We start from the raw sequence: 57671 nt of genomic DNA, 5'->3' as shown, positions 1-57671 counted from the left end.
CCGCCGCCGGTGGCGACGGTGCGGATGCCGGTCCTGACTGCGTGATAACAGGCGAGGGCGGCAAACCCCTGAGCGAGTGCGTCATGGAAAGCGAAAGCCCGTGCGGCGGGCGGTGCCTGCCAGTCGAGCCACTGCTGCCAGAACGTCGCCAGATCCAGAAATGTGCCGTTTTCAGTATGCCGCAGCGGCATTGTGACCGGATGTGCAATGCCGTGCGCCTGATGTGCCAGCGCTTCCAGGCGGCTGGCGGCCTCGCCTTCCCAGCTGAGCTCTCGCGGCGCGCAGCCAAGCGCGGCGGCGACGGCATCGAATAATCGTCCGCAGGAAGACGCCAGCGGTGAATTGATCCCGGCGGCAATGGCTTTTGACAGCGGCTGCCACGGTTGTGAAAGCAGCGGCTGCGCCTGCAGACGTATCTGCCAGTCCGGCACGAAGGCCTGCCACTGCGCCAGCAAATTACGCCACGGCTCACGCGCGGCGCGATCGCCACCGGGCAGCGCGACGGCAGGTAATCCGCCTAAATGTTCGCAGTGCAGATAACCGGCCAGCAGGCATTCACCGCCCCACAGACTGTCTTTTTCGCCATAACCGAGGCCGTCCAGCGCCAGACCAATCACTTTGCCGCCATCCAGCGGCCAGTGATTTTCTGCCAGACAGGCGGCGATATGCGCGTGATGATGAAAGACATCCACTATCCGTATCGCGTGGTTTTCGGCCTGATGGTGGCTGACATAACCCGGATGCGCATCGCGCGCGACAGCCGCCGGCGTACAGTCATAAAGTTGCTGAAAATGTTCAATCGCCTGCTGCTGTTGCTCTGCGATATCACTGTGCGTCAGCGAACCAAAATGCGGGCTGAGAATGGCCTGATCGCCGCGCACCAGACAGAAGGTATTTTTAAGGTCACCGCCTATCGCCAGCAGCGGTGGCTGAAGACTAAAACCCGGCGGCAACGGCAACGCATCGGGCACATAACCGCGCGCACGACGCAGCACCTCGGTGCCCTGCGCGGTCAGGCGCACCAGCGAATCATCAGCACGCTGAACAATATCGCGGTTATGCAGCAACCACAGATCGGCAATACCCGCGAGTTGCTCAAGTGCCTCAGAGTTAGTCAGTGCCGGGGCAAATCCGGCGGCATTGCCGGACGTCATCACCAGCGGCGTCTGACATGCCTGCATCAGCAAATGATGTAAAGGCGTGAACGGCAGCATCAGGCCGGTTTCATTAAGTTCCGGCGCAATGCCCGCGCACAGCGGAGACATCGCGCTTTTCGTCGCCAGAACAATTGGCGCAGCGGGGGATTCGAGCAGTTCCCGCAGCGCAAACTGCGGGCTGTCGTCACTACATCGCGCCAGCCAGCTGATATCCGGCAGCATCACCGCCAGCGGTTTTGACGGACGACTTTTGCGCTCACGCAGCCGCATCACCGCATCTTGCTGTGTGGCATCGCAGGCCAGATGAAATCCGCCCAGCCCTTTGACAGCGACGATTTTCCCCGCCCGCAATGCGGCGACGGCCTCTTTCAGCGCGGCCTCTTCCCGCGCCAGTATTTTGTCATCCTGAAATGCCGCACTGAACTGCGGGCCGCAGTGCGGGCACCCCACCGGCTGGGCGTGAAAACGCCGGTCGGCAGGATTGTCATATTCCAGCTGGCACGCCGGACACAGCGCGAATTGCGCCATGCTGGTGGAAGGGCGGTCGTAGGGCATGGCGCGGATGAGTGTAAAACGCGGACCGCAATGGGTGCAGTTGGTAAAGGCGTAACCGAATCGCCGGTCACCGGGACGGAGAATATCCTGCAAACATTCCGGGCAGGTCGCCGCATCGGGCGCCACCTGCGTATCCATCCGGCCGGGACGACTGGGCGTAATGGTGAAATGTTGTGGCACATCTTTCCACTCGAAAGCGTCCACGCTGATACCGTCGATGCGCGCCAGCGGCGGGCAGTCGCGTTGTAACTGGCGGATAAAAGTTTCGATATTTACCGGCGCAAGCAACCTGATTTCAACACCGGTGCTGTCATTGCAGACTTCCCCACAAAGCCGGAGCTGGTCAGCCAGTTGCCAGATAAATGGCCGGAAACCGACGCCCTGGACTTTTCCGGAGATGCGAATGAGTAAGCCAGACATAAAAAGCCTTTTTAAACGTTAAGAAGCGGGCGGCGAAAAGAGAGGGGTTTACTCCCTCCCCTGCGAAGGGGAGGGCTGGGGTGGGGTATTAACGACAACTCTAAATCCGGGGCTGGCTGTGAAACCCCCTCCCAGCCTCCCCCTTAGCAGGGGGAGAAGCTAAATTAAACCTCAACCACCGGGATCACATCTTCGACGGCACTGCGCAGACGCGCTTTCATGTCGCTGTAGGTTTGCTGGGCGTAGTTTTCTGCCCAGCGCTGATCGGCAATTTGCCCGACTTTCACTGCGCAGTATTTGGTTTCCGGTGTTTTGGAAATCGGGTCGAGATTATCCTGCGTCAGTTCATTACAGGCACCGATCCACCACTGGTAGGTCATATATACGGCACCGGCGTTGATACGCTCGTTGTAGTTGGCGCGTGAAATAACTTTGCCACGGCGTGACGCCACCCAGACCAGTTGCTGGTCACGGATACCCAGTGCCTGAGCATCCACCGGATTCATCTGCACGAAGCCCGGCTCGTCGGCCAGCGTTTGCAGCGCAGCGCAGTTGCCGGTCATTGAGCGGCAGGAGTAGTGACCAACTTCGCGTACGGTACACAGCACCAGCGGGTAATCACCGTCCGGCACTTCGGCAGGCGCACGCCACGGCGCGGCAAACAGCTGGCCTTTGCCGGTCGGTGTATCGAAGTGATTATCGGCGTAAAGGTACTGCGTACCGGGACTTTCCAGCGTGGTACAAGGCCACTGAACGTGTCCCAGTTCGCCCATTTTTTCGTAGGTCGCGCCGTAGAACAGCGGACAAAGGCTGCGCAGTTCGTCCCAGATTTCCTGGTTATCCTGATAATGCATCGGATACCCCATCTCGGTCGCCAGCAGGCTGATGATGTCCCAGTCGCGTTTGACGTTGTATTTCGGCTCGATGGCTTTTTCGAAACGCTGGAAACCACGGTCTGCACAGGTGAACACGCCGCCGTGCTCACCCCAGGAGGTGGCCGGTAAAATCACATCCGCTTGTTCCGCCGTTTTGGTCATGAAGATGTCCTGCACCACCACGAATTCCAGCGCCTCAAACCCTTTGCGTACCAGCCCTAAATCGGCCTCGGTCTGCAACGGATCTTCGCCCATGATGTAGTAGGCTTTGACCTTGCCTTCAATCGCCAGATGCGGGATTTCAGTAATGCGCAGGCCGACTTCAGCGTCCATCTGGTTGACGTCAATGCCCCAGGCATCGGCGAATTTCGCGCGGATTTTCGGATCAGTGACCGACTGGTAGCCAGGGAATTCGTTAGGCAACACGCCCATGTCGCACGCGCCCTGCACGTTATTCTGACCACGCACCGGACCAACGCCGACGTTGGCGCGTCCCAGATTACCAGTCAGCAATGCCAGCCCGGCCAGCCCCTTAACCACGTCCACGGCCTGACCAAACTGCGTGACACCCATGCCCCACATAATGGTGGCAGAAGGCGCGGCGGCATACGTGCGCATCGCCTGGCGGATTTGTTGCGCAGAAACGCCGGTCTGTTCCTCCACGGCTTCCGGCGAGTAATCGGCCACGTTTTTGCGGTATTCCGCGAAGCCTTCGGTGTATTTAGCGACGTAATCGTGGTCATACAGATTTTCTTCGATCAGCACATGCGCGAAAGCATTCACCAGCGCCATATTGCAGCCATTTTTAATTTGCAGATGCTGATCGGCAATACGCGCCGTTTCGATACGGCGCGGATCGCAGACGATGATCTGCGCGCCTTTTTCTTTGGCTTTGATCACGCGGCGGGCGACGATCGGGTGGGAATCGGCGCAGTTATAGCCGATCACCAGCAGGCATTTTGAGTTCTCGATATCGCCGATGGAGTTACTCATTGCGCCGTTGCCGAGCGTGGCCTGTAAACCGGCGACCGACGGGCCATGACACACGCGGGCGCAGCAGTCGACGTTGTTGGTGCCGATGACCGCACGGGCAAATTTCTGCATGATGTAGTTGGTTTCATTGCCGGTGCCACGGGAAGAACCGGTGGTCATGATCGAGCGCGGGCCATGTTTTTGTTTGATTTCTTTCAGACGCTGCGCGGTGTAGCGGATGGCTTCATCCCAGCTCACGGCTTCGAATTTCCCCCCTTTCTGACGGCGGACCATCGGCTGCGTCAGGCGCGGCGTCAGCAGTTTGGTGTCATTGAGAAAATCCCAGCCGTAATAGCCTTTCAGGCACAGTTCGCCCTGATTGGTCACGCCGTTTGCGGCTTCCGCGCGGATAATTTTACCGTTATCCACAATCAGATTCATTTTGCATCCCGCCCCACAGTATGGGCAGACAGTGGTGACTTTTTTCATGTTTTTTCTTCCTCTATCCGGGGTTAAAACAGCAGGGGGGAGGTGCTGTCGAGCGCAGCGCGGCGGCGTTTTTCTGCGTTCATTTCCTGCAGGTGATTACGGTCGATGGCGAAAAGCGCGTTGGTCGGGCAGATCTCCATGCAGGCCGGGCCGCCAACACGTGCGTGGCACAAATCGCATTTATGCGCTTCGGCTTTTTCAGACGTAGCAGTCATGGCCGCGCCGTTTTGGCGAAAAATGGGTTTGGTGACCACTTCCATCGCGCCATACGGGCAGGCGACCACGCAGGTTTTGCAGCCGATGCAGCGCTCCTGCACCACCTGAACGTGGTCCCCGACACGGCTGATAGCACCGTTTGGACAGACATTGGCGCAGGGCGCGTCTTCACACTGGCGGCACATCACAGCGGTGCTGAGATTGACGCCTTTGATCACATGCAAACGTGGCGCAAACGTCGCGGCGTTAAGCAGCGAGATATCCTCTGAATCGCTGTGTGCCATCACACAGGCAATTTCACAGGTACGACAGCCGATACATTTTTTGGGGTCGGCGATGATGAACCGGTTCATGTTTTTTCATCCCTAAGTCATTGGTTTCAGCTACTGGCTATACATAAAGCGTGCCAGTTCCTGTTTTTAATTTTTCAGTATTAAATTCAGTGAATTACTTTTATCGGATGCGCCGCTGACGAAATTTTTCACTGACGTCATGTCTGCGTCGTCACCGTATCGACAGTTATGTCGAAACACTGAACGGGGCGATCCCGAGACCGGTTTCCAGTCGTGGTAACAGCTGATGCAGGCGGCTGACCGCCTGTTCTACGGCGTCAGTCATCGGGTAATAGAAAGCGACAACGTCGGGCTGAATGCCGACAAACGTGATCTGCGGGATGTCATCACGCAGTTGCTGTATGAGAAAGGTCAGCGGCAGATTGTGGGTGGTCATCATGAACATATCGGCGATGTCTTCCTCGGCGATAATGCGCATCTCACCGGGTGTCAGCCCCATGTCAGTGGCATCGGCAATCACCAGGTGCTGCGGGTGCAGCTCGCGTAAAAAACCGATGTCGTTTTCAGGCACCGCGCCGCCATCTACCACCGTCCAGCCGGTCAGCGGTTTTTCCGCGCACAGTTCGGCCAGCCGCGGACCGGCGCCGTCGTCGCCCATCATGCTGTTGCCTACGCACAACAGTGCGTAGCGTAAAGTCGAATCAGGCATCGTATCTCCTGACCATCAGGTACATGGCGGGGTCGTTTTCAATTTGCGTAAGCAGGGCGATAAGCTTTTCGCTCCAGCCTTGCTGTTCGGCATTCATGTCCGGACTTGCGTCCCGCAGCGCCAGCGCCAGCAAATGCGTGTGGCTGCTGTCGATATTGATCTCGCCAAAACGCTGAACACCGGCCAGTTTGCGGCGTGCTTCGCTGTTTTGTGCCAGGCAGTTAATCCATTGCAGATAGCCCTCGAGCGGGCATTCGAGACGTGATTGCAGACAGTCGATCACCCCGAGGTGATGACCGATAGCCAGGCTGTAATAAATCACCTCCTGCACTTTCTGCGAGCTGCGTTTCTGTGCGCTTTTTTCATCGACAAACTTGCTGCTCAGTGAATAGAAAATCACTTTGTTTTTAACCGGTGTTTGACCGGCATAAGGCTGATGGCGCGCATAGCGCTGGTCGTTAACAGATGTCATCACAGGCGCACCTCGCCGCGCAGCACCTGCTGATAAATATGTTGCAGGTTGCCAATAATTTCGCTCAGGCGCAGGTCGTCCTGTTCAGCCAGATAAGCCGAAACGCGCTGTTCCACCGGCTGTAAACCGGGTGCCGCGACGAGTTCCATAAACTGGTCGGCTATCTGGCGGCCATAGCGGTAACCGGCCATGCGGCGCGCTTCGCGATCGAGCAGCACGCGCAATGGCTGGGGCAGTTCCGGATGCAGTAACGCCGCCGGTTCTGCGGCGGCCACGTCGTGCTGCTGGCCTTTGATTTTTTGGTCCAGCAAACCCAGCGCCATCGCGAAACCATAAATAGTCGCCGCCGGTGTCGGCGGGCAGCCGGGAATATAAACGTCAACCGGCACGATTTTGTCGGTACCACCCCAGATGCAATAAAGGTCGTGGAAAATGCCGCCGCTGTTGCCGCACGCGCCATAGGAAATACAAATTTTCGGATCCGGTGCCGAATCCCAGGCGCGCAAGGCAGGCATACGCATCGCGCGGGTGACCGCACCGGTGAACAGCAAAATGTCCGCGTGGCGTGGCGACGGAACGACTTTGATACCGAAGCGTTCAGCATCAAACAGCGGCGAAATGGCAGCGAAAATCTCAATCTCGCAGCCATTACAGCCGCCGCAGTCCACGCGGTAAACGTAGGCGGAACGGCGGATGCTGTTCAGCAGGGTGGATTTCAGTTTGGCAATACTTTCATCCAGCGTAACGGGCACCGGCAGGCCATTTTCGTCACGCGGCGCAATCGGGTTATGGCTCATCAGCGGGCCTCCGTCGTCATATGGCGGCCAATATCAATACGGTCGCTGGAAGATAGACCGTGCATTTTTTTGCACGTCGGGCAGGTTTCATACTGCACGCGGCGATCGCTAATCTGCCGGTCGCTCAGCGCGGCGCTTTCCTGTAACAGGCTGAGCGCAAAGTCGATTTCCTTTTGTACGGCGTAGGGCTTGCCGCATTCCCGGCAATGGCAGACAGGAAAATCCGCCGTTTCATACAGGTCTTCTTTGCGCCAGACCGCCAGTTCGAACTCCTGCGACAAGGTGATCGCCGCCGTCGGACAGACTTCTTCGCAGCGGGCGCAGAAAATGCAGCGTCCTAAAAACAGCTGCCAGCGGAGGGTTTCGCCGTCTTCTGCTGTCGCCATGGTCAGCGCGTTGGAAGGACAGGCATTGGCGCAGGCCCCGCAGGCGATGCACTGCTGCGCGGTGTATTGCGGTTTGCCGCGAAAGTTGGGCGCTAAATCCAGCGGCTGGAACGGGTATCCCACCGTTGCCGTGCCGGTTTTGAGCACTTTTTTAATCAGTTTCAGCATGATTTGACCGGCTCCTTAAAGCGGCGAATTCTTGCGTTCGATGCCGTAACGTTCGATCTCTTTGTAAGGCACGACGATGGAGGTTTTCTTGCGCACATCGACCACTGTCATGCGGTCGGTGCAGGAATAGCAGGGATCGAGACTGCCGATAATCAGCGGGGCATCGGATACGGTATTGCCGCGCAGCATGTAGCGCAGCGTCGGCCAGTTGGCGTAGGTCGCGGCACGACAGCGCCAGCGGAACAGCTTCTGGTTGTCGCCGGTCATGCTCCAGTGAATATCGTCACCGCGTGGCGCTTCGGCAAAACCGAGCGCGAAACGGTGAGGAATATAGTTAAAGCCTTCCACCGCCAGCGGACCGCCCGGCAGACTTTGCAGGCCAAACTCAATCATATTCAGGGAGTTAAAGACTTCGTGAATGCGCACTTTCAGACGGGAATACACGTCGTTACCGGTTTCGCTGAACAGTTCAAACGGCAGTTTGGCGTAACCGGCGTAGGGGTGATCCTGTCGCATATCGCGGCGATGACCGCTGCCGCGCACCATCGGGCCCACGTTACTGAAATCGCGGGCCACCTGCGGATCCAGAATGCCGACGCCGATGCTGCGCTGCCCGGTATTGGCGGTACTCAGCAAAATATCCACCAGCTCATTCAGGTCACGGCGCATGCCGCCCGCCAGCGCGATGGTGGCTATCATGTCGTCTTTGAGGATGTCACGACGGATGCCGCCGATCAGATTCATGCCGTAGGTTTTGCGCGCACCGGTCAGGATTTCCGCCATCTTCATCGACTGTTCGCGGATGCGGAAAAACTGCATGAAGCCGGAATCAAATCCGACAAAGTGACAGGCCAGCCCGAGGTTCAGCAGATGGCTGTGCAGACGTTCCACTTCCAGCAAAATGGAGCGGATCATCTGGGCGCGTTCCGGCACCACAATCCCCATCGCATTTTCGACCGATGAGGTATACGCCACGCTGTGGGTAAAGCCGCAAATGCCGCACACACGGTCGGACAAAAACGTCACTTCGTTATAGCCCATGCGGGTTTCGGCCAGTTTTTCCATGCCGCGATGCACGTAGAACAGACGATAATCCGCGTCGATAATGTCTTCGCCATCGACAAAAAGACGAAAATGTCCCGGTTCGTCAGACGTGACGTGCAGCGGCCCAATCGGCACTATTTTGCTGCCTTCTTTAGCCTCAGAAATAAACGGAAAGGTTTCATCGTCGGTGGTCGGGGCAGGGCGCTGGCGGTAATCCATCGAATCTTTGCGCAGCGGGTACAAATCGTCCGGCCAGTCATCCGGCAGCACCAGACGGCGTTCGTCCGGCAGCCCGATCGGGCGCAAACCGTACATATCCCGCACTTCGCGCTCGCCCCAGACGGCGGCCGGTACGCGCGGCGTCACGGAAGGGAATTCCAGTGAAATCGGATCTACTTCGGCGCGCACGGTTATCCAGCACTTCACACCTTTTTCCATCGACAGCACGTAATACAGCGCGTAATTGCCGCACAGCGAGCGCTCATCGTTGCCGAACAGCACGGAAAGCCAGCCCCCTTGCTCGTAATACAGCCACTCAACCACTTCCGGCAGCCAGTTCAGCCTGATGGTGACGGTTGCTTGCGTGTCGGTCTGCCATTCGCTGCCCAGAATCGCCGAGGGGAACTGTTTTGCCAGTGCGGCCAGATATTCTTTGCCGACCGGGTTTTGATTTAATGCGGTGTTGAACTCACTCATTGCAAAGCCTCTTCCCGCCGTGGCGGGATAAGAAAAATGTCAGGTCAGCCTGCGACCAGCCAGGAAACCAGCGCCAGAAACGCCAGACCGAACCCCGCCCAGGTGGTGCGGGAGGTTTTAAGAAAGCGCAGACGGGCGACGCTGTTTTCGATGAGCGCAACCACAAAAACGGCGATCAGCAGTTTCAGCAGACAGACGATCACGGCGGTCAGCAGCGCCAGCGGTGTCAGGTGCCCGGCCATACCGAACGGGAAAAACAGGCCGAGAAACAACTGCAACACCACCAGCTGTTTCAGGCTGATGCCGATTTTCAGTATGCCCAGCGCGGCACCGGAATATTCGGTCAGCGGGCCTTCCTGTAATTCCTGCTCGGCTTCGGCCATATCAAACGGCAATTTGCCCATTTCGATATACGTCGCAAACGCGCAGGCCAGTCCGGCCAGCACCAGGGTTAAGGAAGAGGACAGCGGCCAGTGCAGCACCCGCGCCGTAATCGCGCCGAGCGAAGTGGAACCGGCGACCAGCGCCGCTACCCACAGGCCGAGCAGCAGAATCGGCTCAACCAGTACGCCGAGAACGGCTTCACGGCTGGCGCCGATACCGGTGAACGTGCTGCCGGTGTCGAGTCCGGCGATGGCAAAGACAAAACGCACCACGGCAAACAGATAGATAATGGTGATCAGGTCGCCCGCTGCGCCCATCGGCGACGCCAGCGTCACCACCGGCAAAGCGGTAGCGATCACCAGCAAACCGCCGGTCAGCAGATACGGCATACTGCGAAACGCCATGCCTGCCGCTGCGGGCGCGACGCTTTGTCGCTGGAGTAATTTGGCGATATCACGGTATTCCTGTAATACGCCGGGACCGCGCCGGTTGTGCATCCGCGCACGCATCACGCGGCTGAATCCGGCAAACAACGGAGCGACAGCCAGCAATGCCACCGCCTGGACAAGCGCCAGCGGCCACAGCGAACCGGCAAGCAGGGAAGGGAAGTTCATAGTCAGTTCCTCAGGCAAAAGCCACGACCAGTAATACGGCCAGTTCGATGAACGCCAGACGACGGCAGAAAGCCCCCAGCCAGCCACGGTGCAGGGTGCTGACCAGTGACGCCGGTGTTGCATGGATGCGCAGACGGTAAAGCGGGGCGAACATCACGCGCAGTGGCTGGGCGAAGCCGGTTGCCGTCACCACCATGTCGGCGGAATGGGCGTAACCACAGGCCCAGGCATCGCCACGCGAACGGTTTGGCAGCCGCGCACCGCGCAGAACCACGGCGATAAGCCACGGCACTAAAGGCATCGCCAGCAGTAAAATGGCTACCATCGGCGCAGAAACCGCAGACGTCGGGGAAAACGCCACGCCATGCTGTGCAGCCGGCAGAACCGGTGTGTTCAGTACCGAGGCGGCGACGGCGGAGAATTGCGGAATAATCCACGGCGAGGCAACGCCGGAAATCACGCACAGCAGCGCCAGCAACACGGTGCTAAATGTCATCGCCAGCGGCGCCGGTGTGGCATCTGCGGCGGCCATACTGCGCGGTGTGCCAAGGAAAGTGACGCCAAACACTTTGGCAATACACATCAGCGCCAGTGCGCCGGTCAGGGCCAGACCGACCGCCAGCAGCGGCCCCATCAGGCGGGCGATAAAGACATGGCTGGTGCTCAGCTGGAACAGTGACTGATAGAGCAGCCATTCGCTGGCGAAACCGTTTAATGGCGGCAGCGCGGCCATCGACATCAGCGCAATCAGCATGGCACCCGCTGTCCACGGCATCAGACGGGCGATGCCGCCGAGTTTTTCCATATCCTTAATGCCGGTCTGCATTTCAATTTCACCGGCACCGAGAAACAGCGCCGTTTTAAACAGTCCGTGATTGAACAGATGAAACAGGCTCGCCAGCAGCGCGAGCGAAGCCAGCACCGGCAAATTCAGCGCCACGCCGGTCATTGCGCCGCCGACGCCGAGCAGGATAATCCCGACGTTTTCAAGCGTGTGATAGGCCAGCAGGCGGCGGATGTCGTGTTCCATCAGGGCATACAGCCCGCCGATAAATGCGGTCAGGACAGCCAGAAGCAATACCATCAGGCCCCACCAGAGTGGCGGTGCGCCCAGCAGATCCAGACCGACTTTTATGATGCCGATAATGCCGATTTTCATCAGCGCGGAAGAGAACAGGGCGGCGGCGTGAGCGGGCGCGCTGGAGTGAGACTGCGGCACCCAGGCGTGCAGCGGGATAATCCCGGCGTACAGCCCGAAACCGGCCAGCGCCAGCAGGAACGCCACCGATTTAATGCCCGGCGTGAAGGTCACGTGGCGCAGCACCTCAAAATTCACGCTGCCGCTGGCGTGATGCAACAGGGCGAAGGCCAGGATCAGACACAGCGTTCCGGCGCGGCCAGATAAGAACTGGTTCAGACCCGCGCGGCGGCTTTTCACATCATCGGCCTGCACAATCATGAAATAGGCGCACAGGGCGGCCATTTCCATCATCAGGATAAGTTCTACGGCGCTGGCCGAAATCGCCGCCGCCGTCAGTGCAGCCATCAGCAGATTGCACATCAGACCGGTGCGGGCACGCTTGCGCGCACCGACATTCGCCAGCCACGCGCAGGCGTACAGGCTGCTGATGGCCGCAGTGACGGACATCGCCAGCAGGATTAACCCATTCAGAGCACTCAGTTCTGCGTGAAAGGGCAGAACCGGCAGCACGGCCTGAACCGCCGCACCGCCATGCATTATCTGTAACGCGGCAACGATGACGCACAATGCAGCGACCATGCCGCCTGCGCCAAAAATCAGGCTGCTGACTTTCGCCATAGCGGCCAGGATCCAGCCGCCAATGCCGCTCAGCACCCAGACCAGCAGCGCCAGCGCCAGTAACGACGCCGGTTCACCGGAAAATAAAGTCGTCATTATTTAGCCTCCGTATCTGGGGCATTCAGTGAGGCCAGTCCGGCGGGAAAAACGTTCATGGCATTGAGACGTTTTTGCTGACTGGAATATTCAGCCAGACTGGCGGTAACCAGTGTGATGGCCTGCGTCGGGCAGGTTTTAATGCAGGCCGGACCTTCAGGGCTGAAGCTGCATAAATCGCATTTCACCGCCACGGCGCGCAGCCCCGGCACGCAGTCGAGAAACGGACTGACGGCACGCGGCGCACGTGGTGCGGGCAGCGCTTTGGAGGTATTACAGTCGCGCGGAATATCCAGCGGGGTACTGGCGGAAAACGTAATCGCCCCGAACGGGCAGGCGATGCCGCATAGCTTGCAGCTCACACACAGACTCTCGTTAAGATGAATCGCGTCATTTTCACGGGTGATGGCGTTCACCGGACAAACCTGCGCACAAGGCGCGTCTTCACACTGGTGACACATCACCGGCGCGGAATCCAGCCGGTTACGCATCACCTGCAAACGGGGCGCGGATTGCAGACCTTGCAACTGGTGTTCCTGCGAACAGCTCGCCATGCAGGTATTGCAGCCAATACAAAGTTTGGGGTCCGCGATCACATACTGATTCATGGCGGCCATATTGCGCATGAAGTCTCCTTGGTATTTCGTCAAAGGTGACGAAATCGGCACTTAAATTGACATTTCGACATTTATGTCAGCATCGGGTCCGTTTAAAAACGGCCAATGCATCCGGTTAAACGATTATTTCCATCCGACAAGGAAATAATATTTTTGGTTTTTTATCCGGCGTGGCGGAGTAATTTTTCTAATTGCGGGTGAACCGGCTGATTACTGTGCAGGGAATCAAACAGACACTGATAAATAGCGGAAATCTTATTCAGGTAATGTTCCAGCACGGCGTTCTTATCGTGGATGTCGACAGTGCCGTCCACGCGGCCTTCTTCACTCAATCTGGCCTGTGCGAAGGCTCTGAAATCCGCCTCTTCCTGGCCTTGCGCCATGTTCAGGCTGTAGATGATGTCCTGGCTGTAAAAGTCATCTCCCTGATGAATGCTCACCACAAAATGATTGAACAGCACAAAGCGGATGTCCTGTTCTTCACCACAGTTAAATTCATGATTTATCTTTTTATTTGACGTGGTTACGGCCTGGATCAGGCTGTTCTGATAGGTATGCCACTGTGATTTCATCTGGCTATTTTTGCTGGCGATATAGTCGGCTTTGGTGGTCAGTTCGCTGAGAGTGCTCATGTTCATTATCCGTTGTTAATTGATATGTCGGGTGACGACGAAAATACGGCGCATGACTCTCTGTTGGCATAAAGCGTGCCAGTTTCGGATTTATTCTGATAAATGCTTTTGAATTAATGAGTTGGGTGATTTAAGGCCTGAGGTGCATATTTGCGGAGTCAATAAATGACATGTCGATGACACCTTATTTCGACAATTATGTCGGGCAATATTTGCCTGTTTTTTCACAGCCTGTATTGCGTAATTAAAGTCGTGTCGAAATTTCTGGCATCAATATTGCAATCTTATTTTGATTGTTCTCCTGAGGGAGGGGAAATAATGCATGAAATTACGTTATGCCAAAATGCCGTGGGAATAATGGAACAGTTCGGGCGGCAAAATAATGCGCGGAAAATTACGGCGGTGTGGATGGAAATTGGCGCGTTTTCCTGCGTCGAGCCGGAAGCTGTGCAGTTTTGTTTTGAACTGGCGTGTCGCGAAACGCTGGCGCAGGGATGCGAGTTGCATCTGGAAACACCGGCGGCAGAAAGCTGGTGCCGCACCTGTCAGCAGGATATCGCGCTGTTCAGCCCGAACGTGCTGATTTGCCCGCAGTGTGGCGGACGGGATTTGCGGGTGATTGCCGGTGACGGCATGAAAATTAAACGTATCGAAATCGAATAACGGGCATTCGTTATGTCCGGGGAGAAACCTATGTGCAGTACCTGTGGTTGTGCCAGCGGCGAACTTCGTATCGAAGGCGTCAGCAGCGAGCACACTCATCATTCTCATGAACATTCCCACGATCATTCCCATGACCATTCACACGCGCATTCCCACGGCCTGCCGTTTGCGGCGCGTCGTCTGGTGGATATCGAAATGGACGTGCTGGCGAAAAATAATCATATTGCCGCCCACAACCGCGAGCACTTTGCTACGGCGGGTATTCTGGCGCTGAATCTGGTGTCCAGCCCCGGTTCCGGCAAAACCACTTTACTGACCAGCACCCTGACCCGGCTGGCTCCGTATTTCGACTGCGCGGTGATTGAAGGCGATCAGCAAACCACCAACGATGCCGACCGGATCCGCGCCACCGGCGTTCCGGCTATTCAGGTTAATACCGGTAAAGGCTGCCATCTGGACGCGCAAATGGTTCACGATGCGCTGCATCAGTTATTGCCAAACAATAACAGCCTGCTGTTTATCGAAAACGTCGGCAATCTGGTGTGTCCGGCCAGCTTTGATCTCGGCGAACTGCATAAAGTTGCGGTGCTGTCGGTGACTGAAGGTGAAGACAAACCGCTTAAATATCCGCATATGTTTGCCGCGTCCCGCCTGATGATCCTTAATAAGATCGATCTGCTGCCTTACGTCAGTTTTGATGTCGAAACCTGTATCGCCAATGCGCGTCAGGTGAATCCGCAGATTGAAGTGATCCAGCTTTCAGCCACGACGGGTGAAGGGATGGATCAGTGGCTGCTCTGGCTGGAGCAGCAACGATGTGTATAGGCATTCCGGGACAGATTGTCGCGCTGCATGAACAGCAGCCCGATCATGCCTGGGCGCAGGTCTGCGGATTGCGCCGCGAAGTCAATATTGCGCTGGTGTGCGAAGGCGACCGCGAAGCGCTGATCGGCTGCTGGGTATTAATCCACGTCGGTTTTGCCCTGAGCCGCCTCGATGAGCAGGAAGCGCTGGACACACTGGACGCGCTGCACGCGATGGAAGAAGTGGAAGCCGATGTCGCATTATTTTTGGGTGCGGGAGAATCAAGGTAATGCGTTTTGTTGATGAATTTCGGGATCCGAAACTGGCGAAAACATTAATCGAACGCCTGCATCAGCGGGCGGCTTATCTGCCTTACAGCGCAGAAAAACCGATGCAAATTATGGAAGTGTGCGGCGGTCATACCCACGCCATTTTCAAATTCGGACTGGATAAACTGTTGCCACCGCAGCTGGAATTTATCCACGGCCCGGGGTGTCCGGTGTGCGTGCTGCCGATGGGGCGAATTGATGCCTGCTGTGAAATTGCGGCACATGACGGGGTGATTTTTTGCACCTTTGGCGATGCGCTGCGGGTGCCGGGCAAGCAGGGTTCGTTGTTACAGGCGCGCGAACGGGGTGCGGATGTGCGGGTGGTTTATTCGCCGCTGGATGCGCTGAAACTGGCGCGTGAAAACCCGCAGTCTCAGGTGGTGTTTTTCGCGCTCGGTTTTGAAACCACGTTGCCGGTGACCGCCGTCACGCTGCAACAGGCGCGCCGTGAAGGTCTGAACAATTTCACCGTCTTCTGCCAGCACATCAGCCTGATGCCGACCCTGCGCAGTCTGCTGGAACAAGAGGATGTGCGCATCGATGCGTTTCTGGCTCCCGGCCACGTCAGCATGGTGACCGGCATCGCGCCATATTATTTCATCAATAAAGAATTCGGTAAGCCGCTGGTGATAAGCGGTTTCGAACCCCTGGATATGCTGCAAAGCGTACTGATGCTGGTGGAACAAGTTTGCGAGGCATCGTGTAAAACTGAAAACCAGTACCGGCGCGTGGTGCCGCAAGAGGGTAACCTGCTGGCACAGGAAGCCATGCGCGACGTGTTTACGCTTTCCGGCAGCAGCGAATGGCGCGGGCTGGGGATTATTAAAGAGTCCGGCATTTCCCTGAGCCCGGCTTACGCAGTGTTCGATGCGGAATTGCGCTTCAGACCCCGGGCACAGCCGGTGGCGGATGACCCGCGTTCCCGCTGCGGCGAAGTGCTCACCGGGCGTTGCAAGCCGCATGAGTGCCCGCTGTTTGGCACGGGTTGCACGCCGCATAACGCGTTTGGCGCGCTGATGGTGTCTTCCGAAGGTGCCTGCGCAGCGTGGTATCAGTACCGGCATCAGGAAACCGCAGCACAACAAAGAACTACAGAGGGTGCGTAGCAAGATGAGCGAATATAAAGAAGTCGTCACTATGGCGCACGGCAGCGGCGGGCGGGCGATGCAGCAGATGATCGAGCGCCTGTTCCTCAGCGCTTTCGATAACCCGTGGCTCAGCGAGCGCGAAGATGCGGCGCGTCTGTCGATTGCCAGTCTGAGTGCGCAGGGCGACCGGCTGGCATTCACCACGGACAGCTATGTCATCGATCCGGTGTTTTTCCCCGGCGGTAACATCGGCAAGCTGGCGGTGTGCGGCACGGCGAATGATCTGGCGGTCAGCGGCGCAACGCCTGCTTATCTCTCCTGCGGATTTATTCTCGAAGAAGGGCTGCCGCTGGAAGATTTGCAAAAGATAGTGCATGCGATGGCGCAGACCGCACGGGAGGCGGGTATTGCCATTGTTACCGGCGATACCAAAGTGGTGCAGCGCGGCGCGGCCGATAAAATCTTTATTAATACGGCGGGGATCGGGGTGATCCCGGCCGATGTTCACTGGGCAGCGAGCCATATTCAGACCGGTGACAAAGTGATTGTCAGCGGCACGCTGGGCGATCACGGAGCCACCATCCTCAATCTTCGCGAACAGCTGGGAATGACGCTGGAGGTGGAAAGTGACTGCGCCGTGCTGGCGCCGATGATCGCCCCGCTGCGCGCACTGTCGGGTGTCCGCGCCTTGCGCGATGCCACACGGGGCGGGGTCAATGCCATTCTTCACGAATTTAGCGCCGCCAGCGGATTCGGGATTTGCATTGACGAAACTGCAATACCGGTTAAACCGGCAGTAAGGGGAATTTGCGAGCTGCTCGGGCTGGAACCACTCAATTTTGCCAATGAAGGCAAACTGGTTTTGGTGGTTTCAGCACAGGAAGAAAATGCGGTGCTGAAAATATTGCGCAGCCATCCGCTCGGCGCTGATGCCGCCACCATCGGCGAAGTGACGGCGCAGCCGCAAGTGTGTCTGCGCGGTGCGCTGGGCGTTTCACGTCAGCTAATGTTGCCCCATGCGGAGCCATTACCCCGGATTTGTTGATCTCGTCAGGGGGCCTGTTGCTACGAAAGAGGTAGAATTTTTCCTACTGCTTTCATTCAAAAAATCATGCTATCCAGAGCTAACGCTATGCAGAGTGCAACAATGAGCATTACCAAACACAAAGGATTGCTGGAACTGACGCGCACACTGCTGCTGCAACAGACCATGACATCGCTGCTGGAAACACTCACGCAGGTGGTGCAGGGCGCCGGTATTGCCGACGCCGTGACGCTGGTTCTTTTCGACATTCAGGCATTAGATAACAAGAGTGAACGGGTCAGTTTTTATGGTATCGATCCCCATCATCAGCCGGTCAGCTATGAAGATGAAACGCTGCTGGCGACGGGGCCGGTGCAGGCCTTGCTGAGTAATCCAAAAATTCAGGTGTGGCGCAGCGATGCTTTGCATCTGCATTTTCCGCAGCTGAGCGCGCTGAACCTGTATCCGGCATTCAGCGGATATTGTCTGGTGCCTTTGGTTGCCTCATCGGGTTTGCTGGGCGGCTGTGAGTTTACCCGTCAGAAGGCTACCCCGTTTAGCGAGGAAGACAAAAACGGTCTGCACGAACTGTGTATGCTGGCGGCGATTGCGGTTGAACAAATCCAGCTGCGTGAAAATGCGGTGTTCCAGCAATCTCAGCTGCGTCACGAGCGTGACGATTTCCGCATTCTGGTCGATATCACTAACGCCGTTCTCTCAAAGCTGGATCTGGATGAACTGACCGGTGAAATTGCCAACACTATCCATCATTTTTTTCACATTAATGCCATCAGCATTGTGCTGTGCGATGCGGATAAAGACAGCGAACAGGCCAGCGTTTACGCCACCCATTACATACAAACGCACGTTGCCGAACGCGAGCAGTCGCGTATGACGCTCGGCGGTTCCCTCGAACAGCAGGTGATGAAAAGCGGCGAAATGCTGCTGACCAATGCCCGGCCATCAGAAGAATTCAGGCGCGATGAAAGCACGCTGTTCCAGCTGTTGTGGCGTGATCAAACCAAAACCCTGTGCATTTTGCCGTTACGTTTTGGCCATAAAACCTTGGGCGTACTGAAACTGGCGCAGTGTCAGCCGGATAATTTCAATACGGCGAATTTACGGGTTTTACAGCAAATTGCCGAACGTATTGCGATTGCCGTGGATAACGCGCTGGCCTATCAGGAAATCAAAAGCCTGAAGGAAAAACTGCAACACGAAAACCTGTACCTGACCGAGCAAATCAACAGCAATAACCCGGATTTCAGCGACATTGTCGGGCGCAGTCCTTCCATGTCTGCGGTGCTGAAACAGGTCGAGATCGTGGCGAAAAGCGACTGCTCGGTGCTGATCCTCGGTGAAACCGGCACCGGTAAAGAACTGATCGCCCGCGCCATTCATAACCTGGGCGATCGCCGGAACCAGCGAATGGTGAAAATGAACTGCGCCGCGATGCCAGCTGGCCTGATGGAAAGTGATCTGTTCGGTCATGAAAAAGGATCATTTACCGGCGCTACGGCGCAGCGAATGGGGCGCTTTGAGCTGGCCGACAAAGGCACGTTATTCCTCGATGAAGTGGGGGAAATCCCGATTGAACTGCAACCTAAGTTGCTGCGTATTTTGCAGGAGCAGGAGTTTGAGCGCGTCGGTGGCAATAAACTGATTTCGGTGGATGTGCGGATGATTGCGGCGACTAACCGCGACCTGCGCCAGATGGTGGCTGATAAAGAATTTCGCAGTGACCTGTATTACCGGCTGAATGTGTTCCCGATAGTTATCCCACCGCTGCGGGAGCGTCCGGAAGATATTCCGCAGCTGGTGAAATTCCTCACCTATAAAATCGCCAAACGCATGAAACGCACTATCGACAGCATTCCTGCGCAAACCCTGCGTCTGCTGAGCCGTATGCCGTGGCCGGGCAACGTGCGTGAGCTGGAAAATGTCATTGAGCGGGCGGTATTACTGACCCGGGGTACGGTGCTGGACCTGCAACTTCCCGAGCTGAATTATCCGCTGCCGATGGCACATGTCGTCACGCCATCGGTGCGGGAAAGTGCGCCCGCACCGCAACTGAGTGACGATGATGAGCGGGAGCGCATTCTGCTGGTTCTTAAAGAAACCAACGGCGTGGTCGCCGGACCCCGTGGTGCGGCTCAGCGGCTAGGTTTAAAGCGCACCACGCTATTATCGCGAATGAAAAAATTGGGGATTGCCGCGCACTGATTTCACCGGTTGCTTGCGGGCAGTCTTTCCCTTCACAGCGTAAACATTTTTCCGTGGCTGAACGACCAGTCTTCCGGCTGAGTAAAACTCACCACGACCATCACATCTGCCACAGAAATCCCCAGTGCAGCGTGCAGATCGCCTGCCAGATGACGGAACAATTCCTGTTTCTGGCAGCTGTTACGCGGTTTGCCTGCGGTGATGTGAAACAGCAAAAAATCCTCTGATCGTTGATCATCTTTCCCGGCCAGATAGGTCGGGTTTATCACCCGCTGACGACGGCTGGCCGGTTCGAACAGCTGAAAGCAGTCATCCACGGGAACAGCGAAATGTTCCACCAGTGCGTTCTGTAAAATAGCGGATATGGCGTTCTGCCAGACATCTGCGCGGTGTTCGGGTAAGGATATTCGGGTAAAAGGCATCGTCAGTTTCTCTTGTGACTGGCTACGGGTTACTGATCATTCAGTGCGGCGAAACGGGTCAGGGCAGACGCGGCGGCGGGCCATCCGGCATAAAACGCCAGATGCGTGATCGTCTCTGAAAGTTCAGTGTGCGTGACGCCGTTTTTCACTGCCAGACTCAGATGGAAAGGCAGTTGCTCGTTGCGGTTCAGAGCGATCAGCGCAGCAACGGTAATCAGACTGCGGTCACGCGGGGACAATTCTTCTCTTTTCCATAAATCGCCGAACAATACCTGATCTGTCAGTTCGGCAAATTTGGGCGTCAGGCGCGACATGATATCCAGCGTCTGTGTTTGGGATGAAGTTGTGCTCATATCAGGCTCCTTTTTTCCGGGTGTGAAAAGGAGCATAAGCCGTTATGATTATCCTTAATATCGAAAATATCAGCAGTATTAATCCATGAAAACGGGACGATCAAACGTGGCAAAACGACCGGTGACTTTTGATGCCGAAGCCTTACGCAGTTTTGTTAACGGCATCGAGCTGGGCAGTTTTGTGCTGGCGGCAGACCGGCTGGGGCGCTCGACTTCCGCCGTCAGCGCACAGCTGAAAAAGCTGGAACAGCAGGCCGGTACCGAGCTGGTTCAGAAATCGGGGCGGCATTTAATCCTGACGGAGCGCGGCGAGATAATGCTGAGTTATGCGCGGCGCATCCTCACCCTGAACGATGAAGCCAGCGCCATAATGCTCGCCAGCACCCTGAGAGGCAGCATCAATCTGGGGATGCAGGAGGATTTCGGCGAGGCTCTGTTACCGGCACTTCTCGGCACCTTTACCCGCGCACATCCGCAGGTTCAGGTATCGGCCAGCATTACCCGCAACCAGCAATTACTCGACGGGATCCGCCATAACGAGTTTGACCTGGCGGTGTGCTGGCAGGCTGATGACGCGCCGCTTTTCCCTTCAAGCCAGTCGCTCGGCCGGATACCGCTGCGCTGGATTGGCCCTGAAAATTTCGATCTGAAACACTATCAGGAATCCGGCGAACCGGTGCCGTTGCTGGTCTTCGAAGCGCCGTGTCTGATGCGCAATGCCGCCACAACGGCGCTGGATAAAGCGGGTATTCCCTGGCGCATTGCTTTTACCAGCCGCAGCCTGAGCGGGATCTGGGCCGCGATGTCGGCAGGATTAGGCGTCACCGTGCGCACCGATTTTGGCAGGCCGCAGACGGTCAGAATCTTGAATGAGTTGCCCGAACCGGGCGAGGTAGGGATAAGCCTGCATCAGGGGCAGACACCGCCCGGTGAGGCGGCGGGTTATCTGATTCAGGCGATTAACGATTTCTTTGCGGCGAGGCGCTAATCAGAACGGTTACTTTTTCGCAGGTTGCTCCGGTAATGTGCCAGACGCTCACGGAAATAGGTGCGCAGATGCTCCGGCTGCTCCATTTCAACTTCATCTGCATTCACCGGCAGATGATTACGCTCACGCACCGCGACCGTCCCGGCGGCCAGCCCGGCACTCACTTTGTCCATTTCTTCTTTACTCAGCCCTGCGAGATTGTTGTTCATTGTGTCTCCTTTTGCTGCGCGGTTAGGTTGGCAGGTATAAATTTTATTCTACTGCATTTCCGGTCAATGATTTCAGCATGCCGTCGGCGCAATAAATTTCCAGCAAAGTCGGGTCAGTTTTCTGATGCTCAGATGACAAAAAATGGCTCATGCTGTTGCGGTCATCTTCTCCCCAGATAAAGATTTTGTCGGGATGATAAAAATCATGATCTTTTATCGAAGCATTATTAGTAATCAGTTTTTTATTGAAAGCCATCGCTTCCAGCGCGCGCAGTGTTAGTCCGCTTTGACCCGGTTTATTCATTTCCAGCACGACAGTGGCGCGTTTCAGTTTCCCGATATTTTGCTGATAACTGAGTTTTTCATTGATGCAGCAGGCGGGGTAATTCGGATTTTCCGCGTCCCCTCCCACCAGATAAAAGTCCGGCTGGCAGTGGTTTTCTTGCAATACCGGCGCCAGATCATTAATCAGACCTGCCCGGTAATCATCATAACCCCCGACATAAAAGCATGAATGTTCTGTCGGAGCGTTTACCGGCTCAGCCGCTTGCGCAGCAATGTCATTGCGGGTGAACGGTAAAAACTGACTGACATAGGACAGGTTGTATTTCCTGCAATCCTCGGGATCAAAACTATAAATAACATCAAAAACGGGTGTTGCTCTGTCGAGATAAATCTCGTCATCAGCAAGTAATTTTAACCTGCGTCTTTTCGCCGTCAGGGCAGCGACCGAATCGCGCAGCACCAGTATTTTTTTGCAACTCAGCAGGGCAAGGAAATCCAGCATCAAAAAAGCGCTGTAACCGTTACAAATAACGATATCGTCTTTCGCGATGTGGCGGAATTTGATGGAGGAGTGCAGCCGCTGATGCCAGCGTTTCAGGTGCTTCCCGGGCAATAAAGCACGAACAGATTTATAGTGTTTGTTGACGTTATAAATCGTATGCACATTAAATTCTTTTTTCAGTGCTGACGTCATCATCCGTTCGTATTCTGAGTTCCACTCGATGAAATGTATTTTCATTGCTCCTCCATTTTGCGCTGTAGTTTAGCATTCTCAGCCGTCAAAAGTGTCTGAGCGGGGCGGGATTGGCGGTCAATTTCACAATCAGTTTACAAAATCGCCAAAATCAGGCCATTATTTATGCTTCTTTTGCATGGAACGGAGCCTGAAAATGACGCGAATGACAGCTAAAGATTTCCCGCCTGAACTCCTCGAATATTTTGATTTCTACGTACACGGCAAAATGACCAAACGAGAATTTCTCGATCTCTCTGCAAAATTTGTCGCGGGCGGATTGTCCCTCGCCGCGCTGACCACGCTGATGACCCCCAATTATGCCTACGCCGAACAGGTGGAATTCACCGATCCGGATATCGTGGCACAATATATTCAGTACCCGTCGCCGCAGGGGCACGGCAGTGTGCGGGCGTATCTGGTACGTCCGGCCAAATTAGCAGGCAAAGCGCCCGGCGTCGTGGTGGTGCATGAAAATCGCGGGCTGAATCCTTATATTGAAGACGTGGCGCGGCGGGTGGCGAAGGCCGGATTTGTCGCGCTGGCGCCGGACGGCCTGAGTTCTGTCGGCGGTTATCCGGGCAATGATGAAAAAGGGCGTGAGCTGCAACAAAAGGTTGATCCAGCCAAGCTGATGAATGACTTTTTTGCTGCCGTTGAGTTTCTGATGCACCACAAAACGGCGACCGGCAAAGTGGGGATCACCGGTTTTTGTTACGGCGGCGGCGTGGCCAATGCGGCGGCGGTGGCGTATCCGGAGCTGGCTGCGGCGGTGCCTTTTTATGGCCGTCAGCCAAAAGCTGAAGATGTGCCGCGTATCAAAGCGCCGTTATTGCTGCATTACGCCGAGCTGGATAAACCGATTACCGAAGGCTGGCCTGCGTATGAGGCCGCGCTGAAAGCCCATAATAAAGTCTATGAGGCGCATATTTATCCCGGCGTGAATCACGGTTTCCACAATGATTCGACACCGCGTTATGACAAAGCGGCAGCAGACTTAGCATGGGAAAGAACCATTGCCTGGTTCAGAAAGTATCTCGATCCGCAGACCGAAAGCGCATAAAAGTCCAGAAACGCAAAAAGGGCGGGATCGCAAAATCCCGCCCTTTTTTATCGGCTGTCAGTCTGTTACGACTTCAGCACGCCGTCGAAATCAGAGGCATCGTGGCGTTCTGCCAGCTGTTCGTCACCCCAGGTGCGGTTGACAATTCGGCCACGTTTCACCGCCGGACGGCTGGCGATATCAGCGGCCCAGCGCTGGAAATGCTTATAGGATTTGATGTCGAGGAACTCGGCGGATTCATACAAGCCACCCTGCGCCAAACTGCCGTACCAGGTGAAAATGGCGATATCGGCAATGGTGTATTCCTCACCGGCGATGAAACGATGCTCTGCCAGCTGGCGATCCAGCACATCGAGCTGACGTTTGGCTTCCATCGTAAATCGGTTAATGGCGTATTCGATTTTCACCGGCGCGTAATGATAAAAATGTCCGAAACCGCCGCCCAGATAAGGCGCGGAGCCTTGCAGCCAGAACAACCAGTTCAGGGTTTCAGTGCGTCCGGCCAGATCTTTGGGAAGGAACTTGCCAAATTTTTCGGCCAGATACAGCAGGATATTGCCCGATTCAAACACGCGGATCGGTGGCGTGGCGGAGTTATCCAAAAGGGCCGGAATTTTTGAGTTCGGGTTAACGCCAACAAAGCCGCTGGAGAACTGATCGCCTTCGTTGATACGGATGATAAAGGCGTCGTATTCCGCACCGCTGATGCCCAGTTCCAGTAACTCTTCCAGCAGGATCGTCACTTTCTGGCCGTTGGGTGTGCCAAGAGAATACAGCTGAAGCGGGTGTTTACCGACCGGCAGCGTTTTCTCATGTGTCGGGCCCGCTATCGGGCGGTTGATGTTCGAGAACTTGCTGACTTCGTCTTTGTTCCAGGTCCAGACTTTCGGTGGCTGATACTGTTCTGACATGACATTCTCCGCATCTTTTTCTGAGGTTAAGACCAAAAGTCTAGCAGGAGATGAAAAAGCGCGACGCTGAGAATGTGCCCTGACGAAAGCAGGGCACCAGGATGCATTAATCCTGCATTAAGGCACTGCGTCCGCCATCCATCACAATGGTGGTTCCGGCAATAAATCCGGCGACCGGACTAGCCAGATACAGGTAGAGTTCGCCCACTTCTTCCGGCGTGCCGATGCGCCCGACCGGATGTTTGCGGATAGTTTCCTGACGCGCGACTTCGCCGTCGTTATGGGAATCAAACCATACCTGATTACCTGCCGTGTCGATAAATCCGGGAGCGATACCCACGGTACGGATAGCCGGTCCCCATTCGATGGTCAGGCTTTGTACCAGTGAAAGCAGGGCGCGCTTGGTAATGTTATACGGCGCACAGCCCGGCATGGTGGAAAACGCATGATTGGAGGTCATGACCAGGATCACGCCGCGAGATTTTTCCAGCATCGGGCGACAGCATTTGGCGATATACCAGTGAGATCGCAGGTTCAGGTCGAGATTGTGGTGCCAGTCTTCCAGCTCACAATCAATGCCCTTGAAGACGTTTTTACCGGCGTTAGAAACCAGTACATCCAGCCGCCCGAAGCGGGATTCCACCTCGCTGATGAAGCTGGCGATGGACGCCGTTTGGGTCATATCGACGGAATAGTAAAAGAAGTGTTCCGGATACTGTTCCTGCAATTTTTGCGCATGGGGAGCCTTTTCGGGGGACGAAAAGGCGCAGCCAATCACGATATCGCCGTGACTAAGAAAAGTGCTCGCAATGGCATGACCGATCCCCTGGCTGGCGCCGGTCACGAGCACAATGCGTGGAAATTTGAGCGTGGTAGTCATAAAAACTCCGCAACGTTAAAGTGAAAATTCCATGATAAAGGTGTCGATCGCCTCGCTATCTTCCGCTGTCAGCGTCCAGCCCGGATGGCGACAGTATTCTGTTGAGATAATCCCGCGTTTGTACAAAATGGTTTTCTCCACCTGAATGATGTACTCGCAGTGCGTCATCCAGCGGCGGATCCACGGCAGTAATTTCCCGTGCAGCGCCTGTGCTTCCTGCTGTTTCCCCGTCTGCCATAGGTGATAAATCTGCACATAAATTTCGCTGAAAGAGCAGCCCGGCATCACGCCTTTTCCGCCTGCCGCCAGCATTTCCAGCATATACAGACCGGCATAACCGTTCAGAACGCTGGCCTGCGGCGCACGTTTCAAAAACTCACGGGTGTAATCCACTGGCGGATTGCACTCAATTTTAAACACCGCATGCGGGTAACGGGCCGCCACTTCGCCAAGCTGTTCTGGCGTAATAGCCAGACCGGTTTCACCCGGCGCGTACTGCACCATCACCGGAATATCCACCGCCTCCAGCACCGAAAAGATGTGGTGGGAAATCGCCGCCGCATCCGGTTGCAGGAAAAACGGCGGTAGCAGCATCAGCGCGTCGGCGCCGCGCTTTTGATAATCCCGCGCCCGTTTTACCGCTACTTCTGTACTGTGATCGGTGACAGACATGGCGCGGAACACGCCGGTCCCGCTCAGGCTGGCGATAAACTGATCGGCAAGCCGTAACCGCTCGCTGTCTTCGAGTTTAGGAAATTCACTGGCGATGCCAAACAGGGTCAGCCCCTGAATGCCGGTGGCTGCCAGATGGCCGAGCATGCGGTCAAAGCTGGTGTAATCCAGCTCACCCTGTGCGGTGAAAGGCAGTGCGGCGATGGGATTTACGCCGCAAATATCGGAAGATGTGTACATGATTATTCCTCGTCGCGGTCAGCTAATACCGCGCCCTGTGCCGCAGGCAGTGCCCAGCGGCGGTACAAACGCAGGAACCCGCGCGGAACTTGTTTTTCAACCGGCACCCAATGTTTGCGGCGTTCGGCCAGGATTTGCGGGCTGACGTTAAGGGTCAGCTCACGCGTCGGAATGTTGATAGTGATGATGTCGCCATCTTCTATCAGCGCCAGATCGCCGCCATCGCTGGCTTCCGGTGAAATATGCCCGACAAACAGCCCGCGGTTTGAGCCGGAAAAACGCCCGTCGGTGATCAGCGCACAGCTGTCAGACAGCCCCATCCCTTCCAGACATTTCATCGGCTTGTACATTTCCGGCATGCCCGGTCCGCCTTTCGGGCCTTCATAACGCAGCACCAGCGTACTTCCCGGCGCAATTTCGCCGGAAAGAATGGCGTCTACCGATTCCTGTTCGCTGTTAAATACCACCGCCGGACCGCTGAAAATCATCAAATTTTCCGGTACGGCAGCCGGTTTTACTACGCATCCGAGCGGCGAAATGTTGCCGTGCAGCACGGCGACACCCGCTTCGTTACGCACCGGAATGGCCAGCGAGTGGATCACTTCAGGACGACGGGTTTTCGCTGCTTCTTCCAGCCATTCGGCTTTGGTTTTGCCGCTGACGGTCAGCGAACTGAGGTTCATCAGCGCACTGATTTCTTTTTCTACCGCAGGCACGCCACCGGCTTCCCAGAAATCAATCATGTCGTATTCAGAAGCCGGATACAGCGCGGCGACCAGCGGCACGTGGTGACTGAGTTTATCGAACTCCGACAGCGGCAGATGGCCGTATTCCGCTTCATAATAAATGGCCTGCAAATGCAGAATCGCGTTGGTAGAACCCCCGGTAGCCAGCAGATAAACCATGGCGTTGCGGATGGATTCCGGCGTGATGATCTGCCGCGCATTCACGCCGCGTTTCACCAGATCCACCGCCGTCTGACCAGTGACAAAAGCACACTCGCGGCGTTCTTTCGAAATCGCCGGCAACGTACTGCTGCCCGGTAAACTCATGCCCAGCACTTCGGCAATACAGCACATGGTGTTGGCCGTGCCGTACATGGTGCAGGAGCCCGGACCCGGCTCGGCGATATCTTCGATATGACGAAATTCCGCCTCATCGATTTCGCCGCGTCTTTTCCAACCGATGGCTTCGGTCACGATGTTGCCGTCCCAGTCTTTGCCCTTATAGTGCGCCGGATACATCGGGCCGCCGTTAACCATTATGGCGGGAATATCCAGACGAGCCGCCGCCATCAGCATGGCCGGGACAATTTTGTCGCAGGAGCCGAGCAGCACCATGCCGTCGAAACGGTGGGCGCGCATCATGACTTCAATAGAACTGGCGATCACTTCGCGGGCGGCCAGAATATAGCGCATCCCCAGATGGCCTTCGGCGATGCCGTCACACGGCGCGATGGTGCCGAATACCATGCCGACGCCGCCCGCTTCGTCGATCCCTTTCAGCACTTCGGCAGTCAGCTCATTGAGATTGGCGTGCCCGGCGGTGGCGTTGGTGTAACTGTTCACCACAGCAATCACCGGCCGGCGCAACTGTTCGTCGGTATGCCCCATGGATTTGTACAGCGCACGTTTGAGCGCGCCGTCATCTCCGCTCAGTACCGGATTAAAGTGGTCATCACCACCGCAGGTACCACAACCATTGCCACATCCACTCATAAACTGCCTCTTTTTAATGATGATTCGACGTCGGTTCCAGCCGGTGTTTCAGGGCTGCGACGGGGATTAACCAGTCTTGCTGGTAATAAAAATATCAATGGGGCACACAGCAGCAGGAACGCGGCGAGAATATACAGGCCGGAATTGGTGCTGCCGGTGTTGTCTTTCAGCCAGCCGAGCACGGTCGGGCCGAAGAAGCCCGCCAGATTGCCGACCGAGTTAACCAGAGCGATGCCTGCCGCTGCAGCCGTGCCGGAAAGCAGCGTGCCGGGCAGGCTGATGTAGGTGGGGATCAGCGCCAGCGTTCCGGACATTGCCAGGCAAATCCAGGCCATCATCCACACCGTTGATCCGCTGCAATACGCGCTGAGGCTCAGCCCCACGGCGCCGATAATGGCCGGAATGGCGATGTGCCAGCGGCGCTCGCAGCGTAAATCGGAGTGGCGGCTGTTCCACACCATAAAGAGGGCGCCGAAGACGTAAGGCAGGGCGGCGAGCAGGCCGATGTGGAAATCATCGGTGACGCCGGAGGATTTGATAATCGACGGCAGCCAGAAATTGATGCCGTAATAACCGATATTGAAGCTGAAGAAGATCAGCGCCAGCAGCCAGACGTAGCCGTTCCTGAACATCAGTTTCAGGCTTTGCGGCGGCTTACCGGCATTGGCGGCCAGACTGCGCTGACGATCGGTTTCCAGATCGTCTGCCACAATCTGTTTTTCTTCCGCGGTCAGCCAGCGGGCTGATTTGACGTCGTTATCGAGATATTTGAGGACGACGAAGGCCAGCAGGAAAGACGGAATGGCTTCCACCAGAAACAGCCATTGCCAGTTGTGCAGGCCGTCGACGCCTTCAAAGGCTTTGAGGATATAGCCGGAAAGCGGACTGCCCACGATAGTGGAAAGCGGGGTGACCAGAATGAACAGCCCCAGCGTGCGCGCCGAACGCCACGACGGGAACCACAGTGTCAGATAGAACACGATGCCGGGGAAAAAGCCCGCTTCGGCGACGCCGAGCAGAAAGCGCAGCACGTAAAATTGCGTCGGGGTTTTCACGAAGATCATCGCCGCCGACAAAACGGCCCAGCTGATCATGATGCGGGCAATCCAGAAACGCGGGCCGAAGCGCTGCATCATCAGGTTGCTCGGCAGTTCAAACAGGAAATAACCGATGAAGAAGATCCCGGCACCGAGGCCGTAAACCGTATCACTGAAATTCAGCGCATCCTGCATGTGCAGTTTGGCAAACCCGATGTTGACGCGATCCAGATAAGCGAAGAAATAGCACAGGATCAAAAACGGGATCAGGCGACGGGTTATCTTGCTGTACACCGCGCTGACCTTATCTTCAGGCTTTAAAGATGCCATTTTTCTGACCTCTCAATGCCCCTCCATCCGGAGGGGCGGGGTGAGTTAGAGTGAGCTGCCGATGCTTCTCAGCGGCAGGCCTGCCATCAGGTTTTTCTCTATGTTTTCCAGCGAAATGTTTTTGGTTTCAGGCACGAAAAGCAGAGTAAGAATGATGCACAGCACGTTCAGTCCGGCGTACAGCCAGAAGGTGCCTGCGCTGCCGACGTTGTCGATCAGGGTCAGGAAGGTGGCGCCGATGATCATGTTGGCGATCCAGTTGGCCATTGTTGAACAGGTCACACCGAAATCACGCCCGGCCAGAGGCTGAATTTCTGAGCACAGCACCCAGATCAGCGGTCCGGCACTCATGGCAAATCCGGTGATGAAAATCAGCAGCAGCGTCACGGCGGTATATTGCTGCGCCAGGCTGGTGATCCCGATGAAGAACATGTAGCCCATCAGCGCCATGCAAACCGCCATGACCGAGAAGCCGAGTTTGAGAATGGGTTTACGTCCCCAGCGGTCGACCAGACCAATGGCGATAAAGGTCGCCAGCACGTTGGTTAAACCGGCAATCACCGTTCCCCACATCTGTTGCTCTGTGGAGGCAAAACCAGCGATGGCGAAGATTTTTGGCGCGTAATACATGATGACGGTCATGCCGGTGACCTGCTGCATAAACTGCAACAGCACGCCGAGATAGGTGGTGCGGCGAAAATTGCTGTTGGCACGGAACAACTGCCAGCCGCGCTGTGTAATCTTCACACTCTCGCGGATCGCTTCCAGCTCTGCGTGTGCTTCTGCTTCGGTAGAACGCAGCAGCATCAGAACCTTCTGCGCCAGCGCATTTTTGTTTTTCATCATCAGCCAGCGCGGACTTTCCGGCAGCGTCATTACGCCGGCAAATAAAATCAGCGCCGGGAAAGTGATGATCCCCAGCATCCAGCGCCAGTTACCGCTGTGACTGAAAGCGGTATCCGACAAAAACGCCGCCAGAATGCCGATGGTGATCATTAGCTGATACAGGGAAATCATGCTGCCACGAATGTGCTCAGGCGCGATTTCCGACAGATAAAGTGGCGCGACGAAGGAGGCGACACCTACGGCGGCACCGAGCAGGAATCGCGAAATAACCAGCATCTGTAAATCAGGGGCAAATGCGCAGCCAACCGATCCGACAACAAAAAGCGCTGCGCCGATCAGCAGCGTTTTTTTGCGCCCGAGGCGGGAACATAACGGGCCGCTGCACAGCGCACCCAGCGCGGCACCCAGCATCATGACGCTGACCACCATCTCCTGCTGATGGCTGTTCAGGCCGAACTCCTTCGCCAGAAACGGCAAGGCTCCGGCGATCACGCCCATATCCAGACCGAAAAGCAGGCCTGCCAGCGCGGCTAAAAAACAGACCAGCAGGGTTTGCCGGTTAGTGTGGGGAACAGACTGCGGAATTACATGCGTAGTCATACAAAACCTCTGAGGTAATTTTATGTTTTTATGAGTATTTATAATGTGAACAGGGTTGCCCGCTGTCCGCTGTAGGGCGTCTGATATCGCAACAAAGCGCCTTGTGCTGCTGAAGGATTTTTCAGGCCGTCACGGGCCGAAGTGATATACAAATCCTGTAAATTTTTACCGCCGAAAGCGCAGCTTGAGGGCTGAAGCACGGGCAGCGGCAGGGTGGTCAGCAGCTCAGGACCGCTGCCGGAAAGCTGATACACCGCCAGACAAGATGCGCCCCAGCGGGCGTTGATCAGTTTTGCGCAGCGGGTCAGTGCTGAGCCATCGGCAAACACCGCATCACCGAGCGGCCAGGACGTTAAGCGTTCTGCACTGATGCGCCGCGCAGGGCTGCGGTAAAAACGATGTGCAAAGGTGTCGCCAAACCAGGCGTGATTGTCATGCCAGACCAGCGTATTGGGCACATGCTGACCGCCGAGCATTTTCACCGGCTGCTTGTCACCGGCGGCGAACCGATACCAGCTGCCCAGTGCCTTGCGGGCCGTGATATCCATAGTGCTGAACCACAATGAACCGTCGGGGGCGACAGCGGCCTCGTTCGGTCGTGTCGCCGGGGTTTCCGGCCAGTTGCACAGTACCTGGAACGTTTCATGCAGATAGTCGTAGAGCATGACGCCCTGCTGAGTGACCAGCAGGAAGCGTTCAGGGTCTTCGGTGAGCAGGGCGGCGCTGCAGATAAACGGCAGGTCGCGGATTTCCATTCTGTCCGCCTGATCGGGCCAGCAGCGCAACATCCGCTGTTCGGCAATATCCATCCAGATCACTGACTCAGAGCGGGTGCACCATACCGGCGATTCGCCAAGCGTGGCGCGGTAGTCGCCGGTGAGAGAGCCGTTTTGCAGCGCCGGAAATGTCATAGAATATGCGCCTGATACCAGGCGGCTTTATAGGCCAGCGCGCGTTCGCGAAGTGCCGTCAGGCTGATACCAGGCTGATAAAGTCCGCCGCCCAGCCCGAAGCCACCGGCACCGGCCTGTAAATAGGTGTGCATCTGCGCGGCATCTGCGCCGATGCCGCCGACCGGCAGGCAGACCGCTTCCCGTGGCAATACGGCGCGCAAGGCTTTGGTCACCGCCGGAGTGATAAGCTCCGCCGGAAAGAGTTTGAGGGCGCTGGCGCCTGCGCGCAGGGCGGCGAAGGCTTCGCCGGGTGTCGCCACGCCGGGCAGGCTGAGCAGGCCGAGTTCGCAGGTGGCGCGGATAACAGACAGACTGGCGTTTGGAGAGATAATCATCTGACCGCCAATTTCCGCTACCTGATGCACCTGATGTTCGGTCAGCACCGTACCCGCGCCGACATAACCACTGTCGCCCACGGTTTGCCGCATAATCGCGATAGATTCCAGCGGATCAGGACTGTTTAACGGTACTTCCAGCCAGGTAAATCCGCATTCGAGCAGGGTACGTGCCACCCCTTCCGCTTCAGAAGGGGTCACGCCGCGCAAAATGGCGATCAGCGGCAGCGTACATTGCTGCCAGCGGTGGTCGAAACTCTGATAATTCATAGCTGTTCTCCGTTCAGTTTCTGATAAATCTGGCTCATGCCGCGGATGAAGCAGTCGTTGCCATCGGCTGGGTGTAGCTGAATTCCCGACAGGATCGCGGCGCGGTGGTAGCGCCCGTTAAGTGTTGGAGAACCGACAATCCAGGCTTCTTTTGCCGGCAGCTGAAGCAGTTCTGCACCAATCAGCAGCCCCGAGAGATAACCGGGTACCTGAGCAGGCGTCAGCGTGCCGTTCAGGCGCAGGGTGCGCGCTGAGAACAGGGCATTACTGAGGCAGGGAGCAAGCCGGGCGTTTTGTACGCCAAGGGTGAAGGCGGCGTCATCTTCGACAGCCTGTGGAAGGTCGCGTCCCAGCAGGGAGTGACCGAGCATGACGGCGTAAATCTCGCCTGTCATATAGGTGCTGAAACGCAGAATTTTTCCCTGATGCAGTTCGGCGTGTTTGCTGTGCGTGCCCGGTAAAATTACGCAGTGATCGGCCTGCGGATACAACGCCGCCAGCCCGATCAGCTGCACTTCTTCCCCGCGCATCACATCCGGTAATCCAAAGGTGCTGTCACAGCAGGCGCCCGGCACGATCCGGCACGGGCTGCCCCACGGCGTGGTGATCTCTGCGGTGTGTCGGGCAAGTTGTTCGCCACCGGCAGGCAGCGAAACATAAGGTGCTTCACACCAGCCCTGTTGCGAACCGACCATTCCGGCCATCAGAACCGGCAACTGTGGCGATTGATCGAGCCAGGGCTGGATCAGCGTTTGAAGCGCGGCGGCAAACTGACGGTCATGAACCTGCATCAGCCCGCAAGGTGCGCTGACGGAGTCGGTACAGCGGTTTTCATCCATCAAAAACGCCCGGAAATTCGAAGTTCCCCAGTCGATGGCAATCCAGTTTTTATTCATCGCAGTCTCATTCTTGAGTTACAACAACTGTAGTCTTGTAATACAAGAATGATGCAGACAAAATAACCTTAGATCTGTGAGGGAGATCGAAAGTCAGTAAATCAGGGAAAAAAGAGTGTCAGAGGAAGTGCTGATATTTTTCGGGGATTTCGCGCCAGATATGTTTATGGGCGGCGCTGACCAAAATGTGGCGCATGCACTGACGGGCGGTATCGGGTTGTTTCATGCGGATTGCCTGCAACAAATCCCGGTGCTGTTGTACGGCTTCCTGGGTTAGTCTGAGATCTTCTTCCAGCGTCTGTTTGAATGACAACAGCATTGCAGCCGAAAGGGCATTGCCCACGGAAGCCAGAAACGGGTTGTGGCAGGCGCGCAGCACTGCGGTATGAAATGCCAGATCGCCGCGTTCAAATTCGGCGGCGCTGCCATTTTGCTGTCCGGACTGCATGGTATCCAGGGCATCTTCGATGGCCGCCAGATCGTGCCCGTTGGCGTTTATCGCCGCCATAGCCGCTACGTCCGGCTCGAAAATCAGACGTGTCAGCATCAGCTGTTCCACCAGTTCCGATTCAATCCCGACATCTTCCAGCCATGAAAGGACTTCGGCATCGAGATAACTCCACTGTTCACGCGGCGTCACCGTGCTGCGGCGCTTAGCCTGGATCAGCAGCATTCCTTTAGCGCCGAGAACCTGAAGGGCGTTTCTCACGGAGGTGCGCGATGCGTCGTACTGTTGCGCCAGCTCGTTTTCTCCCGGAATCGACATTCCGACGCCCAGCTCGCCGCGGATAATACGCAGGGCCAGATCACGGGTAATCGATTCAGAAATGGAAGAGGTGAGTTTGTTCATCAGGGTCTCAGTTGTGAGGTTCAGAAATGCTGCAAGCGCGATAATCGTAACATCTTACTGAATTTCTTCCACCCTCACGTCATTAAATGCCTGAACATCAGGGTGTTATTATAATTTTGCTGAGCTGATGCCATCTTTTACAAACCGGCAGGCTGCGGATACAACCCTTTGCGTTTCCATTTCACATCGGCCACCGACTGGCCGGTGTGAATTTTGCCTTGCAGCAACAGGTTGAATTTCGCGCCCGCTGGCCGCGTCAGGCGGCTTTGCAGGATATACACCGCTTCACTGCCCAGTTCCCGGCAGGGCAACATTACCGAGGTGAAATCCATCGGCGACAGGGTTTTCAGCTCATGTTCAAAATCCATGCTGATCACTGAAATGTCCTGCGGTACCTGAATGCCGAGGGCGCTCAGGGCTTCCAGCGTGGCGTGTGCAATGGGCGTGCTGCCGCAGATAATGGCCGAGGGCAGCGATTCCGGTTTGTGCTCCCGCAGGTATTTTTCAAAACTTTCCCGCGCCTGTTCTTTCCCGTTGCCGTGATTAATCAGCAGATGCGTCGCTTCGTCGAACACAATGTGATGTTCCAGACAGGCTCTTTTGAAGCCGTCCAGCCTTTGCATCATGGTTTCGCGTCGTAAATCGGTGAACAGCAAAACCGGCCGATGCCCTTTCTGAAAAAGAAAATTAGCCGCGCTGTAACCGATGGAATAATGGTCCGCAGAGACACAATCGAGGCGCATCTCGCGGTCTTTGGCGTTGATCATCACCACCGGTTTATTGGCCTCTGCCGCCAGCCGGTAAAGCATGCCGTCATCAATGCCGATAATAATAATGCCGTCGACGTCACTCTGGTGCAGCGCCTGCATAAATGCGGCGATATCCGGCTCATTGACACTCAGGGCGCATTTGCGGATATGAATATCAAATCGCGCGACTTCGGCAGTAATTTGCTGAATGGCTTCGTAATAATAGAGATCTTCATACGGGGAGAACGCTTCCGGAGGTGCACAAATTAACAGAGAGTTCATTAGCAGGCGGCTGGAGGGAATATCGCGCAAAATACCCATGCTTCTGGCATGGTTAAATACCTTTTCTTTTGCCTGCGGACTGACATTCGATTTGCCCGCCAGCACACGGGAAACAGTGCTCGGAGAAAGCCCGGTCAGCTCGGCAATTTGCCTGATTTTTAATTTTCCCGTCATTTTGTGATCAACGCCTCATTAGAGTATGAACTTATTACCACGGTTAACTGGTTGTAATTATTCAGCTATTCCCCATCATAACAAAACCACTATGCAGCACTGCAATTCCTGTCACAAATAGCGGTTGTTGGAAAAAAAAGCGATTACTACTCTCCTGAATATAAACCTCATCAACCCAAACAAGGTATTTAGCCGAACCGGAATTTTTAATGAATTCAGTCAGGTGACGCCTTTTGTGCGGCTTTAAATCATCCTCCGTCAGGTTTTAAACAGGAGTCAGATAATGCTTAAAATAGCGATAATCGGTACCGGCAATATTTCGAATAACCATATTCAGGGGTATTTGGAGTTTGCCGACCGCTGTCAGATTGTGGCTTTAGTTGATATTTATCCGGAGAAAGCGGAGGAAAAGAAACGTCACCATGGCCTGAGCCACGCCAAAGTTTACGCCAGCCATCAAGACATTCTTAATGATCCTGATATTGATGTGTTTGATGTCTGCACGCCGCCTTATGTGCACGCCGAAATTTCGATCGACGCCCTGAATGCGGGAAAACATGTACTGTGCGAAAAGCCGATGGCGGCCTCATTGCAGGAATGTGATGCGATGATTGCGGCAGCGCAGCGCAGTGGAAAAACGCTTTCTATTATTGCGCAAAACCGCTTCACCGATGCGTTCTGGCGCCTGAAAAAAGTGCTCGATTCCGGCGAGACCGGCAAAGTGTGCCACGCGCAGGTTGATTCCTTCTGGTGGCGCGGGCATTCCTATTACGATCTGTGGTGGCGCGGAACCTGGGAGAAAGAGGCGGGTGGCTGCACGCTCAATCACGCGGTTCACCATATCGATGCCATTCAGTGGATGCTCGGTTTCCCGACAGAAGTGGTCTCGATGATCACTAACGCCTCACACGACAATGCCGAAGTGGAAGATCTCTCGGCGGCAATTTTCAAATACGATTCCGGCGCACTGACGCAACTGACCGCCTCAGTAGTGCATCACGGCGAAGACCAGAAGATTGTCATTCAGGGTGAAAAAGCGCGGATTTCCGCGCCGTGGGATAAATACGCCAGCATTTCTGCCCCCAACGGATTTCCGATTGAAGCGCGGGATACGGCGCGTGAAAACCGCCTCGAAGATGCCTATCAGTCCATACCTAAACTTACCTACACGTTGCACACGGGTCAGATCGACAACTTCCTGACGGCACTGGAAACGGAGACTGCTCCGCTGATCGACGGCGTGCAGGGCAAGCGTTCACTGGAACTGATTGCCGCCATTTATAAATCGGCCATCACCCGCAGCATTGTGACGTTGCCGCTGGCACCCACCGATCCGTTCTATCAGACCGGCGGCCTGGTTTCGCTGGCACCACACTTTTACGAGAAATCTGCGTCGGTGGAAAATTTCGCTAATGAAGACGCGATCCCGCTGGGTAAAAACATGGATACAGGAGCCTGAACATGAGCATCAGAGACGGAATGAACTATGCGCCGGTAGGCAAACCGCAGCCGGTGGTCAAACCGGGTGAGTTTGTGATCGCCGCAGCGGCATTGGATCACGGGCACATTTACGGCATGTGCAACGGTCTGATCGAAGCGGGCGCCAGCCTGAAATGGGTTTACGATCCGGATCCGGAAAAAGTGCAGAAGTTTGTCGCGCAGTATCCGCAGGTGAAAGCCGCCGGATCCCTGCAAATGATCCTCGATGACAAAGAAGTTCAGCTGGTGGCGGGGGCGGGCATTCCGTCGGAGCGTTGTGCGCTCGGGCTGAAAGTCATGGACGCTGGCAAAGATTATTTCACCGACAAAGCCCCGCTGACCACGCTGGAACAGCTGGCGGCCGCGAAAGAAAAAGTGGTTTCGACAGGACGTAAATACGCGGTGTATTACAGCGAACGTCTGCATGTGGAAAGCGCGGTCTTTGCCGGACAACTGGTGCAGGAAGGGGCTATCGGACGGGTGATCCAGACCCTTGGCACCGGGCCACATCGCGAAGGAGAAGGGCGGCCGGACTGGTTTTATGAAAGGGAAAAATTTGGCGGCATTCTGTGTGATATCGGCAGCCATCAGATTGAACAGTTCCTGTTTTACACCGGCAACAACAATGCCCGCGTGGTGGCGGCGCAGGCGCTGAATTTCAATCATCCGCAATACCCGAATTTTGAGGATTTTGGCGACACCATGCTGGAAGGTGAAAACGGCGCGCGCGGTTATTTCCGCTGTGACTGGTTCACGCCGCAGGGGCTGAGTACCTGGGGCGACGGGCGTCTGACGCTGCTCGGCACCGAAGGTTATATCGAAATTCGCAAATATGTTGACCTCACGCGCGGCGAGCAGGACGTGGTGTATCTGGTGAATGGCGAAGGGGAATTCCGTTATCCGGTGTCCGGCAACGTCGGCTTCCCGTTCTTCGGTCAGCTGATCCGCGATTGTCTCAACCGCACTGAAAACGCCATGACGCAGGAACATGCGTTTAAGGCCGCCGAACTGTGCGTGCGGGCACAGATGCTGGCAAACGGTACGCACTGACAGGAGGTACATCATGAAAACGCTTCAGGTGGCAGTGATCGGCTGCGGATCCATTCATACCTGCCATGTGGCGGCCATTGAGCAGGATCCTGACAGCCGTTTGCGCGCCATCGCCGAAACCGACATCGCCAAAGGGCAGGCACTGGCGCAGGGTTATGGCTGTGATTTTTATGCGGATTATCACGAGATGTTGCGCGATCCGCTCATCGACGTGGTACATATCTGCCTGCCGCATTATTTGCATATGGCAGCGATTCTCGCCGCGCTGGCGGCGGGAAAGCATGTGTTCACGGAAAAACCGCTGGCGCTTGATGCTGGCGAGGTGAAGGTGATCCGCCAGGCTGCGGATAAAGCGCAGGGGCGGGTGGGCATCTGTTATCAGAACCGCCTGAACCCGTCGAGCCAGAAAATCAAAGCGCTGCTGGAAAGCGGGCAGCTCGGGCAGATGCTGAGCATCAAAGCGGTGCTGACCTGGTCACGCGGCGGGACGTATTACACCGAAAGCCCGTGGCGCGGGCGTTTCGCTACAGAAGGCGGCAGTCTGCTGATCAATCAGGCAATTCATACGCTGGATCTGATGCAATGGTTCGGCGGCGGGATCAGGGCAGTCAAAGGTGTGGTGGACAGCACCTTTCTTGGCGACGTGACGGAAAACGAAGACAGCGCGATGGCCAGCCTGCAACTGGCAAACGGCGCGCGAGGACTGTTTTACGCCACCAACTGCCACAGTACGGATTCGCCACTGCTGCTGGAAATTCATTGCGAGTATGGCCTGTTGCAGCTACATCACAATGCGCTGTGGCTGATTCAGGGGGAAAGCAAAACCCTGCTGGTCAGTGATGAAAAACCGGCGGGGATGGCGAAAAGTTACTGGGGCGACAGCCACCGGCAGGCGGTTTTAAATTTCTACCACGGCATCCGTCATCCGCAGGAAAATAATTATACCTCAGTGGCAGAGGCGGAGGTTTCTCTCAATATCGTCGGGGCAATTTATCGCTCATCACAATTAAGGACATGGATAACGCTTACCGATTAAATAATTTTAATAATAACCCTACACTGACAGGATAATAAAAATGAAACCAACTGAACGCAGAGTCGGTTACGGTACGGCCATCGGGTATGGCGTGACCGATTTATTTGGTGGCGGTGCATTTGCTGTTATCGGAACCTGGCTATTATTTTTTTATACCACTTATTGCGGATTATCGGTTTTCGAGGCCGGTTCGATTTTTGCTATCGCCCGCGTTATTGATGCCATATTAAGTCCGATTATGGGATATATCACCGATAACTTCGGCAACACCTGGCTCGGAAAGAAATTCGGTCGCCGCCGGTTCTTCCTGCTGATAAGCGCACCGCTGATGTTCCTCTACGCGCTGGTTTGGGTCACGGACATGGGCTACTGGTATTATCTCGGCACCTATCTTTCCATCGAATTGTTATCCGCTATGGTACTGGTGCCGTGGGAAACACTCTCGGCGGAGATGACCAATCGGTTCAGTGAACGTACCCGTCTTTCGGGCGTTCGCATGATTTGTTCCCAGCTCGGCGGCCTGCTCGCGGTGTCTCTTCCCGGCGTAATTATGATTTACACCGGCAAAGATAATTCGATGACATATACCTACACCGGCCTGATTTTTGCCTGTATTTTCTGCGTGGCAGTCTTCACCACCTGGATGTGTACGTGGGAGGCCAAAGACGTACGCGAAGAGTTCGAACCCGAGCCGCTAACGGCAGGTGGAGGCAGTCTGTGGCATCATTTAAAAAGTCTGGTGTTAGAGCTCTTTTCCTCCTTTAAAATTCGAATGTTTCGCCAGCATATTATTATCTATATTTTTTCATTTACCGCGCTGGATGTATTTGGTGCCGTGTTTACCTATTACGTGGTGTACGGATTACATCAGGATGCCTCATCGGTATCCGGTTATTTAAGCGTGGCGGCGTTAGTTTCTGTACCTTCTACTTTCGGATTCATGATGCTGCTGGGAAAACTCAATGTGTCGCCCTCGGCGGCGTTACGGCTTTCTTACGGTATTATATTCGGCGTGCTGGCATTTTTGTTTTACCTCTATATCTCAGACACGGCAGTATCATGGTTGCTGTTTTCCGCCATATTTGCGATATTCGGTTTCGCCCGTGCCGGTCTTTATTATATTCCGTGGAATATCTACAGCTTTATTCCCGACGTTGATGAAATCGTCACCAAAAAACGCCGCGAAGGGATCTTTGCCGGTGTGATGGTACTGACCCGAAAAAGTACCGTGGCGCTGGCGATTATGCTGATTGGCACGGTATTGCAGGAAAGCGGGTTTGTGAAGGGGCAGGGAGCTCAGCCGGAGAGCGCACTGCACGCAATTATCGGCCTGCTGATTTTTGCCACCGGCGCACTGCTGGCGGTCAGTTTTTACATGACGTTTAAATTCAAACTGACCCGTGACACCCACAAAACGCTGATCAAAGAAGTCGCACGCCTGAAACTGGGTGGCGACCTTGACGATTGCACGCCGGAGTGTCAGAAGGTGATCAAAGACCTGACTGGCTACGACTACAAAGAAGTCTGGGGCGGCAGTGCGACGCGCAAAACCCTGCGCGGTGAACTGCCGGCAGGCTCTGGCGGCGCACTGGGATTGTAAGCGGCGGTTGTAAAGGCGGCAGCGCGCCTTAGCGGTTATTCAGGCACCGACTGGCTGCCGTCACCGAGAGCGCGCTGCATAAATACCGTGTCCAGCCAGCGACCGTGCTTGAAACCGACGGAATGCATGGTGCCTTTCACCTGAAAACCGGCAGCGAGATGCAGATTGATCGACGCCTCATTCTCGCTGTCGCCGATATTGCCCACCAGCTGACGAAAACCGTGCGTTTCAGCCCAGTCGATGGCGCAGCGAAGTAACGCCTTACCCGCGCCGCGTTTCTGAAAACCGGGATCAATATAAATCGAATCTTCCAGCGTAAAGCGGTAAGCAAAACGTTCGCGGTAACGGCCGAGATAACAAAACCCTTTCACTTCACCCTCAAGCAGAACCACCAGCCACAATAAACCGGCTTCCTGAATCTTTTTCAGGCGCAGCGCCATTTCATGTTCATCAGGCGGCTGAGTTTCGAACGAGGCCGTGCCGTGCAAAACATGCCAGGCATAAATTTTCTGCATCGCAGGGATATGTTGTTCATCTGCTTCAATAATTTCCATCTTTCCGGTCTCGTTTGTCATTATAGATTTAGCCTACTCTTTCCGAAAAGTGGCAGGGAGAGCAAACGGTTTATCACTGATATAAGGAAATGATCTGGATACCAGAAATTCAGGGGGATCATCTATATGCTTTTTTCTTCTTAGCGATACTTTATTGGTTTTTTAAATCGCCGCTGTCCTCCTGCTATAGTCTTTTTCTTACGCATTAGCGGTTATTTTTTAAGGAAAAAAAGTGAAACTGACCTTACCTCGTTTACGGACTGGCGCTGTGGTATTGCTGGTGGGATTACTGCTGGCGGGCTGTGATCAAAAAAGCAGTGATGCAAAACATATTAAAGTCGGCGTGATTAACGGCGCCGAGCAGGATGTCGCGGAAGTCGCTAAAAAAGTCGCGAAAGATAAATACGGTCTGGACGTCGAGCTGGTCGGTTTCAGCGGCTCATTATTGCCCAACGATGCAACCGAACATGGCGAACTGGATGCCAACGTGTTCCAGCACCGTCCGTTCCTCGAGCAGGATAACAAGGCTCACGGTTATCATCTGGTGGTGGTCGGTAACACTTTCGTCTTTCCGATGGCCGGTTATTCGAAAAAGATTAAAACCGTCGATCAGCTCAAAGACGGCGCGACCGTGGCGATCCCGAACGATCCGACCAATTTGGGCCGTGCGCTTCTGCTAATGCAAAAAGAGAAACTGATCACCCTGAAAGAGGGCAAAGGTTTACTGCCAACAGCGCTGGATATCGCTGAAAACCCACATCATCTGAACATTATGGAACTCGAAGGCGCACAACTGCCCCGTGTGCTCGACGATGCGAAAGTCGATGTGGCCATCATCAGCACTACCTATATTCAGCAAACCGGATTATCGCCGGTCCACGACAGCATATTCATCGAAGATAAAAACTCGCCATACGTGAACATTCTGGTTTCACGTCCGGATAATAATGATGCCCAAAACGTGCAGGAGTTTCTGAAATCGTATCAGTCACCAGAAGTGGCGAAAGCGGCAGAGAAAATCTTTAACGGCGGGGCGGTGCCTGGGTGGTGATGGATTTTAGGGGATATCGTGAGGAGGTGAAAATGGTGTCCCTACAGGAATCGAATGAATATTTAAGGTATTGATAACAAACTAGATTATTGGTTAATTACTGCCGCGTACCATCACAGATACCATCAAACGTTCATGAGTAGCCCCAGTTTAAGTCTGACGAGAATAGAACACGGGAATTATTACGCTGCTGATCACACGAACCAAGTAACAGTGTAAAAGTCCTTTTGGCGCACAACAAAGCCAACAACATGCTGCAAAAAAGAGGTCGCTGCAATTTTGATGTGATCTTTGATTTCGTTTGCCGGGTGCCAATGGCTCAAAACATCGTTTCAGGTCATTACCTACCGCATCATTATGTGTAAAATCAGGGCTGACCTTTCACCGTTGAGAGCTTTGCTATGGCTGGCGTGAACAAAACCAATCTGACTGAAACGGATATCATCACCAAATTCATCCTGCCTGCGATTAAAGACGCGGGGTGGGACGTGATGACGCAGATACGTCAGGAGGTAAAACTCCGTGATGGCAAAGTAGTGGTACGCGGCAAACTGGCGGCACGCCTGACGGTGAAATCAGCCGATATTGTGCTTTACCACAAACCGGGGTTACCGCTTGCTGTTATAGAAGCAAAAGCCAATAAGCATGAGATTGGCAAAGGGATGCAGCAAGGGCTGGATTACGCGCGCTTGCTTGATGTGCCTTTTGTTTTTGCCTCCAACGGTGATGGCTTTATCTTTCACGATAAAACCAACCCTGTGCAGCTTGAGTCTGAAATCAAGCTAGAAGATTTCCCAAGCCCTGAACAGCTTTGGGATAAATACTGCGCCTGGAAAGGTTTTACTACCGAACAAATGCCCGTCATCAGCCAGGATTACTACGATGACAATTCAGGGAAATCCCCGCGCTACTATCAGTTACAGGCAATCAATAAAACCATAGAAGCCGTTTCTGCCGGACAAAAACGTGTATTACTGGTGATGGCGACCGGAACCGGGAAAACCTATACCGCTTTCCAGATTATCTGGCGTTTATGGAAAGCAAAAAACAAGAAACGCATTCTGTTCCTCGCGGACCGCAATATTCTGGTTGATCAGACCAAAACTAACGATTTCCAACCCTTTGGCAGCGCGATGACAAAAATCACCGGGCGCACCATCGACCCGGCATATGAAATCCAGTTGGCGCTGTATCAGGCCATCACCGGGCCGGAAGAACATCAGAAAGCCTTTAAACAAGTCGCGGCCGATTTCTTTGACCTGATTGTCATCGACGAATGCCACCGTGGCAGCGCGTCGGAAGACAGTGCCTGGCGTGAAATTCTCGAATACTTCAGCAGTGCCACGCAGATTGGCCTCACCGCCACGCCGAAAGAAACCGAAGAAGTCTCCAGTACCGACTACTTTGGTGAACCGGTCTATACCTATTCCCTGAAAGAAGGCATCGAAGATGGCTTCCTCGCCCCTTACAAAGTGGTGCGCGTGGATATCGACGTGGATTTGCAGGGCTGGCGTCCGACCAAAGGGCAGGTGGATAAACACGGGGAGCTGATCGAAGACCGTATTTATAACCAGAAAGATTTCGACCGCACCATGGTGATTGATGAGCGCACCCTGCTGGTGGCGCAAACCATCACCGACTATTTAAAACGCACCAATCCGATGGATAAAACTATCGTCTTTTGTAACGACATCGATCATGCCGACCGAATGCGCCGGGCACTCGTCAACCTGAACCCGGAGCAGGTGAAGAAGAACGAAAAGTATGTGATGAAAATCACCGGCGATGACGAGATCGGCAAAGGGCAACTGGATAACTTCATCAATCCTAAAAAGCCTTACCCGGTGATTGCCACTACCTCAGAGTTGATGAGCACCGGCGTGGATGCTCAAACCTGCAAGCTGGTGGTGCTGGATCAAAACATTCAGTCGATGACCAAGTTCAAGCAAATCATCGGGCGCGGCACGCGTATCAACGAAAAACACGGCAAGCTATGGTTCACCATTCTCGACTTCAAAAAAGCCACCGAACTGTTTGCCGATGAACGTTTTGACGGCGTACCGGAAAAAGTGATTCGTACCACGGCAGAAGAGATTACCGACCCGGACTCTGATTTTGACGAGCGGCTGGAAGACGACACGCCAGAGAGTGAATTGCCTGAAGTGTTTACTGGGATGGAAGAAACTCCTGCAACGTATGACCCGACATCAGGCGATGGAACTGGCGCTTTCGAAGAAGACGACGAAAACAAAATCCGCAAATTCCACGTTAACGGCGTTGCGGTAAAAGTGCTGGCGAAACGCGTTCAGTATTACGATGCAGACGGCAAACTGGTCACGGAATCCTTTCAGGATTACACCCGCAAAACGTTGCTAAAAGATAAAGACTACGCATCACTTGATGACTTCACCCGTAAATGGCAATCTGCCGACCGCAAGCAGGTGATCATTGCGGAGCTGCAAGAGCTGGGCGTGCTTTGGGATGTGTTAGCCGAAGAGGTGGGTAAAGATCTCGACCCGTTCGATTTACTTTGCCATGTGGTTTACGGCCAGCCGCCGCTCACGCGCCAGGAACGTGCCAACAACGTGCGCAAGCGTAACTATTTCACCAAATATTCCGCGCCTGCACAGAACGTGTTAAACACGCTTCTGGATAAATACGCTGACGAAGGCGTGCAGGAAATCGAAGATATTCAGGTGTTGAAGCTCAAACCGTTCGACACGCTGGGCCGCCCACTGGAAATTATCAAAAGCAGCTTTGGTAACAAGCAGGCTTACGAAGAGGCAGTGAACGAACTGGAAAACGAAATCTACCAGTTGCCACCACGCTCCGCCTGATAACCCAACGACTATTCTGCCACCTGGCGCTTACGGCTCCCGGTGGCATCATTTTTTAAAAACGGAAAGAAAACATGTCAATTAGCTCAGTCATAAAATCCCTCCAGGACATCATGCGCAAAGACGCAGGCGTGGATGGCGATGCCCAACGCTTAGGCCAGCTTTCCTGGTTGCTGTTCCTGAAAATTTTTGACACTCAAGAAGAAGAGCTGGAACTGGAGCAGGATGATTACCAGTTGCCGATCCCTAAACGTTACCTATGGCGCACCTGGGCGGCAAACAGCGAAGGAATTACCGGTGATGAGCTGCTGGAGTTTGTGAATGATGACTTGTTCCCAACCCTGAAAAGCATGATTGCGCCAATCGATAAAAACCCGCGCGGTTTTGTGGTGAAGCAAGCGTTTAGCGATGCCTACAACTACATGAAAAACGGTACGCTGTTGCGCCAGGTAATTAACAAGCTCAATGAAATTGATTTTAGCAGCAGCTCCGAGCGTCACCTGTTTGGCGACATTTATGAACAAATTCTGCGCGACCTGCAAAACGCGGGCAATGCGGGCGAGTTCTATACTCCGCGTGCGGTGACGCGCTTTATGGTCAACCGCATCGACCCGAAACTGGGTGAGTCGATTATGGACCCGGCCTGCGGTACTGGCGGTTTCCTGGCGTGTTCCTTCGACCATGTGAAAGAGCATTACGTTAAAACCACCGAAGACCATAAAACGCTGCAAAAGCAGATTTTCGGCGTCGAGAAAAAACAGCTTCCACACCTGCTGTGTACCACCAATATGTTGCTGCACGGCATTGAAGTGCCGGTACAAATCCGCCATGACAACACGCTCAACAAACCGCTTTCTTCATGGGATGAGCAGCTAGACGTGATTGTCACCAACCCACCGTTTGGCGGCACCGAAGAAGACGGTATCGAGAAGAACTTCCCGGCAGAAATGCAGACCCGCGAAACCGCCGACCTGTTCCTGCAACTGATTATCGAAGTGCTGGCCGATAAAGGCCGTGCAGCAGTGGTATTGCCAGACGGCACGCTATTTGGTGAAGGTGTTAAAACCAAAATCAAAAAGCTGCTCACCGAAGAGTGCAACCTGCACACCATCGTGCGTCTGCCAAACGGTGTGTTTAACCCGTACACCGGCATCAAAACCAATATTCTGTTCTTCACCAAAGGCCAGCCGACCAAAGAGATCTGGTTCTATGAACACCCGTACCCGGATGGCGTGAAGAACTACAGCAAAACCAAACCGATGAAGTTTGAAGAATTCCAGACCGAGATCGACTGGTGGGGCAGCGAAGCCGATGGTTTTGCCAGCCGGGTAGGGAACAACCAGGCGTGGAAAGTGAGCATCGACGACATCATTGCGCGCAACTTCAACCTCGATATCAAAAACCCGTACCAGGGCGAAACCATCAGCCACGACCCGGATGAACTGCTGGCGCAATATCAGACACAGCAGGCGGAAATCAGCGAGCTGCGTAACCAGTTGCGCGATATCCTTGGTGCCGCATTGGCGGGCAACAAGGGGGCGAACTGATGGCCGTTGAACAACTGATCACCCAGCATATCGATACCTGGACTTCCGCCCTGCAAACCCGCTCCACCGCCGGGCGCGGCAGTAACGGTAAAATCGACCTCTATGGCATTAAGAAACTGCGTGAGCTGATCCTGGAACTGGCGGTGCGTGGCAAGCTGGTGCCGCAGGACCCGACTGATGAACCGGCTTCTGAGCTGTTAAAGCGTGTTGCGGCTGAGAAAGCTGAGCTGGTGAAACAGGGAAAAATTAAAAAGCAAAAGCCGCTACCTGAAATTAGCGAGGATGAAAAGCCTTTTGAGCTGCCGGTTGGGTGGGAGTGGGTACGGTTGGGGCAGTTAGTTGAAATTTTGGATCATCAACGAAAACCAGTCACAAAAGAAGCTCGTTCATCAGGTGAATACCCATATTATGGAGCCTCTGGTATTGTTGATTATATTGATGACTACATTTTTGATGATGAATTAGTTTTGGTCGGTGAAGATGGTGCTAAATGGAATAAAGGTGATAAAACGGCATTTTGTATTTCAGGTAAAGTTTGGGTAAATAACCATGCTCATGTAATCAAACCATTCAATTCGGTTTTATTAAACGAATTTGTTTCTTGTTATCTGACTGCAGCCGATCTCTCAGAATATATAACAGGTACAACAGTTCCAAAATTGAATCAAGCTAAATTAGTTTCAATACCAGTACCGTTATCCAGCTTAAATACACAATTTAACATTTGTTCAAAAGTAAACGAACTGATGTCACTTTGCGATCAACTGGAACAGCAATCCCTGACCAGCCTGGATGCCCACTCGCAACTTGTCGAAACCCTGTTGACAACGCTGACCGCTAGCCAAAATGCAGAAGAGTTAGCTGAAAATTGGGCGCGAATTAGTCAGCATTTCGACACGCTGTTTACCACCGAAGCGAGCATTGACGCCCTTAAAAAAAACATTCTTCAACTGGCGGTAATGGGTAAACTGGTGCCGCAATTCGGTGGCGATACTCCAGTTAAAGAAACTTATGAAACAATATGCCGAATAAAAGAAAAACTAATTAAAGAAAAAGTTTACCAGAAAAGCAGTGTTTTAAAACCGAAGTCATCTAAACTATCGATTCCAGAAAATTGGTTACATACCCAATTTGGCGAAGTTTGTTGCTCTATTGTGCCAAATAGAGACAAACCAAAATCTTTTTCAGGAAATATTCCTTGGATTACGCTTCCTTCTTTTGATGAATGCAATATATATATAAATGAGAGGGATTCCGAAATAGGTTTAAGTCCTGAGGAAGTAAAGGCATTTAATGCAAGAGTTATACCTACTGGCAGTATTTTAATGAGCTGTGTTGGAAGGTTTGGTTTAACGATGATTAACAAATGCGAAGTCGTTATAAATCAACAAATACATGCTTTCATACCCCTAGGTGGGGTGGTTGCTGAATATCTTTCTTTTGTGATTAAAGCAAGTAAAAAATCATTAGAAGGATCATCAACGTCTACTACGATTGCTTATCTTAATAAAAGTAATTGTGAAAGCATAGAATTTGGTTTTCCTCCGTTAGAAGAACAGAAACGAATTGTTGATAAAGTTAACGAGCTAACTGCGATGTGCAATTTAGTTAAATTCCGCCTGCAATCTGCCCAACAAACCCAGCTTCATCTCGCAGACGCTCTCACAGACGCAGCCTTAACCTAAGGAACAGACGATGCCGGTTCATCATGCTATCTGGCGGGTGGGGGAGAACCCTCAGCCGCTAACTATCAGCAAACTTGCCAGTGAAAAACAGCTACAGAAGATGATTATTCAAGATCCGGCCATACTGTCTGATCAGTGGATGATCATCGGTGAGGAGGTCAATACGCTCGACAGCGGGCGTATCGATCTGCTGGCTATCGCGCCGGATGCTTCACTGATCCTGATTGAACTTAAGCGCGATCGCACGCCGCGTGAAGTGGTGGCGCAAGCGCTGGATTACGCCTCTTGGGTCGATGATTTAACCGCCGATCGCCTGTCGCAGATTTATGAAAAATTCTCACGTGGCGGTAATCTGGCTGATGCATTTAAGCAACGCTTTAATGCTGAACTGGAAGATGAATCTATTAACCAAACGCATCAAATCATCATTGTTGCGGCGGAGTTGGACTCGTCCACCGAGCGCATTGTTGCGTATCTCAGCAAAAATAAGCTTCCCATAAATGTGCTTTTCTTTAGGGTTTTTCAACACGGTGAAGAACAGTTTTTAAGCCGCACGTGGCTTATTGATCCGAGCGAAACCCAAACCAACGCAGCGCAAGCGACTGTGGATGCTAATACAGGTGCAAAAGAACCTTGGTTCGGTGAGTTTTACGTCTCGTTTGGTGACCCGAAAAGCCGCGTCTGGGAAGAAGCGCGTCGCTACGGGTTTATCAGTGCTGGTGGCGGAAGCTGGTACAGCCAGACCTTAAAACAGCTCCAGCCGGGTGACCGAATTTGGGCAAAAATCCCGGCCAAGGGTTATGTCGGTGTCGGCATAGTGCAGAGTGCCGTTGAGCCTGCCAGTAGCTTCACCATCAACACTGATGACGGCGAAGAGCTGGCTATGGATATGCTTAAACATGGCGAACTGTACCGCCAGAATGCTGATGACCCTGACAAATCAGAGTATTTTGTCCCTGTGAAGTGGCTGGAAACCCGCAGCGAACAAGAAGCGGTTAATGAGATTGGCTTCTTTGGCAATCAGAATACGGTCTGCAAACCGACCACACCAAAATGGCGGCACACAGTCGATAAGCTAAAGCGTATTTTTTTACGCTGGGACACTGAACGGGCAGAATAAGAGAGGCTGGAATGATGTCTGTTAGCGATAAAGTATTGAAACTCGCCTTCCAGGGGGAATGGAATACGCTTTTACCTATTCTTCGTGATTATCCTGATCTGGTAAATCACTCCAGTGAACCTAAAGGTTATACCCCGCTGCATCAGGCTGCATGGCATGGAGCGAATTTGTCGGTTATTGGAGAACTGTTATCTATTGGCGCTGACCGAAGTGCGACAACAAATGCTAAGCGGCAGACTGCTTATGACATCGTGGTTGAAAAGCACAAACGGCCTGATCTGCAATATCTTCTGTTCCCGCAAAAATTGACCATCGCACAAATTCTCAGAAAAGTGGTTTCCACTGAGCGGCAATTGTTCACTGATTATGATGGCAACCAGATTTTGGTCGATAAAATGATTGCGGCTTCAGGTGTTGAGCAAGGCCCTGATGACCTTAACGAACTGGATGCCAGGTTAAGTCACCTCTTTTTTGCGTTGACTGGCAAAGCGATATCCACTGTCGATTCTGTTCGCTTTTCCGTTTCAAGTAGTTTTACGTTTGAGATTGAACCGGATTTTTTCAGGCTGATATTTTTCCCGTTGGTACATAAAGTTGCGGCAAAAAAGATTAGCTATCTGGAAAGTGATTGGGCCGTTGTATCCGACTTATTTGATCCTGCTCCGACGCAATGGGGATTGAGAGGGAGTTTGTTCTTGTGGCTGGAGATGCGACAAGCCTTATGTCAGGTCTGTATTCCTGAAGATAAAAATGAACTAGGCGATATTATTTCGGCAGCATTTCAGTCACTGACGGGGAAGTCGTTAATCAATCGGGTGGGCGGCAACGACTTTTACGTTGAGCGATTCAGTCGTGGTGGCGGATCTTCGGGTTATGTTGCTTCCCTGTTTTGGCTCAATGAGTTCATCCCACAATTGCAACAGCGGTTAACCTGGCTGCAAACTGTTTGGTCGATTTCTCCACGTTCCTTATGATGCTTTTTTTTAGTAATCATTGGGCGTTGTTTTGCTATTTTTCACGGGATTATTTCATCGCTTCAAATTTGATGTGATCGCTTGAATTGTTTTAAACAGCTCAGGGGGAAATATGACTACAGCAGAATTAGGGCAGTTAATGGTATTGCAGAAACTCACGAGCCTTGGTGCCAGTAATGCCATCGTCCTTACACTACCCCAAAATCCTGCTGCATTCAGAAACAGAATTCCGGCATGATACACACTCCCCTGAACGAAGGTTGGCCAGGCAACTGCCTGGATTCAGACTACCTTCGGTGGTATTTGCAGAGCTAAGAAAGGCGGCTTAGCGTTGCACTTTGGAGTTGAATCCGCCACATACATTGAAGGCTGGATAAAATGGAAAATAAATTATGGGAAAAGTATGGTTGGCTTCTGGACAATCAACCTGAATTATTTGGATTAGATGAAATCACCATTAATCTTAAAGAATTGAGGGAACACGTTGCCATGGATTACGGCCCTGCATATGAATTATTCAATAGTATGCGAGCAATTTGGGAAGATGAAACCGAGCAATGGATGGGTTTTAAAGGGGTTCCTCGTGTTTTTATGAGCCAACTGATCTTAATGAGCAATGAATATCGAAATAAAGAATTTATAATTCGACCTGAAAACAACCTTAATTCAAGTTGGAGTGAAAAAGAAGAGGTGCTATTGACTGGACCAGCCCAACACCCTCGTCGTTATAATAAAAATAACATCGTGACACTCACAAACCCTTCTACGCCAACAAAAATATTAAGCTGGTACGATGCGACAAAAATTGCGACCTGTTTACCAGAGGGGGCCGTGCCTGAGACTCTCAATGACCTAAATTTAATACCCTGGGCTGGGGCACCTAAAACAGTACAGGGATGGAATTTTGTACAGGGCATCAATCAAACTCTTGAGGAAGAACAGCTTCAGTCGATCAACGGTAAAAAATTGTCTGCCGGGGCAGTTGTCGTTGAAGCAGATGGCCGGGTGTGGGTGGTTCATCCTTCTAATCATTTTGGCGGGTATATCACCACTTTTCCAAAAGGCCGTGTGGATAATCAACTTTCTTTACAGGCTACAGCAATTAAAGAGGTGTTCGAAGAGTCTGGTTTACACGTTGAAATTATGGGGTTATTAGGTGATTTCGAACGTACAACAACGGTGACTCGTTATTATCTTGCCCGCCGTCTGGCAGGTACGCCTGCTGATATGGGCTGGGAGTCGCAGGCCGTGTCGCTTGTACCGCCAGAAAAACTGGATTCAATGCTCAATGGCCCTGCGGATAAACCGGTATTGGCAGCCCTTAAAGCAGCGCTTATATTGAAGTAGTTGGCCTGAAATTGCTGAGCCGTAGATTTTTGGTGTAGTAGTAACTCAATTCTACGGCTTTATCTTCTTGATTAAATTGCTGCTGCAAAACGGCAATAGGCCTTAAATATCGGCATTCAATTCCGCAATCAGCATCACCAACTCCTGCGGCACTTTGCGATAACTCACCAGAATGACTTCTAGTGGGTGTCGGACGAGTCGCAACGCACGTTTCAGCGCAGAGAGTATCCAGTCGGTTTCATTACCAAATGCTCCACCGCCAACCAGAGTCAGATAGACACGAGGGTTTCCGGTACGATGAAAATTGAGCACCCCTGCCAGTAAAGTGGCCTCATAGCTTGCTTCCAGGACTAAAGAGGCGAAGGGAGCCCAATGCCGTGATGAACCACGGTGGTACGCCACGGGCAGGGCTGAGCAAAGAGCCTGGCTTACCCGTTGGTTATTTGCGACACCCGGTATAGTGACCTCCGTATCGCTATGTAGACCAATGCGTAGCTCTTGACGCAGGTCATCCATTGAGGTCATATCCAACGTCTGTATATATTGCCCAATCGCCTTTACCGTTTCAGGTTGAAGGAGTGCGTAACCATTCTGCATCCTGATACCCGGTATGTTGATGGCACGATCCAAATCTGCCAGGGTATTGAGCTGATTCGATTGAGTTTGACCAACTTGATTGCCAATTTGAACCAAGTAATTGCGAAACACCGTGGCTGCAGCACAAGCCATGGCACAAGCAGGGCCTTGAGTATGATCGTACTGGTAACCCGTAATACCCTGCTCCGGTATGGTCTCTGGGCCTGGCATCTCCAGTAAGTTGAATTGACTGGCTACCTGAACAAGGGCTCCATTGGTTTCAGGCCAGTGATGCAATTCATGGGCATCAGCGACAAGGTTGCCGAGTCTCAACCCTGCATCGGATGTGGGTGACGACGAATTGACCTCCGCTCTCAGCTCAGCAAGGCTCGGCAGGGTCAGCGTGCCAGCATGAAAATGCTTGGATGGCTGGGTTCTGGTATGAAGAAGCCCTCCCTCCAGATAGAAATTGGCCTGAGTCTCCGCATAGGTGGACTCCTCAAAACCGAAAATGTCTTTGAACCAGTTCATATTTGTGTTCCTTCCCGTTGGGGTAATACAGCCAACTGTCTGGCATAGTTATCATGGCGCGGGCGAATGGGGCGGTGATGGTGTACAGACTGCCTGCATAGGCGGTGTCTGCGAACTCCGGGGCTACATACATGAGCAGTTTCATGATGTGTTCCCTTGGGGAAAGTTTTGCACCCTCTAAGTGTTCACACTGCTCACTTTGTCATGAAAGTCTTGCCAGCTCTGGTTTTGATCGGTGAACACTACTGTTCACAACTATTCACCAACTGTTCACTTTTATGAGAGTTAATATCGTCTCATTTTTTTAAAAGTGAACAGTAGTGAACACTTGGTGAACACTCAAAGGGTAAGTGCTCACTGTTTTTTTCATTTTAAATCAATACATTCAATAAAAAGGTGAACAGATGAACACGTAATACAAAAACTTTCACATAGGGGGTAAATTACTTAATATCTTCTGGCTGGCGTGGTAAAGCTGGTAGCCAGTCATCGGCGCTTCCTGCCAGTTCCATGTTGTAGCGCATTCCGGCATTGGTCTTTGCCTTCTTGTACTCTACTCCGTACTCCTTCATGACTTTGGGAAAGTCAGATCCGAACCGGGTCAGAGTGAGATGCTTATCGAATCCGTGTGCGTCCATATAGGCCAGATAAGCGTGATAGAGATAAATTCGGGGGGCGCGGGGTGAGATATTAAGATTACCCATCAGCATTCCAATCGCTTCCCCTAACGCCACAATGTGCTCGCAGAACCCATACAGAGGATCGGAGTGACGTTTTACACCCATCGCCTCCACTGAATCACGTTGCTCGGTCAACAGAGCTTTAGCTCTGTTCTGGTCGGCAAACTCTGACAGCAGACAGCGAATAACCACTGGCATTTCACAGCGGATCTTTGCCATCAAATCAGGGTCTTTCTCTGAATCAGCTACCGGTATATTGAACGGGAAGATAACACGGCGGCGGGCAATCCCTCCGTTACGTTCAGTAAACGCCATTGGCTCATTATTCGTTGCCAGTACAACTGCCTGAATGAGGGTGGAGAATTGCTTCTCATATTTACCGTCTATCTCCACCAGATCACCGCCTGTGATAGCTTTAATACCCGCGCCCTCACCAACGTAGCGCGTCTGGTCTGGAAGGGTAATCAGGCTCTTTCCTACGTATTGCGCCCGCCCTCTGGCACTGTCGAGCGCAGCCATGTTCCCACTGGCGGTGTTGTGCTCGCCAGCCAGAATGGTAGCTATGCTACTGAACACAGATTTGCCGCTCCCACCTTCACCCGTTATCTCGATGAATAATTGCCAGTCGTAGCGGTTCGCTAGAATCATGAACAATGCTGCGTTAATCCGGTTAGCCTTCCGCTGGTCATTTCCTGCGGAATGAGTCAGCCAGTGATAGTAGTGGGGTGCGTGGTCTTTCAGGTTTTCCCCAGGATATGGCGGGGTAAACGTGATGCCGTTGTGATTCAACAACCAGTTATCTGCTCGATGGGCTGAAAACTGACCGCTTGTCAGGTCATACGTGCCATTTTCAAAGCCAATAAGCTCCCGGCGTTGTTTGCCTATAACCGGAATTTGCAGTTTCATCGCATCAATCGCCGAATCAATCCCTTTTGGACTGTAAGGTGTATCTCGCTGGTCAAATATTGCTCCCATCGTGCGGCGTAGCTCACTGTCTGCGACTTTTCCCCATACCGAACCCATGAATACATACGCGGTTCCACTCTCAGGGTTAACGGCAATATCGCCGTGATACTCAGCCAGAACTTTACCGCGCTGGCTCGCTGCCATCTGTGAAAGATCTAAATCCTCGCTGCTGCGGCGCTTTTTGCCACCCTCAATGGCCTGTAGTTGCGGTTTCACGGCTTCCCCCTGCGGTTGGTACATGGATTCAGTAAACGACTGTGTAGCGACTTCCAGACCAAATTGTTTGTGATAGTCATTCCAGTCCGATTTGTAGTTCACTGGAGGTATGGAAACCCAGCCAGCAACGGCTTTGGCAGTTTTCTCAGCGGCATTTTTCCCGATGTTGGTGCCTCCAGTTTCGGAGTCACCTGCAGGATGATCGTTATCAGCGGCAATGATAATTTGTGCCTGTGGGTACTTCTGGCGCATTACCTGCGCAACGGGTAGCAGATTGCCTGCATCAATCGCAGCCACGGCCAGCGCGTCAGAACGCATCTTGTGAACGGATAATATGGTTGCCAGCCCTTCACCAATAACAATGCTCTGCGGCGCGTCTGGCGCGTTTACCGCATAGAAAGCCCCATACTTTGCCGAACCTGCTAGCAGGCGTTTTTCACCCTGCGGGGTAATGGTCTGCGCGGCAGCTACTGTGCCGGACCCATCCACCAACGGCAGTAACAGGGATCCATTACTGAGAACCGGGAAGGTGAAACCCTCTAGCCCTTTGGCCGCTAGGTATTCGGATTCGCCTGGTGTGGCCTTTTTATCCAGTGCCTGGTATTTAGCTGTGAAGATTTTCCAGCGTTGAATGGCTTCTGCTGCGGCCTGCTGCTGGCGTTCCTGTTTACGCTGCTGGTGGTCTGCGTCCAGTTGTTCCCGTCGTTGGCTAGCTACTGCTTCGTCGGGTTCGGCTACCCGGTAATCAATACGCAGCACATCAGCCACCAGCTTTGCGGCGTCGGTGGCACTACACTGGTTCACCTTCTGAATGAGGTCTAACCCGTCACCAGCGCCACACTGATTGCAGATATGTGCCCCGCGCCCGTTGTCGTCGAACCGGAAGCGATCTATTCCTCCGCACGCGGGGCAGGCGGTATGCTTGAGCGGTGAATTAGGTACGTCGATATTCAGGCCAGCTAGTACGGATGGCCAACGACCGCCAGCGGCGTGAGTGACTTCGTGAATAAGGTCGATATTACGCATCAGATTCACCTTTGTTGTCTTCGATAATTAGAGAATCATGATTTTTTGCGTGAGTTTGGCCGCTGGCAGCTAAGCCAGAATTTTTCAATTTCATGGTTGTTACTCCAGGGGGTTAGTTGTGTTTCTTAGCTTCCAGCCAGGAGCGGATCTCTGCTGCATCGTAGACAGTGACACGTTCAGAGAGGCGAATAGATTTTGGAAAATCAGGCTTGCTTGTTTCCCAACGCCAAAGGGTGACGGTACTGACTTTGAGAAAGTCAGCCGTAGCTCGTGGACGGGCATGTCCGGAGTGAGGATATGGTTGTGTAATCATAGGTTCCTACCTGTCATGTTATGTAGCTTGTGTAATCGACAGGTAGATGATGGCAAGATTAATGCGCGTGTATCAGTGGCAGCATTTTGTTTTTATTGTGGAATAAATTATCACCACATTAGTTTTTCCCTGAAATGGCTACTCTAAGGCATTGTTTTACCTTATCTATTCCAAGCTCAATCTTAGCTTTAGGATTGTTTTTTTCAGAGATGATTTTTTCTGCCCAAGCCTCAATAGTCAAGTCGCCACGCTTACCTTTGCAAGCCGATGGATCATGTTTTAACCAGTAAATCGCCGCTTGATAGACCGCCTCTCTCTTCGCTGCAGAGGCTTCGACATTCCCATGTTCTTTGATGGAGTCTTCCGACTCTGGACGATACACTCCGCCATTTATGTAGCTAGGAATTAATTTTCCACGATAGCGGCCAATTTGCTCAATATGCTTTCTGGTGATAAATAAATCCGAAGGAGTAATTATAAAAATAATAGGTGCTGGTCCGATAGGATTCCCTAATTCAGTAAAGCCGTCATACAGTTCAGACCAAACAGGTTGTACTCGGATTGAGTCTACTGTTAATTCTTCATCTGCTGCTTTTAACTGTAAGTTTAATGCAGTGACTTGTGCTTTTTTTGATGATTGTAATACTGAAAACAAATTATCATGTGGGTTTGATATCAGACCCCACAAACCAAAAATATGACATATTGGGGAAGGAAATGAACTTTCAATGCAGTATTCCTGATCGATATTACCATCATTGCCAATCTTTATTGGACCAAGGATGAATTGTAATAAACTAAGTTGCTTGTAATCATTTGTTATGTATTTGTTTAAAACTCCAGAATCAATCTTTTCTTTAATCCAGCTTTTAGGATTATTTCGATATTTAGTATTGAGTTCAAAAGATTTTATTGATGCTCTAAATGCATTGAATTTTAAGCATAATTCGATAGCCCCAATTTCAGCCCAATGAAGTAAGTCATCCACTTTGCAATCGAGTAATTTGGCTGCACGGTGAAGATCACAATATTCTAGTGCCGGTAGATTATTTATCTCCCAAATGCTGGCTTCTTCTTGATTTTTTAGAGGAACAGGTACTCTTTTAGTCATCACGTCACCTATACGCGCACCTAATGAAAACTGAGGCTAGCAGCAGGTGTTGCTGCTTTTTGCCTGGGGGGGCTAGCCTCAATATGTTTGATTAACTACCTACAACCCGTAATTTCGTCATGTCATATGGCGCAATATGTTTATCAGAGTTTGCTTCAAGATAGTCTGACCACCACTGCATCATTCGGCGGCGCTCCTGCATGTGCTGCGCCAGATGAACATAAGCTGCCCGTACTTCGTTACGTTCCTGATGGCTCATTTGTCGTTCTACTGCATCCCGTGACCATAATCCTGATTCGGTTAAAGCTGAACAGGCCATTGCCCGGAAACCATGTAGACAAACGTCAGCCTGAGTATCATAGCCCATAGTACGGAGCGCTTTGTTAACCGTATTCTCGCTCATAGGTTTATAAGGGTTGCTATCACCAGGAAAAATCAGCGTGTATTCACCGCTAATAAATTTGATCGACTTCAATACGTCCATCGCCTGAGATGATAGCGGCACAAAATGCGCACTGCCCATTTTAGCCCCACGTTCAGAGAATTTTACACCTACAATTTCTTCTCGCTGGCCAGGGATTGTCCACATTGCAGTTTCAAAATTTATCTCGTCCCAGCGAGCGTGCCGAAGTTC

At 53.3% G+C, this 57671-nt stretch carries 52 protein-coding genes (2 of these 52 cut by a window edge); 19 read left to right on the top strand and 33 right to left on the bottom strand.

The annotated features are described in order from the left end of the window. The 12 genes from hypF to hycA all read right to left on the bottom strand — a co-directional run. On the bottom strand, positions 1–2132 hold the 5' portion of the coding sequence (gene hypF / locus D6C13_RS07695; protein ID WP_120132203.1) for a carbamoyltransferase HypF. 193 nt of this gene lie to the left of the window's left edge; only the first 2132 of its 2325 coding nucleotides appear in the window; its start codon is at positions 2130–2132; its stop codon lies beyond the left edge, outside the window. 164 nt (positions 2133–2296) lie between these two features. After that, a complete protein-coding gene (fdhF, locus tag D6C13_RS07690) occupies positions 2297–4468 on the bottom strand; it encodes a formate dehydrogenase subunit alpha (RefSeq protein WP_120132202.1) in 2172 nt (723 codons plus the stop codon). A 23-nt stretch (positions 4469–4491) separates the two neighbouring features. Next, a complete protein-coding gene (gene hydN, locus D6C13_RS07685; protein ID WP_120132201.1) occupies positions 4492–5037 on the bottom strand; it encodes an electron transport protein HydN in 546 nt (181 codons plus the stop codon). Between the two features lie 166 nt (positions 5038–5203). Continuing rightward, on the bottom strand, positions 5204–5686 hold the full coding sequence (gene hycI / locus D6C13_RS07680; RefSeq protein WP_120132200.1) for a hydrogenase maturation peptidase HycI: 483 nt from the start codon (positions 5684–5686) through the stop codon (positions 5204–5206). After that, a complete protein-coding gene (locus tag D6C13_RS07675) occupies positions 5679–6158 on the bottom strand; it encodes a formate hydrogenlyase maturation HycH family protein (protein WP_120132199.1) in 480 nt (159 codons plus the stop codon). Before D6C13_RS07675 ends, hycI begins: the two co-directional genes overlap by 8 nt. Continuing rightward, positions 6158–6955, bottom strand: a complete 798-nt coding sequence (locus D6C13_RS07670; protein WP_120132198.1) for an NADH-quinone oxidoreductase subunit B family protein — start codon at positions 6953–6955, stop codon at positions 6158–6160. Before D6C13_RS07670 ends, D6C13_RS07675 begins: the two co-directional genes overlap by 1 nt. After that, entirely contained in the window at positions 6955–7509 is a 555-nt protein-coding gene (locus D6C13_RS07665; protein ID WP_120132197.1) for a formate hydrogenlyase complex iron-sulfur subunit, read from the bottom strand. Before D6C13_RS07665 ends, D6C13_RS07670 begins: the two co-directional genes overlap by 1 nt. A 15-nt stretch (positions 7510–7524) precedes the next feature. Continuing rightward, positions 7525–9249, bottom strand: a complete 1725-nt coding sequence (locus D6C13_RS07660; RefSeq protein WP_120132196.1) for a hydrogenase large subunit — start codon at positions 9247–9249, stop codon at positions 7525–7527. A gap of 44 nt (positions 9250–9293) precedes the next feature. Beyond that, complete coding sequence (locus D6C13_RS07655; RefSeq protein ID WP_120132195.1) at positions 9294–10247, bottom strand: respiratory chain complex I subunit 1 family protein; 954 nt, start codon at positions 10245–10247, stop codon at positions 9294–9296. A gap of 10 nt (positions 10248–10257) precedes the next feature. Continuing rightward, positions 10258–12162 (bottom strand): proton-conducting transporter transmembrane domain-containing protein, encoded by a 1905-nt coding sequence (locus tag D6C13_RS07650; RefSeq protein ID WP_120132194.1) that lies wholly within the window; start codon positions 12160–12162, stop codon positions 10258–10260. Next, positions 12162–12770 (bottom strand): 4Fe-4S dicluster domain-containing protein, encoded by a 609-nt coding sequence (locus D6C13_RS07645; protein WP_120132249.1) that lies wholly within the window; start codon positions 12768–12770, stop codon positions 12162–12164. The genes D6C13_RS07650 and D6C13_RS07645 overlap by 1 nt, the downstream gene beginning before the upstream one ends. 170 nt (positions 12771–12940) lie before the next feature. Beyond that, positions 12941–13411, bottom strand: a complete 471-nt coding sequence (gene hycA, locus D6C13_RS07640; protein ID WP_120132193.1) for a formate hydrogenlyase regulator HycA — start codon at positions 13409–13411, stop codon at positions 12941–12943. 318 nt (positions 13412–13729) lie between these two features. Between hycA and hypA the strand changes: the two genes are divergently transcribed. From hypA to flhA, 6 genes are all read left to right on the top strand, one after another. Further along, positions 13730–14074 (top strand): hydrogenase maturation nickel metallochaperone HypA, encoded by a 345-nt coding sequence (hypA, locus tag D6C13_RS07635; RefSeq protein WP_120132192.1) that lies wholly within the window; start codon positions 13730–13732, stop codon positions 14072–14074. A 30-nt stretch (positions 14075–14104) separates the two neighbouring features. Continuing rightward, a complete protein-coding gene (gene hypB / locus D6C13_RS07630) occupies positions 14105–14899 on the top strand; it encodes a hydrogenase nickel incorporation protein HypB (protein WP_120132191.1) in 795 nt (264 codons plus the stop codon). After that, positions 14890–15168, top strand: coding sequence for a HypC/HybG/HupF family hydrogenase formation chaperone (gene hypC, locus D6C13_RS07625; RefSeq protein ID WP_120132190.1), 279 nt, complete (start codon positions 14890–14892; stop codon positions 15166–15168). The genes hypB and hypC overlap by 10 nt, the downstream gene beginning before the upstream one ends. Next, positions 15168–16313: a hydrogenase formation protein HypD gene (hypD, locus tag D6C13_RS07620; protein ID WP_120132189.1), complete on the top strand. Its 1146-nt coding sequence runs from the start codon at positions 15168–15170 to the stop codon at positions 16311–16313. Before hypC ends, hypD begins: the two co-directional genes overlap by 1 nt. A gap of 4 nt (positions 16314–16317) precedes the next feature. After that, positions 16318–17340 carry a hydrogenase expression/formation protein HypE gene (gene hypE, locus D6C13_RS07615; RefSeq protein WP_120132188.1) on the top strand — a complete coding sequence of 341 codons (1023 nt, stop codon included), beginning with the start codon at positions 16318–16320 and terminating at the stop codon, positions 17338–17340. A gap of 102 nt (positions 17341–17442) precedes the next feature. After that, positions 17443–19542 carry a formate hydrogenlyase transcriptional activator FlhA gene (flhA, locus tag D6C13_RS07610; protein WP_425272698.1) on the top strand — a complete coding sequence of 700 codons (2100 nt, stop codon included), beginning with the start codon at positions 17443–17445 and terminating at the stop codon, positions 19540–19542. Positions 19543–19574: 32 nt separating this feature from the next. Here flhA and D6C13_RS07605 read toward each other — a convergent pair whose 3' ends face one another. Beyond that, the gene (locus D6C13_RS07605) at positions 19575–19964 is read right to left on the bottom strand and encodes a tautomerase family protein (RefSeq protein ID WP_120132186.1); all 390 of its coding nucleotides are present in this window, start codon (positions 19962–19964) and stop codon (positions 19575–19577) included. A gap of 29 nt (positions 19965–19993) precedes the next feature. After that, entirely contained in the window at positions 19994–20317 is a 324-nt protein-coding gene (locus D6C13_RS07600; protein WP_120132185.1) for a carboxymuconolactone decarboxylase family protein, read from the bottom strand. A gap of 106 nt (positions 20318–20423) precedes the next feature. Between D6C13_RS07600 and D6C13_RS07595 the strand changes: the two genes are divergently transcribed. Continuing rightward, on the top strand, positions 20424–21305 hold the full coding sequence (locus D6C13_RS07595) for a LysR substrate-binding domain-containing protein (RefSeq protein WP_120132248.1): 882 nt from the start codon (positions 20424–20426) through the stop codon (positions 21303–21305). On the opposite strand, the gene D6C13_RS07590 is transcribed toward D6C13_RS07595, so the two are convergent. After that, a complete protein-coding gene (locus D6C13_RS07590; protein ID WP_120132184.1) occupies positions 21302–21514 on the bottom strand; it encodes a DNA polymerase III subunit theta in 213 nt (70 codons plus the stop codon). The genes D6C13_RS07595 and D6C13_RS07590 overlap by 4 nt on opposite strands. A gap of 43 nt (positions 21515–21557) precedes the next feature. Next, complete coding sequence (locus D6C13_RS07585) at positions 21558–22538, bottom strand: WaaS/CpsH family glycosyltransferase (protein ID WP_120132183.1); 981 nt, start codon at positions 22536–22538, stop codon at positions 21558–21560. Positions 22539–22689: 151 nt separating this feature from the next. On the opposite strand from D6C13_RS07585, the gene yghX reads away from it, so the two are divergent. Continuing rightward, positions 22690–23595, top strand: a complete 906-nt coding sequence (gene yghX, locus D6C13_RS07580; protein WP_120132182.1) for a YghX family hydrolase — start codon at positions 22690–22692, stop codon at positions 23593–23595. 65 nt (positions 23596–23660) lie between these two features. Here the strand turns inward: yghX and yghU are convergent, their stop codons facing one another. The 11 genes from yghU to D6C13_RS07525 form a co-directional block, all read right to left on the bottom strand. After that, a complete protein-coding gene (gene yghU, locus D6C13_RS07575) occupies positions 23661–24506 on the bottom strand; it encodes a glutathione-dependent disulfide-bond oxidoreductase (protein WP_120132181.1) in 846 nt (281 codons plus the stop codon). A 106-nt stretch (positions 24507–24612) separates the two neighbouring features. Then, positions 24613–25386 (bottom strand): SDR family oxidoreductase, encoded by a 774-nt coding sequence (locus D6C13_RS07570; RefSeq protein ID WP_120132180.1) that lies wholly within the window; start codon positions 25384–25386, stop codon positions 24613–24615. A 15-nt stretch (positions 25387–25401) separates the two neighbouring features. Next, a complete protein-coding gene (locus D6C13_RS07565; protein ID WP_120132179.1) occupies positions 25402–26298 on the bottom strand; it encodes a dihydrodipicolinate synthase family protein in 897 nt (298 codons plus the stop codon). 2 nt (positions 26299–26300) lie between these two features. Continuing rightward, positions 26301–28016 (bottom strand): dihydroxy-acid dehydratase, encoded by a 1716-nt coding sequence (ilvD, locus tag D6C13_RS07560; protein ID WP_120132178.1) that lies wholly within the window; start codon positions 28014–28016, stop codon positions 26301–26303. Further along, positions 28013–29383, bottom strand: coding sequence for an MFS transporter (locus D6C13_RS07555; RefSeq protein ID WP_120132177.1), 1371 nt, complete (start codon positions 29381–29383; stop codon positions 28013–28015). Before D6C13_RS07555 ends, ilvD begins: the two co-directional genes overlap by 4 nt. A gap of 45 nt (positions 29384–29428) precedes the next feature. Further along, positions 29429–30829, bottom strand: a complete 1401-nt coding sequence (locus tag D6C13_RS07550) for a sugar porter family MFS transporter (protein WP_120132176.1) — start codon at positions 30827–30829, stop codon at positions 29429–29431. 38 nt (positions 30830–30867) lie between these two features. Further along, a complete protein-coding gene (locus D6C13_RS07545) occupies positions 30868–31740 on the bottom strand; it encodes an SMP-30/gluconolactonase/LRE family protein (protein ID WP_120132175.1) in 873 nt (290 codons plus the stop codon). Next, entirely contained in the window at positions 31737–32387 is a 651-nt protein-coding gene (locus D6C13_RS07540) for a 2-dehydro-3-deoxy-6-phosphogalactonate aldolase (protein ID WP_120132174.1), read from the bottom strand. The genes D6C13_RS07545 and D6C13_RS07540 overlap by 4 nt, the downstream gene beginning before the upstream one ends. Beyond that, on the bottom strand, positions 32384–33283 hold the full coding sequence (locus D6C13_RS07535; RefSeq protein ID WP_120132173.1) for a 2-dehydro-3-deoxygalactonokinase: 900 nt from the start codon (positions 33281–33283) through the stop codon (positions 32384–32386). Before D6C13_RS07535 ends, D6C13_RS07540 begins: the two co-directional genes overlap by 4 nt. Positions 33284–33401: 118 nt before the next feature. Further along, positions 33402–34133 carry a FadR/GntR family transcriptional regulator gene (locus D6C13_RS07530; protein WP_120132172.1) on the bottom strand — a complete coding sequence of 244 codons (732 nt, stop codon included), beginning with the start codon at positions 34131–34133 and terminating at the stop codon, positions 33402–33404. A gap of 137 nt (positions 34134–34270) precedes the next feature. Next, positions 34271–35338, bottom strand: a complete 1068-nt coding sequence (locus D6C13_RS07525; protein ID WP_120132171.1) for a LacI family DNA-binding transcriptional regulator — start codon at positions 35336–35338, stop codon at positions 34271–34273. A gap of 283 nt (positions 35339–35621) precedes the next feature. Here D6C13_RS07525 and D6C13_RS07520 point away from each other — a divergent pair, with 283 nt between their 5' ends. The 4 genes from D6C13_RS07520 to D6C13_RS07505 are packed head-to-tail and all read left to right on the top strand — an operon-like array spanning position 35622 to position 40503. Then, positions 35622–36797: a Gfo/Idh/MocA family protein gene (locus D6C13_RS07520; protein ID WP_120132170.1), complete on the top strand. Its 1176-nt coding sequence runs from the start codon at positions 35622–35624 to the stop codon at positions 36795–36797. A gap of 2 nt (positions 36798–36799) precedes the next feature. After that, the gene (locus tag D6C13_RS07515; RefSeq protein ID WP_120132169.1) at positions 36800–37867 is read left to right on the top strand and encodes a Gfo/Idh/MocA family protein; all 1068 of its coding nucleotides are present in this window, start codon (positions 36800–36802) and stop codon (positions 37865–37867) included. A 13-nt stretch (positions 37868–37880) separates the two neighbouring features. Then, positions 37881–38903, top strand: a complete 1023-nt coding sequence (locus D6C13_RS07510; protein ID WP_120132168.1) for a Gfo/Idh/MocA family protein — start codon at positions 37881–37883, stop codon at positions 38901–38903. A 40-nt stretch (positions 38904–38943) separates the two neighbouring features. Then, positions 38944–40503 carry an MFS transporter gene (locus tag D6C13_RS07505; protein WP_120132167.1) on the top strand — a complete coding sequence of 520 codons (1560 nt, stop codon included), beginning with the start codon at positions 38944–38946 and terminating at the stop codon, positions 40501–40503. 35 nt (positions 40504–40538) lie between these two features. On the opposite strand, the gene D6C13_RS07500 is transcribed toward D6C13_RS07505, so the two are convergent. Then, positions 40539–41057, bottom strand: a complete 519-nt coding sequence (locus D6C13_RS07500; protein WP_120132166.1) for a GNAT family N-acetyltransferase — start codon at positions 41055–41057, stop codon at positions 40539–40541. Between the two features lie 232 nt (positions 41058–41289). On the opposite strand from D6C13_RS07500, the gene nlpA reads away from it, so the two are divergent. The 7 genes from nlpA to D6C13_RS07465 all read left to right on the top strand — a co-directional run bounded on the left by nlpA (position 41290) and on the right by D6C13_RS07465 (position 51618). Then, a complete protein-coding gene (nlpA, locus tag D6C13_RS07495) occupies positions 41290–42108 on the top strand; it encodes a lipoprotein NlpA (protein ID WP_120132165.1) in 819 nt (272 codons plus the stop codon). A gap of 401 nt (positions 42109–42509) precedes the next feature. Further along, positions 42510–44945 (top strand): EcoAI/FtnUII family type I restriction enzme subunit R, encoded by a 2436-nt coding sequence (gene hsdR / locus D6C13_RS07490; RefSeq protein WP_061554805.1) that lies wholly within the window; start codon positions 42510–42512, stop codon positions 44943–44945. 74 nt (positions 44946–45019) lie between these two features. After that, on the top strand, positions 45020–46492 hold the full coding sequence (locus tag D6C13_RS07485) for an N-6 DNA methylase (RefSeq protein WP_061554804.1): 1473 nt from the start codon (positions 45020–45022) through the stop codon (positions 46490–46492). Then, a complete protein-coding gene (locus D6C13_RS07480) occupies positions 46492–48177 on the top strand; it encodes a restriction endonuclease subunit S (RefSeq protein ID WP_120132164.1) in 1686 nt (561 codons plus the stop codon). Before D6C13_RS07485 ends, D6C13_RS07480 begins: the two co-directional genes overlap by 1 nt. A 10-nt stretch (positions 48178–48187) precedes the next feature. Continuing rightward, complete coding sequence (locus tag D6C13_RS07475; RefSeq protein ID WP_120132163.1) at positions 48188–49297, top strand: PDDEXK family nuclease; 1110 nt, start codon at positions 48188–48190, stop codon at positions 49295–49297. An 11-nt stretch (positions 49298–49308) separates the two neighbouring features. After that, positions 49309–50271, top strand: a complete 963-nt coding sequence (locus D6C13_RS07470) for an ankyrin repeat domain-containing protein (protein ID WP_120132162.1) — start codon at positions 49309–49311, stop codon at positions 50269–50271. Positions 50272–50649: 378 nt separating this feature from the next. Further along, complete coding sequence (locus D6C13_RS07465) at positions 50650–51618, top strand: NUDIX hydrolase (RefSeq protein WP_208642867.1); 969 nt, start codon at positions 50650–50652, stop codon at positions 51616–51618. 102 nt (positions 51619–51720) lie between these two features. Here the strand turns inward: D6C13_RS07465 and D6C13_RS07460 are convergent, their stop codons facing one another. The 5 genes from D6C13_RS07460 to D6C13_RS07440 form a co-directional block, all read right to left on the bottom strand. Then, entirely contained in the window at positions 51721–52725 is a 1005-nt protein-coding gene (locus tag D6C13_RS07460) for a hypothetical protein (RefSeq protein ID WP_120132161.1), read from the bottom strand. 443 nt (positions 52726–53168) lie between these two features. Further along, positions 53169–55613 carry a primase-like DNA-binding domain-containing protein gene (locus D6C13_RS07455; protein WP_120132160.1) on the bottom strand — a complete coding sequence of 815 codons (2445 nt, stop codon included), beginning with the start codon at positions 55611–55613 and terminating at the stop codon, positions 53169–53171. 112 nt (positions 55614–55725) lie between these two features. Further along, complete coding sequence (locus tag D6C13_RS07450; protein ID WP_120132159.1) at positions 55726–55926, bottom strand: helix-turn-helix transcriptional regulator; 201 nt, start codon at positions 55924–55926, stop codon at positions 55726–55728. Between the two features lie 118 nt (positions 55927–56044). Continuing rightward, complete coding sequence (locus D6C13_RS07445; RefSeq protein ID WP_120132158.1) at positions 56045–57037, bottom strand: hypothetical protein; 993 nt, start codon at positions 57035–57037, stop codon at positions 56045–56047. A 91-nt stretch (positions 57038–57128) separates the two neighbouring features. After that, positions 57129–57671: the 3' end of a tyrosine-type recombinase/integrase gene (locus tag D6C13_RS07440; RefSeq protein WP_120132157.1), read on the bottom strand. 735 nt of this gene lie beyond the right edge of the window; the window shows 543 of its 1278 coding nt (coding positions 736–1278); its start codon lies beyond the right edge, outside the window — the gene reads right to left on this strand; the stop codon is at positions 57129–57131.

This window comes from Rahnella woolbedingensis (assembly GCF_003602095.1).
Taxonomy (GTDB): Bacteria; Pseudomonadota; Gammaproteobacteria; order Enterobacterales; family Enterobacteriaceae; genus Rahnella; species Rahnella woolbedingensis.
The sequence above is the reverse complement of the archived record's forward strand: the minus strand, read 5'-3'. Positions and strand labels throughout refer to the sequence as shown.

Coding starts and splice junctions, on each gene's coding strand:
- D6C13_RS07600 (WP_120132185.1), bottom strand. CDS start 20,317: ATGAGCACAACTTCATCCCAAACACAGACGCTGGATATCATGTCGCGC.
- hsdR (WP_061554805.1), top strand. CDS start 42,510: ATGGCTGGCGTGAACAAAACCAATCTGACTGAAACGGATATCATCACC.
- D6C13_RS07530 (WP_120132172.1), bottom strand. CDS start 34,133: ATGAACAAACTCACCTCTTCCATTTCTGAATCGATTACCCGTGATCTG.
- D6C13_RS07650 (WP_120132194.1), bottom strand. CDS start 12,162: ATGACGACTTTATTTTCCGGTGAACCGGCGTCGTTACTGGCGCTGGCG.
- D6C13_RS07670 (WP_120132198.1), bottom strand. CDS start 6,955: ATGAGCCATAACCCGATTGCGCCGCGTGACGAAAATGGCCTGCCGGTG.
- D6C13_RS07450 (WP_120132159.1), bottom strand. CDS start 55,926: ATGATTACACAACCATATCCTCACTCCGGACATGCCCGTCCACGAGCT.
- D6C13_RS07455 (WP_120132160.1), bottom strand. CDS start 55,613: ATGCGTAATATCGACCTTATTCACGAAGTCACTCACGCCGCTGGCGGT.
- D6C13_RS07675 (WP_120132199.1), bottom strand. CDS start 6,158: ATGACATCTGTTAACGACCAGCGCTATGCGCGCCATCAGCCTTATGCC.
- D6C13_RS07510 (WP_120132168.1), top strand. CDS start 37,881: ATGAAAACGCTTCAGGTGGCAGTGATCGGCTGCGGATCCATTCATACC.
- flhA (WP_425272698.1), top strand. CDS start 17,443: ATGAGCATTACCAAACACAAAGGATTGCTGGAACTGACGCGCACACTG.
- hypD (WP_120132189.1), top strand. CDS start 15,168: ATGCGTTTTGTTGATGAATTTCGGGATCCGAAACTGGCGAAAACATTA.
- hypA (WP_120132192.1), top strand. CDS start 13,730: ATGCATGAAATTACGTTATGCCAAAATGCCGTGGGAATAATGGAACAG.
- D6C13_RS07525 (WP_120132171.1), bottom strand. CDS start 35,338: ATGACGGGAAAATTAAAAATCAGGCAAATTGCCGAGCTGACCGGGCTT.
- D6C13_RS07500 (WP_120132166.1), bottom strand. CDS start 41,057: ATGGAAATTATTGAAGCAGATGAACAACATATCCCTGCGATGCAGAAA.
- hycI (WP_120132200.1), bottom strand. CDS start 5,686: ATGCCTGATTCGACTTTACGCTACGCACTGTTGTGCGTAGGCAACAGC.
- yghX (WP_120132182.1), top strand. CDS start 22,690: ATGACGCGAATGACAGCTAAAGATTTCCCGCCTGAACTCCTCGAATAT.
- hydN (WP_120132201.1), bottom strand. CDS start 5,037: ATGAACCGGTTCATCATCGCCGACCCCAAAAAATGTATCGGCTGTCGT.
- D6C13_RS07565 (WP_120132179.1), bottom strand. CDS start 26,298: ATGTACACATCTTCCGATATTTGCGGCGTAAATCCCATCGCCGCACTG.
- D6C13_RS07665 (WP_120132197.1), bottom strand. CDS start 7,509: ATGCTGAAACTGATTAAAAAAGTGCTCAAAACCGGCACGGCAACGGTG.
- yghU (WP_120132181.1), bottom strand. CDS start 24,506: ATGTCAGAACAGTATCAGCCACCGAAAGTCTGGACCTGGAACAAAGAC.
- D6C13_RS07465 (WP_208642867.1), top strand. CDS start 50,650: ATGGAAAATAAATTATGGGAAAAGTATGGTTGGCTTCTGGACAATCAA.
- D6C13_RS07535 (WP_120132173.1), bottom strand. CDS start 33,283: ATGAATAAAAACTGGATTGCCATCGACTGGGGAACTTCGAATTTCCGG.
- D6C13_RS07515 (WP_120132169.1), top strand. CDS start 36,800: ATGAGCATCAGAGACGGAATGAACTATGCGCCGGTAGGCAAACCGCAG.
- D6C13_RS07545 (WP_120132175.1), bottom strand. CDS start 31,740: ATGACATTTCCGGCGCTGCAAAACGGCTCTCTCACCGGCGACTACCGC.
- D6C13_RS07505 (WP_120132167.1), top strand. CDS start 38,944: ATGAAACCAACTGAACGCAGAGTCGGTTACGGTACGGCCATCGGGTAT.
- D6C13_RS07480 (WP_120132164.1), top strand. CDS start 46,492: ATGGCCGTTGAACAACTGATCACCCAGCATATCGATACCTGGACTTCC.
- D6C13_RS07570 (WP_120132180.1), bottom strand. CDS start 25,386: ATGACTACCACGCTCAAATTTCCACGCATTGTGCTCGTGACCGGCGCC.
- D6C13_RS07485 (WP_061554804.1), top strand. CDS start 45,020: ATGTCAATTAGCTCAGTCATAAAATCCCTCCAGGACATCATGCGCAAA.
- hycA (WP_120132193.1), bottom strand. CDS start 13,411: ATGAGCACTCTCAGCGAACTGACCACCAAAGCCGACTATATCGCCAGC.
- D6C13_RS07590 (WP_120132184.1), bottom strand. CDS start 21,514: ATGAACAACAATCTCGCAGGGCTGAGTAAAGAAGAAATGGACAAAGTG.
- D6C13_RS07540 (WP_120132174.1), bottom strand. CDS start 32,387: ATGAATTATCAGAGTTTCGACCACCGCTGGCAGCAATGTACGCTGCCG.
- hypE (WP_120132188.1), top strand. CDS start 16,318: ATGAGCGAATATAAAGAAGTCGTCACTATGGCGCACGGCAGCGGCGGG.
- ilvD (WP_120132178.1), bottom strand. CDS start 28,016: ATGAGTGGATGTGGCAATGGTTGTGGTACCTGCGGTGGTGATGACCAC.
- fdhF (WP_120132202.1), bottom strand. CDS start 4,468: ATGAAAAAAGTCACCACTGTCTGCCCATACTGTGGGGCGGGATGCAAA.
- D6C13_RS07645 (WP_120132249.1), bottom strand. CDS start 12,770: ATGAATCAGTATGTGATCGCGGACCCCAAACTTTGTATTGGCTGCAAT.
- D6C13_RS07520 (WP_120132170.1), top strand. CDS start 35,622: ATGCTTAAAATAGCGATAATCGGTACCGGCAATATTTCGAATAACCAT.
- hypC (WP_120132190.1), top strand. CDS start 14,890: ATGTGTATAGGCATTCCGGGACAGATTGTCGCGCTGCATGAACAGCAG.
- D6C13_RS07475 (WP_120132163.1), top strand. CDS start 48,188: ATGCCGGTTCATCATGCTATCTGGCGGGTGGGGGAGAACCCTCAGCCG.
- D6C13_RS07605 (WP_120132186.1), bottom strand. CDS start 19,964: ATGCCTTTTACCCGAATATCCTTACCCGAACACCGCGCAGATGTCTGG.
- D6C13_RS07460 (WP_120132161.1), bottom strand. CDS start 52,725: ATGAACTGGTTCAAAGACATTTTCGGTTTTGAGGAGTCCACCTATGCG.
- D6C13_RS07555 (WP_120132177.1), bottom strand. CDS start 29,383: ATGGCATCTTTAAAGCCTGAAGATAAGGTCAGCGCGGTGTACAGCAAG.
- D6C13_RS07660 (WP_120132196.1), bottom strand. CDS start 9,249: ATGAGTGAGTTCAACACCGCATTAAATCAAAACCCGGTCGGCAAAGAA.
- D6C13_RS07585 (WP_120132183.1), bottom strand. CDS start 22,538: ATGAAAATACATTTCATCGAGTGGAACTCAGAATACGAACGGATGATG.
- D6C13_RS07550 (WP_120132176.1), bottom strand. CDS start 30,829: ATGACTACGCATGTAATTCCGCAGTCTGTTCCCCACACTAACCGGCAA.
- D6C13_RS07445 (WP_120132158.1), bottom strand. CDS start 57,037: ATGACTAAAAGAGTACCTGTTCCTCTAAAAAATCAAGAAGAAGCCAGC.
- D6C13_RS07655 (WP_120132195.1), bottom strand. CDS start 10,247: ATGAACTTCCCTTCCCTGCTTGCCGGTTCGCTGTGGCCGCTGGCGCTT.
- hypB (WP_120132191.1), top strand. CDS start 14,105: ATGTGCAGTACCTGTGGTTGTGCCAGCGGCGAACTTCGTATCGAAGGC.
- D6C13_RS07470 (WP_120132162.1), top strand. CDS start 49,309: ATGATGTCTGTTAGCGATAAAGTATTGAAACTCGCCTTCCAGGGGGAA.